The 57671-nt window shown below is 57.7% G+C and carries 47 protein-coding genes (1 of these 47 running past the window's edge); 19 read left to right on the forward strand and 28 right to left on the reverse strand.

Annotated features, from left to right (window positions below; genetic code table 11):
• Positions 1 to 209: 209 nt before the first annotated feature.
• Complete coding sequence (locus tag NW805_RS06320; RefSeq protein WP_414422001.1) at positions 210 to 908, forward strand: pirin family protein; 699 nt, start codon at positions 210 to 212, stop codon at positions 906 to 908.
• A gap of 200 nt (positions 909 to 1108) precedes the next feature.
• Here NW805_RS06320 and tsaE read toward each other — a convergent pair whose 3' ends face one another.
• Entirely contained in the window at positions 1109 to 1744 is a 636-nt protein-coding gene (tsaE, locus tag NW805_RS06325) for a tRNA (adenosine(37)-N6)-threonylcarbamoyltransferase complex ATPase subunit type 1 TsaE (protein WP_414422002.1), read from the reverse strand.
• A 3-nt stretch (positions 1745 to 1747) separates the two neighbouring features.
• On the reverse strand, positions 1748 to 2572 hold the full coding sequence (gene lgt, locus NW805_RS06330; protein WP_011433548.1) for a prolipoprotein diacylglyceryl transferase: 825 nt from the start codon (positions 2570 to 2572) through the stop codon (positions 1748 to 1750).
• A 235-nt stretch (positions 2573 to 2807) separates the two neighbouring features.
• Here lgt and recA point away from each other — a divergent pair, with 235 nt between their 5' ends.
• Positions 2808 to 3932, forward strand: a complete 1125-nt coding sequence (recA, locus tag NW805_RS06335) for a recombinase RecA (RefSeq protein ID WP_414422003.1) — start codon at positions 2808 to 2810, stop codon at positions 3930 to 3932.
• A 16-nt stretch (positions 3933 to 3948) separates the two neighbouring features.
• Here the strand turns inward: recA and NW805_RS06340 are convergent, their stop codons facing one another.
• On the reverse strand, positions 3949 to 4785 hold the full coding sequence (locus tag NW805_RS06340; RefSeq protein WP_414422004.1) for a TrmH family RNA methyltransferase: 837 nt from the start codon (positions 4783 to 4785) through the stop codon (positions 3949 to 3951).
• A gap of 105 nt (positions 4786 to 4890) precedes the next feature.
• Entirely contained in the window at positions 4891 to 6261 is a 1371-nt protein-coding gene (locus NW805_RS06345) for a 16S rRNA (cytosine(967)-C(5))-methyltransferase (protein ID WP_414422086.1), read from the reverse strand.
• Positions 6262 to 6409: 148 nt separating this feature from the next.
• Here NW805_RS06345 and hisA point away from each other — a divergent pair, with 148 nt between their 5' ends.
• Together hisA and NW805_RS06355 are read left to right on the forward strand one after the other, a co-directional pair.
• Positions 6410 to 7174: a 1-(5-phosphoribosyl)-5-[(5-phosphoribosylamino)methylideneamino]imidazole-4-carboxamide isomerase gene (gene hisA / locus NW805_RS06350; protein ID WP_414422087.1), complete on the forward strand. Its 765-nt coding sequence runs from the start codon at positions 6410 to 6412 to the stop codon at positions 7172 to 7174.
• Between the two features lie 143 nt (positions 7175 to 7317).
• A complete protein-coding gene (locus NW805_RS06355; protein ID WP_414351441.1) occupies positions 7318 to 8508 on the forward strand; it encodes a M20 metallopeptidase family protein in 1191 nt (396 codons plus the stop codon).
• A gap of 13 nt (positions 8509 to 8521) precedes the next feature.
• Here NW805_RS06355 and NW805_RS06360 read toward each other — a convergent pair whose 3' ends face one another.
• The 7 genes from NW805_RS06360 to NW805_RS06390 all read right to left on the reverse strand — a co-directional run bounded on the left by NW805_RS06360 (position 8522) and on the right by NW805_RS06390 (position 18626).
• Entirely contained in the window at positions 8522 to 9073 is a 552-nt protein-coding gene (locus NW805_RS06360; RefSeq protein ID WP_414383614.1) for a hypothetical protein, read from the reverse strand.
• Between the two features lie 142 nt (positions 9074 to 9215).
• The gene (locus NW805_RS06365; RefSeq protein ID WP_414422005.1) at positions 9216 to 10922 is read right to left on the reverse strand and encodes an ATP-binding protein; all 1707 of its coding nucleotides are present in this window, start codon (positions 10920 to 10922) and stop codon (positions 9216 to 9218) included.
• The gene (locus NW805_RS06370; protein ID WP_011433556.1) at positions 10922 to 11515 is read right to left on the reverse strand and encodes a hypothetical protein; all 594 of its coding nucleotides are present in this window, start codon (positions 11513 to 11515) and stop codon (positions 10922 to 10924) included. Before NW805_RS06370 ends, NW805_RS06365 begins: the two co-directional genes overlap by 1 nt.
• Complete coding sequence (locus NW805_RS06375) at positions 11512 to 12705, reverse strand: DNA double-strand break repair nuclease NurA (protein WP_414422006.1); 1194 nt, start codon at positions 12703 to 12705, stop codon at positions 11512 to 11514. The genes NW805_RS06370 and NW805_RS06375 overlap by 4 nt, the downstream gene beginning before the upstream one ends.
• Positions 12695 to 16285 (reverse strand): AAA family ATPase, encoded by a 3591-nt coding sequence (locus tag NW805_RS06380; RefSeq protein ID WP_414422007.1) that lies wholly within the window; start codon positions 16283 to 16285, stop codon positions 12695 to 12697. Before NW805_RS06380 ends, NW805_RS06375 begins: the two co-directional genes overlap by 11 nt.
• Before the next feature lie 2 nt (positions 16286 to 16287).
• Positions 16288 to 17556 (reverse strand): metallophosphoesterase family protein, encoded by a 1269-nt coding sequence (locus NW805_RS06385; protein WP_414422008.1) that lies wholly within the window; start codon positions 17554 to 17556, stop codon positions 16288 to 16290.
• Positions 17557 to 17732: 176 nt separating this feature from the next.
• Complete coding sequence (locus NW805_RS06390; protein WP_414422009.1) at positions 17733 to 18626, reverse strand: bestrophin family protein; 894 nt, start codon at positions 18624 to 18626, stop codon at positions 17733 to 17735.
• A 201-nt stretch (positions 18627 to 18827) separates the two neighbouring features.
• Here NW805_RS06390 and NW805_RS06395 point away from each other — a divergent pair, with 201 nt between their 5' ends.
• Complete coding sequence (locus tag NW805_RS06395; RefSeq protein ID WP_414422010.1) at positions 18828 to 19373, forward strand: helix-turn-helix domain-containing protein; 546 nt, start codon at positions 18828 to 18830, stop codon at positions 19371 to 19373.
• Here NW805_RS06395 and NW805_RS06400 read toward each other — a convergent pair whose 3' ends face one another.
• Positions 19374 to 20210 carry an anti-sigma factor domain-containing protein gene (locus tag NW805_RS06400; RefSeq protein WP_414422011.1) on the reverse strand — a complete coding sequence of 279 codons (837 nt, stop codon included), beginning with the start codon at positions 20208 to 20210 and terminating at the stop codon, positions 19374 to 19376.
• 218 nt (positions 20211 to 20428) lie between these two features.
• Positions 20429 to 20674 (reverse strand): twin-arginine translocase TatA/TatE family subunit, encoded by a 246-nt coding sequence (gene tatA / locus NW805_RS06405; RefSeq protein ID WP_011433563.1) that lies wholly within the window; start codon positions 20672 to 20674, stop codon positions 20429 to 20431.
• A 195-nt stretch (positions 20675 to 20869) separates the two neighbouring features.
• Between tatA and NW805_RS06410 the strand changes: the two genes are divergently transcribed.
• Entirely contained in the window at positions 20870 to 22345 is a 1476-nt protein-coding gene (locus tag NW805_RS06410; protein ID WP_414422012.1) for a dihydrolipoyl dehydrogenase family protein, read from the forward strand.
• A 60-nt stretch (positions 22346 to 22405) separates the two neighbouring features.
• Positions 22406 to 24697 carry a 1,4-alpha-glucan branching protein GlgB gene (glgB, locus tag NW805_RS06415; protein ID WP_414416581.1) on the forward strand — a complete coding sequence of 764 codons (2292 nt, stop codon included), beginning with the start codon at positions 22406 to 22408 and terminating at the stop codon, positions 24695 to 24697.
• Between the two features lie 305 nt (positions 24698 to 25002).
• Here the strand turns inward: glgB and NW805_RS06420 are convergent, their stop codons facing one another.
• Positions 25003 to 26160, reverse strand: coding sequence for a DegT/DnrJ/EryC1/StrS family aminotransferase (locus NW805_RS06420; RefSeq protein WP_414422088.1), 1158 nt, complete (start codon positions 26158 to 26160; stop codon positions 25003 to 25005).
• 194 nt (positions 26161 to 26354) lie between these two features.
• Here NW805_RS06420 and NW805_RS06425 point away from each other — a divergent pair, with 194 nt between their 5' ends.
• Positions 26355 to 27362, forward strand: coding sequence for a glycosyltransferase family 9 protein (locus NW805_RS06425; RefSeq protein WP_414422013.1), 1008 nt, complete (start codon positions 26355 to 26357; stop codon positions 27360 to 27362).
• Between the two features lie 148 nt (positions 27363 to 27510).
• Here NW805_RS06425 and NW805_RS06430 read toward each other — a convergent pair.
• Positions 27511 to 28253 (reverse strand): IS5-like element ISSoc13 family transposase gene (locus tag NW805_RS06430; protein WP_414421590.1). Its coding sequence is split into 2 segments (ribosomal slippage): positions 27511 to 27935 and positions 27935 to 28253, totalling 744 coding nucleotides; the frame shifts between segments, so codons are not numbered across the junction.
• A 301-nt stretch (positions 28254 to 28554) separates the two neighbouring features.
• Entirely contained in the window at positions 28555 to 29511 is a 957-nt protein-coding gene (cysK, locus tag NW805_RS06435; protein WP_011433569.1) for a cysteine synthase A, read from the reverse strand.
• Positions 29512 to 29754: 243 nt separating this feature from the next.
• On the opposite strand from cysK, the gene dxs reads away from it, so the two are divergent.
• Positions 29755 to 31701 carry a 1-deoxy-D-xylulose-5-phosphate synthase gene (dxs, locus tag NW805_RS06440; protein ID WP_414422014.1) on the forward strand — a complete coding sequence of 649 codons (1947 nt, stop codon included), beginning with the start codon at positions 29755 to 29757 and terminating at the stop codon, positions 31699 to 31701.
• A gap of 13 nt (positions 31702 to 31714) precedes the next feature.
• On the opposite strand, the gene NW805_RS06445 is transcribed toward dxs, so the two are convergent.
• The 3 genes from NW805_RS06445 to fbp all read right to left on the reverse strand — a co-directional run bounded on the left by NW805_RS06445 (position 31715) and on the right by fbp (position 35409).
• Entirely contained in the window at positions 31715 to 32626 is a 912-nt protein-coding gene (locus NW805_RS06445; RefSeq protein ID WP_414422015.1) for a tetratricopeptide repeat protein, read from the reverse strand.
• Between the two features lie 193 nt (positions 32627 to 32819).
• Positions 32820 to 34373: a glucose-6-phosphate dehydrogenase gene (gene zwf, locus NW805_RS06450; protein ID WP_414422016.1), complete on the reverse strand. Its 1554-nt coding sequence runs from the start codon at positions 34371 to 34373 to the stop codon at positions 32820 to 32822.
• Between the two features lie 37 nt (positions 34374 to 34410).
• The gene (gene fbp / locus NW805_RS06455) at positions 34411 to 35409 is read right to left on the reverse strand and encodes a class 1 fructose-bisphosphatase (protein ID WP_011433573.1); all 999 of its coding nucleotides are present in this window, start codon (positions 35407 to 35409) and stop codon (positions 34411 to 34413) included.
• A gap of 358 nt (positions 35410 to 35767) precedes the next feature.
• Here fbp and ilvD point away from each other — a divergent pair, with 358 nt between their 5' ends.
• Complete coding sequence (gene ilvD, locus NW805_RS06460; RefSeq protein WP_414422017.1) at positions 35768 to 37465, forward strand: dihydroxy-acid dehydratase; 1698 nt, start codon at positions 35768 to 35770, stop codon at positions 37463 to 37465.
• Between the two features lie 166 nt (positions 37466 to 37631).
• Here ilvD and NW805_RS06465 read toward each other — a convergent pair whose 3' ends face one another.
• The 3 genes from NW805_RS06465 to NW805_RS06475 all read right to left on the reverse strand — a co-directional run bounded on the left by NW805_RS06465 (position 37632) and on the right by NW805_RS06475 (position 42754).
• Positions 37632 to 39632, reverse strand: a complete 2001-nt coding sequence (locus NW805_RS06465; protein WP_414422018.1) for a PhoX family protein — start codon at positions 39630 to 39632, stop codon at positions 37632 to 37634.
• Positions 39633 to 39990: 358 nt separating this feature from the next.
• A complete protein-coding gene (locus NW805_RS06470; RefSeq protein ID WP_414422019.1) occupies positions 39991 to 41439 on the reverse strand; it encodes a DUF2079 domain-containing protein in 1449 nt (482 codons plus the stop codon).
• A 181-nt stretch (positions 41440 to 41620) separates the two neighbouring features.
• Positions 41621 to 42754, reverse strand: coding sequence for an anhydro-N-acetylmuramic acid kinase (locus NW805_RS06475; protein WP_414422020.1), 1134 nt, complete (start codon positions 42752 to 42754; stop codon positions 41621 to 41623).
• A gap of 109 nt (positions 42755 to 42863) precedes the next feature.
• Here NW805_RS06475 and NW805_RS06480 point away from each other — a divergent pair, with 109 nt between their 5' ends.
• The 3 genes from NW805_RS06480 (at position 42864) to fmt (ending at position 46446) form a co-directional block, all read left to right on the forward strand.
• Positions 42864 to 44588 (forward strand): electron transfer flavoprotein, encoded by a 1725-nt coding sequence (locus NW805_RS06480; RefSeq protein WP_414422021.1) that lies wholly within the window; start codon positions 42864 to 42866, stop codon positions 44586 to 44588.
• A gap of 160 nt (positions 44589 to 44748) precedes the next feature.
• Complete coding sequence (locus NW805_RS06485) at positions 44749 to 45453, forward strand: hypothetical protein (protein ID WP_414382717.1); 705 nt, start codon at positions 44749 to 44751, stop codon at positions 45451 to 45453.
• Between the two features lie 24 nt (positions 45454 to 45477).
• The gene (gene fmt / locus NW805_RS06490) at positions 45478 to 46446 is read left to right on the forward strand and encodes a methionyl-tRNA formyltransferase (protein ID WP_414422022.1); all 969 of its coding nucleotides are present in this window, start codon (positions 45478 to 45480) and stop codon (positions 46444 to 46446) included.
• A gap of 104 nt (positions 46447 to 46550) precedes the next feature.
• Here fmt and radC read toward each other — a convergent pair whose 3' ends face one another.
• From radC to NW805_RS06510, 4 genes are read right to left on the reverse strand one after another with little or no spacing between them, the layout of a single operon-like run.
• Positions 46551 to 47282, reverse strand: a complete 732-nt coding sequence (gene radC, locus NW805_RS06495; protein ID WP_414408993.1) for a RadC family protein — start codon at positions 47280 to 47282, stop codon at positions 46551 to 46553.
• Positions 47283 to 47289: 7 nt separating this feature from the next.
• Complete coding sequence (locus tag NW805_RS06500; protein ID WP_414422023.1) at positions 47290 to 49026, reverse strand: ArnT family glycosyltransferase; 1737 nt, start codon at positions 49024 to 49026, stop codon at positions 47290 to 47292.
• Entirely contained in the window at positions 49019 to 50080 is a 1062-nt protein-coding gene (locus NW805_RS06505) for a CIA30 family protein (protein ID WP_414422024.1), read from the reverse strand. Before NW805_RS06505 ends, NW805_RS06500 begins: the two co-directional genes overlap by 8 nt.
• A gap of 38 nt (positions 50081 to 50118) precedes the next feature.
• On the reverse strand, positions 50119 to 51396 hold the full coding sequence (locus NW805_RS06510) for a cysteine desulfurase (RefSeq protein ID WP_414331647.1): 1278 nt from the start codon (positions 51394 to 51396) through the stop codon (positions 50119 to 50121).
• A gap of 184 nt (positions 51397 to 51580) precedes the next feature.
• On the opposite strand from NW805_RS06510, the gene NW805_RS06515 reads away from it, so the two are divergent.
• Positions 51581 to 51799, forward strand: coding sequence for a hypothetical protein (locus NW805_RS06515; RefSeq protein WP_011433585.1), 219 nt, complete (start codon positions 51581 to 51583; stop codon positions 51797 to 51799).
• A 137-nt stretch (positions 51800 to 51936) separates the two neighbouring features.
• The gene (psb35, locus tag NW805_RS06520) at positions 51937 to 52245 is read left to right on the forward strand and encodes a photosystem II assembly protein Psb35 (RefSeq protein WP_414422025.1); all 309 of its coding nucleotides are present in this window, start codon (positions 51937 to 51939) and stop codon (positions 52243 to 52245) included.
• A gap of 148 nt (positions 52246 to 52393) precedes the next feature.
• On the opposite strand, the gene NW805_RS06525 is transcribed toward psb35, so the two are convergent.
• Positions 52394 to 53068, reverse strand: a complete 675-nt coding sequence (locus NW805_RS06525) for a response regulator transcription factor (protein ID WP_011433588.1) — start codon at positions 53066 to 53068, stop codon at positions 52394 to 52396.
• Between the two features lie 193 nt (positions 53069 to 53261).
• On the opposite strand from NW805_RS06525, the gene NW805_RS06530 reads away from it, so the two are divergent.
• Both NW805_RS06530 and NW805_RS06535 read left to right on the forward strand, forming a co-directional pair.
• On the forward strand, positions 53262 to 54008 hold the full coding sequence (locus NW805_RS06530; RefSeq protein WP_414422026.1) for a rhomboid family intramembrane serine protease: 747 nt from the start codon (positions 53262 to 53264) through the stop codon (positions 54006 to 54008).
• A 65-nt stretch (positions 54009 to 54073) separates the two neighbouring features.
• Positions 54074 to 54670, forward strand: a complete 597-nt coding sequence (locus NW805_RS06535; RefSeq protein WP_414422027.1) for a Uma2 family endonuclease — start codon at positions 54074 to 54076, stop codon at positions 54668 to 54670.
• Positions 54671 to 54721: 51 nt separating this feature from the next.
• On the opposite strand, the gene NW805_RS06540 is transcribed toward NW805_RS06535, so the two are convergent.
• Positions 54722 to 56326, reverse strand: a complete 1605-nt coding sequence (locus NW805_RS06540; RefSeq protein WP_414422028.1) for an NAD(P)H-quinone oxidoreductase subunit 4 — start codon at positions 56324 to 56326, stop codon at positions 54722 to 54724.
• A 235-nt stretch (positions 56327 to 56561) separates the two neighbouring features.
• On the opposite strand from NW805_RS06540, the gene NW805_RS06545 reads away from it, so the two are divergent.
• Positions 56562 to 57440: an isoaspartyl peptidase/L-asparaginase gene (locus NW805_RS06545; protein ID WP_414422029.1), complete on the forward strand. Its 879-nt coding sequence runs from the start codon at positions 56562 to 56564 to the stop codon at positions 57438 to 57440.
• A 127-nt stretch (positions 57441 to 57567) separates the two neighbouring features.
• A protein-coding gene (locus NW805_RS06550; protein WP_414331640.1) for an adenosine deaminase crosses the window boundary here: on the forward strand, positions 57568 to 57671 show its beginning. It continues 931 nt past the right edge of the window; 104 of the gene's 1035 nt are visible here — the first part of the coding sequence; the start codon lies at positions 57568 to 57570; its stop codon lies off the right edge, out of view.

The raw sequence follows: 57671 nt of genomic DNA on the forward strand, positions 1-57671 counted from the left end.
GCCGGGGCTGGGTGGCCTTGTGGCGCTTTACTACCCTATCCCCACCCCCACCACCCCGTCAAGATATCCAACCCAAAATTTTTGGCAAGTTTTTGGCGAGAATAGCAGGGAAAAGAAGAAATAAAACTGTTTGAATATTGACATTCTGACTGCAGAGTTAACAAGATGGTTGCGAGGGTCAGGTTTCGGAGAAACTGTGATAAACTGTGATGCTGACTTTGCGCAAGCGGGAAGAGAGGGGTCATGTCAAGCTCAGTTGGCTTGATACTTACCACTCATTTTCTTTTGGAGAGTACTACGACCCTCGCTACATGGGCTTCCGGGCTTTGCGGGTGATTAACGATGACCGAATCAGCCCGAGTGCTGGCTTTCCGACCCATGGGCACCGGGACATGGAGATCGTTACCTATGTTTTGGAAGGGATCCTTGAGCATAAAGACAGCTTGGGCACGGGATCTGTGATTCGTCCTGGTGAAATTCAACGGATGACGGCAGGCACAGGGATCCAGCACAGCGAGTACAATCACTCGGCGGATGAGGAGGTTCATCTGCTGCAAATTTGGATTTTGCCGGAGCAGGAAAACCTGGAGCCCAGCTATGAACAAAAAGCGACGGGTTTGACAGAGCATCCCAATGAGTTTTGTTTAGTTGCCTCTCGAGATGGGCGCCAGGGATCCGTGATTGTGCATCAGGATGTGAATCTCTACGCGGGGTTGATTGAGCTGGGACGCACCATTCACCGACACTTGGATGAGAAGCGCTACGGATGGCTGCAGGTGGCTCGCGGCAATGTGACCCTAAATGGCTTGTTTTTGCGAGAAGGAGATGGCGTGGCTATTGCTAGGGAAAGCGAGCTCAACCTTTTCAGTGAAGAAGGGGCTGAGGTGCTGCTGTTTGATTTGGCCTGAGGATGACTTTTGGCTGAATTCTGGCTGTTTGCCTTGAGCTTATAGTCGTTTTAGGCTGGGGTGAAGCGACTGAACTGCTGAGAAGAGCCTTCTGGCTCCGTACATTCAACGTTTTAGGCGCGGGTGCAGTGTCCTAGTTGGAATCGAAATGACCATAAGTTTTTTGGGATCTCAACTTTTTCTTCTGCTTTCAAGTACTTTCAGGAGGAGAAGTGGATCCCTTCTTCGAGGTTTTGCTGAGTGAATTGAGAAAGAACTTGCTGCCAAAGGTGGCCAGTCTGGGATCCCTTTCCCTTGACGTGTAGAAGGCGGGCTCCTTCCTGCTGGGGATGGGGCTGTAGGCGCAGCCAGAGGTAGGTCGCAGGCAGATGGCGGAGGTACTGGGGCCACTCAATAGCGGTGATCCCACCTTGGCTCCAAAGTTCTTCTAGCCCTAGGTCTTCTAGGAGTGTGGATTCTTTCCCACCGGCGCGAGCGGCAGAAGAGGTCTCTAGGCGGTAGAGATCGCAATGGAAAAGAGGGATCCGTCCGGTGTGGTATTCCTGCACCAGCACGAAGGTGGGGCTGTCGATGGGTTCAGGGATCCCCAAGCCCTGCCCTAGTCCCTGCACAAAGGTGGTTTTGCCGCTGCCCAGATTACCTGCGAGAAGAATGACCAAGCCGGAAGTGGAGCCGAGGCTGCGGCTGGGAGGGGGAGATTTTTGTTGACCTGAAGGGGCGAGGAAGCCAAGGGCGGCTTGAGCTACGAGGGCCCCTAGTGATTGGGTAGCAGCGGCGGATGGCAGCAGCAGAGGGGAGGCTTGCTGCCAGAGCTCTTCATTCTGTTCGCTGGCCATGGCTTACAACTCCTTTGGGGCGGGGATCCCAGGCGAGGAAGTTGCCTCGTTTGGGTGAACAGAAACGCGTTTGGGAGCTGTCAAGATTGCGGCCAGGCCTGCTCCAATGAGCAACAGGCTCACCCCCTGCGCCACCCGCAGGGATCCCAGCATGAGACTATCGGTGCGCAGGCCTTCGATCCAGAAGCGCCCCAGGCTGTACCCCACCAGGTAGAGGCCCAAGAGGGTGCCGGGGGGAAGCTGGCGCCGGTAGCTTAAAAAGAGCAGGAGCCCGAAGAGACCAAAGTTCCAGAGGGATTCGTACAAAAAAGTGGGATGGACGCGCGATCCATCAGGCAGCTGCAGTTGTACCCACAGAGGGCTATCCGGAGGCAACACCTTTCCGTAGGCTTCGTTGTTGAAGAAGTTGCCCCAACGTCCGATCCCCTGACCAAGGCTGAGGGAGGGAACAAGGCAATCGGCTAGCAACCAAAAACTCAGCCGGTGCCGCCGGGCGAACAGGTAAAGCGCCGCACTGCCGCCGATCAAGGCACCGTGAATGGCAATGCCCCCCTGCCAGAGGGCCAAGACCTGCCACCAAGGGCCATCTCGATAGCGTTCCCACTCAAAGGCCACATAGTACAGGCGAGCAAGGGGCAGGGATCCAACTACCAACCACACCAGCAGATCAGGCATGGAACTGGGGGGAAGGCCACGCCGAGCTGCCAGATGGCGAGCCAGGAGCAAGCCCAACACCATTGCCAGGCCGATCAATAAGCCATACCAGCGCAGGCTGAGCGGCCCCCAACTAAACACAACCGGGCCGGGGGATTGTAAGACCAAAGTCATGACCGTGGGGACATTCCTGAGCAGATCCCTTTAGCCCACTCTACCCGCTCTGCAAGGCTATGCAGAAGACCTGCCCTCACCCCCAGCCCCTCTCCCAGAGGGAGAGGGGAGTTAGGAACCGAGGCAAGGTACGAGCTGACTGCAGTTGGAGGGAGAGGGATCCGCTCAGAGCAAGGCGACAATGTTAGAATGCAGGCTCGATTTTCCACCACGACTCCTGGGGGGGATGCGGGTTATGGCCCGGAAAGCCGCTGCTGTGAACACTGCTGATGACTCGGACAAATTGAAGTCAGAAAAACGCAAAGCCCTGGAGCAGGTGTTAAGCCAGATCGAGCGGAATTTCGGCAAAGGGGCAATCATGCGCCTGGGAGATGCCACCCAGATGCGGGTGGAGACCATACCCAGTGGGGCCATCACCCTCGACTTGGCCTTGGGCGGAGGTTACCCAAAAGGGCGGATTATCGAAGTCTTTGGGCCGGAATCTTCTGGGAAAACTTCAATTGCCCTACATGCCATCGCCGAAGTGCAAAAACAAGGGGGAACGGCAGCTTTTGTGGATGCGGAACATGCGCTGGATCCCACTTACGCAGCAGCTTTGGGGGTTGATATTCAAAACCTGTTGATCTCCCAGCCGGACACGGGGGAGGCCGCCCTGGAGATTGTCGATCAGTTGGTGCGCTCGGCAGCTGTGGATATCGTGGTGGTGGACTCGGTAGCAGCGTTGGTGCCCCGGGCTGAGATCGAAGGGGATATGGGAGATGCCCATGTGGGATTGCAGGCGCGCCTGATGAGCCAAGCGCTGCGCAAGATTGCCGGAAATGTCAGCAAAACCGGATCCATCGTTCTTTTCTTAAACCAATTGCGCTCCAAAATTGGCGGCATAGGCTATGGCCCCCAGGAGACCACCACCGGCGGCAATGCCCTTAAGTTTTATGCGTCGGTGCGGCTAGATATTCGCCGCGTTCAAACCCTGAAAAAAGGTGCGGAAGAATACGGGATCCGAGCGCGGGTCAAGGTGGTGAAAAACAAAGTTGCCCCCCCTTTCCGGCGGGCAGAGTTTGACATCATCTTTGGCCAGGGCATCTCCAACATCGGCTGCATTATCGATCTGGCCGAGGAGATGGGCATTCTCAAGCGCCGCGGCTCTTGGTACAGCTACAAGGAGGAAAATGTTGCCCAAGGGCGGGACAATTTGGTCGTTTACTTGAAAGAAAATCCCGAGATCTTGGCGGAAGTGGAAGGGGCTGTGCGGGAGAAACTTTCTGCGGGGGTGACGGTTTCCGCCAGCCGGCCGGCAGCGATGGAGGAGGGAGAGCAGGAAGAGAATGAGGATGCGGTCTTTGTAGAGGAAGAGTTCTGAGGGAGCAGCTAGCTGTTCAGGGAGCGCTTCCTGAGCGAGATCGCCGCTGGCGCAGGGCCTCGTAGAGCAACAACCCCCCCGTCATAGCGACGTTCAGAGATTCGACACCCTCGGCCATCGGGATCCGCACCTGGGCATCGGCCTGTTGGATAGTCGCTTCCCTCAGGCCAGCCCCTTCGTTGCCCAGGAGAAAAAGGGTAGGGCGGGTGAGATCTTGATCCCAGTAGCAGTTTGCTGTGGGGGAGAGGGTAGCAGCCAAGACTTGGATCCCGTGGCAACGGCAGCTCTGGATCCAGGCGGCTAGGTCGGGCACGACTTGGGGCGGACGGCGAAACCAGTGGCCGGCTGAGGCCCGCAAGACTTTGGGGTTTTCGGGATCGACGCTGTCTGCGCTTAGCCAAAGGCCGTCGGCTCCTGCGGCGGCCACGACTCGGATTAGGGATCCCAAATTGCCTGGATCTTGCAGCGTTTCCACCACAAGGCCCAAACGTAACTTGGACAGGGGGGGAGAGGAAATCTGCCAACTGACGGCCACGGCCACAGCTCCTTCGGGAGACTCGGTGGTACAGAGCGCTGCCATGACTTCTAAGCTGACGGCCTGCCGCCGTAGACTCTTGGGCAGATTGGCCAGCAATTGTGGGTAACGCTCAGCCCACTCAAGCGTGTAGCAGAGAGCCTGCAGGGGCCAGCCAACTCGCAGGGCTTCTTCGATGAGGTGGGATCCCTCCACCAAAAAGGCGCCCTGTTCCCGCCGGCCTTTGCTGCGGTGCAACTGCCGCAACTTGCGGATCCAGGGGTTTTTCGGACTGGTCAGCAGTAAGGACTCCGTCCCGCTAACGCGATCAGAAACCATGGGGCAACAGTCAGTCTCTTGCTTGGAGATAATCCTTTTCTCCCTCAGGAAAGCTGAGGGTTGATGGCTCGGAGCACCTGGGAAGCACCACGATGGAAGGTTTATTTAACCGTATCGACGCAGCCGCTGGATAAAAAATCCATCCCGATCCTGTCGGTGGGGCCAAATGAGCAGGGGATCCCCTTCTGCAGCCCAATGAGGATGGCTGTCGAGAAAGGCTTGCATGATCTCCTCGTTTTCGGCAGGATGCAGCGTACAGGTGGCGTACACCAACACTCCGCCCGGCTTCAGCCAACGGGCTGCCACTTGCAGGAGCTGGGCTTGCAGGTGGGCCAACTCTGGGATCCGCTCTGGGGTTTGTCGCCAGCGGGCATCGGCATGGCGGTGCAGGGTTCCCAAGCCGGAGCATGGGGCATCCAGCAAAACCCGGTCGGCGCTGTGCCAGGGGGGCAAGGGGGCAGGGGGTAAGGACTCCGTCCCGCTGACGCGATCGGCAGCAGCGCTCAGGGATAACAGGTCGATGGCCAGGGAACGAATCGAGGTCAAGCCCAAGCGATGGGCATTTTCCTCTAGGCGCCGCAGACGGTGGGGGTGGCGATCCAAAGCCCAGATTTCCCCCCGATCCTGCATGTGTTGGGCTATTTGGGTGGTCTTGCCGCCCGGAGCAGCGCAGCAGTCGATCACCCGCTCTCCCGGCTGGGGATCCAGCCAATGCACCACCTGCTGGGCACTGGCATCCTGAACGCTCCACCACCCTTGGGCAAAGCCGGGTAGGGCCGTGATGTCGCCAGCATGATCCTGAAGTCGCAAGGCACCCGGCACCTCGGAGATGGGGAGGGCAGGGATCCCGGCTTCTGCCAGGGCTTGGATGACCCTGTCTACCTCTGCCCGCAGCGGGTTAACCCGCAGATCTAGGTGGGGCGGTCGGTTGAACCAGGCGCACAACTGCTCGGCTTCTGCTGGCCCCAGCTGCTCCCACCACAGACGCACCAGCCAGTCGGGAAAGCTGTGCCGGATCCCCAAAGCCTGAATTGGGTCGGCTGGCAGAGTGTCCTCGAGGGGCTTGAGGGGATCCTTCTCTGGCTGATCCAACACTTGCCGCTGGTAGGCGCGCAAAATGCCGTTCACTACCCCTGTCAGGGATCCTAGCCCCATCTGGCGGGCCAATTCCACGCTGGTATGGATGGCAGCACTGGCCGGGATCTGATCCAAAAAAGCCAGTTGGTAGAGGCCGAGATGCAAAATCAGTCGCAAATCGGGGGGCTGCTTGTGGGCAGGACGCTGGGCAAAGCAATCGATCAAGGCATCGAGGGTGCGGCGACGGCGGGTAACGCCGTACACCAGCTCGCTGACCAGATGCCGGTCGGCAGGGATCAGGCTGCTGTTGGCCAACAAATGCCCCAGAACCAGGTCGGCATAGGCGTTTTGGCGCTCGATTTTCTGCAGAGCCAACAGAGCCAGTTGGCGCGCGTTCATAGTCATCTCAGGATGTTCTCCCATCGCGTCAGCGGTGTGGAGCACTTTAGGGTCTAGAGATCCAGATCTCCGCTGGAGCAAGGCCGCTCCCAGGCGATACTGGAAAAGCCCCTCAAGGGATCCCATCATGCCTTACTCAACTGCTTTTCTGGAGGTGATCCCCGCCATCGACCTTTTGCAGGGCCGCGCCGTGCGCCTTTACCAGGGGGATTACGCCCAGGCAGAACAGGTAGCCGACGACCCGATCCAACAGGCCGAAGCTTGGGCGGCACAGGGTGCCCCTCGCCTGCATGTGGTGGATTTGGACGGGGCCAAAAGCGGGGATCCAGTCAACCTGCCCATCATTGAGCGCATTGTCCGCAGCCTGGCCATCCCGGTGCAGGTGGGGGGTGGGATCCGATCCCTGGAACGGGCGCGGCAGTTGCTGGAGCTGGGGGTGGATCGGGTGATCGTTGGCACCCTGGCCGTGGAGGATCCTGACACCCTGGAGGCGATGACCCAAGCCTTGCCCGGTCGGGTTTGGGTGGGGATCGACGCTCGGCAAGGGCAGGTGGCCACCCGCGGCTGGCTGAGCACCACTCCCCTGCAGGCCACCGAATTGGTGCAACGGGTGGGGGAACAGGGCGTCGCCGGCATCATCTACACCGACATTGGCCGGGATGGCACCCTGGCCGGCCCCAATTTAGAACAGCTGCGCCAGATCCTAGCCGTCTCTCAAGTGCCTGTAATTGCTTCGGGAGGGATCGGCTCGCTGACCAATTTGCTGGCTTTGTTGAGCTTGCCCGGTTTGACGGGGGCCATTTTGGGTAAAGCCCTCTACTCAGGGGCGATCTCCTTGCAAGAGGCTTTGCGAGCTGTGGGGCCGGGCCGTTGGCAGGATCTGCCGCCGGAAACCGGATCCCAGTGGGCCTAGATGTCCATGTCCACCTCGACGCCGAGCGGAAAGCAGCCTCAGCAATGCCATACTGGGCAAAATCGACAGGCAACTGCATGCAACCAACACTGGCCATCGGTGAAGGTTTTCCAAGACATTTTTGTTTTTTTGTTTTTCAGGTCATGTCCTTTCCCGCACTTCGCCCTGCTGTTCGAGCTTTACAACCCGAGTTGGTGACCTGGCGCCGCCACATCCACAAGTATCCTGAGCTGGGCTTCCAGGAGAAGCAAACCGCCGCCTACATCAGCCAGCGCCTGAAAAGCTGGGGGATCCCTCACCAGACCGGCATTGCCCACACCGGCATCGTGGCCACCATTGAGGGAGAGCAGCCGGGGCCGGTTTTGGCGCTGCGGGCCGATATGGATGCCCTGCCCATTCATGAGGCCAATGAAGTCGAGTACCGCTCCGCCATCCCCAACGTCATGCACGCCTGTGGCCACGACGGCCATACGGCCATTGCTATGGGCACCGCCAAGCTGCTGCAACAGCACCGTCAACACCTCAAGGGCACGGTCAAGGTCATTTTTCAACCTGCCGAAGAAGGCCCCGGCGGAGCCAAGCCCATGCTGGAGGCGGGGGTTCTGAAAAACCCGGATGTGGAAGCCATCCTCGGCCTACACCTGTGGAATAATCGCCCTCTGGGCACTATTGGCGTGAAAAGTGGCCCCTCGATGGCCTTTGCCGACCGCTTTCAGATTCAGGTGATCGGGCGAGGCGGACATGCTGCCCTTCCCCAACAAACAGTGGATGCCATTGTGGTGGGATCCCACATTGTCAATGCTTTGCAGACCATCGTCTCCCGCAGTGTGGATCCGCTGCAGCCGGCGGTGGTGACGGTGGGCCGCTTCCGGGCTGGCGATACCTTTAACGTCATTGCCCCTAGAGCTGAGATTTGGGGCACCGTGCGCAGCTTTCAGCCGGAAGTGCGGGATTTGATCTCAAAACGTATGGAAGAAATCGTTGCCGGCATTTGCCAAGCCTACGGGGCCACCTACGAGTTTCAGTACGAACGGGGCTACCCAGCGGTTTGCAACGATCCTGCTATGGTAGCGCTGGTGGAACAAGCTGCCCGCCAGGTGTTTGGCTCAGAGGCGAGGATCATCCCAGAAATGACCATGGGCGGCGAGGACGTCTCCTTTTTTCTCAACGAGGTGCCCGGCTGCTACTTTTTTTTGGGATCCGCCAACCCCGCCAAGGGACTGGACTATCCCCATCACCATCCCCGCTTTGATTTTGATGAAGCTGCCCTTGGCCTTGGCGTGGAGCTCTTCCTGCGCTGCATTGAGAACTACACCGGGCAAGCCTTGAGTTAGCGGGAAACCTCGGCTAGGGCCTGAGCAAGTCAGCGGATCCGCTGCCGGGAAGCAGCAAGGGCTTCATAGGTTCTGGGGTGGGACGGGTAGGGGCAGGATCCCCGTCGGTGGGAATGTAGAGGGGCGTTGGGTTGGGATCCCCACCGAAGGCCAGCACAAGGGCTTCCAGCAGGGCCTGTCGCTGTTGCCGGTTCAGGGATTGTACAACGGCTTTGTCTTGGGCGTAGGGGTTGACCGTGAGGCGGTCGGCACCGGGATACCGTTGGGCGACCATTGGCTCGTTGGCATCGAAATAGTCCGCCAGCGTCAGTTGCCAGTCAAAGCGGTCGGTCGGGGAGCGACCAGCCACCTGCAGGTGATAGATCATCATTCGCCGCACCAAAGTATCCTCTTCGGGTGCGGGGCCGCCATCGTTGGGGTTAATAGGGGTGTAGGTGTTTTCCAGCGGCAGATCCGGCAATGCCTCGTACACCCGCCGCGCCGCTTCGGGGATCAGCCGCAACTGGGCATAGGCAGGCCCGGATCCCAGTAGAACTGCAACGGCAATGCCCAGGAAGCTTGGCAAAAGGGCTTGTTTCCTCATCCTGCTCGCCCCAAAACTTGTTTCTGTGAAATGAATTGTATTGCAATCAAGCAGTGGTTTCGGATTGTAGATTTGGCAGATTCAGCGATTGAGATCAGGCCACAGTTGGAGTTTTGGGCCATTGCTAATCAATGCTGAGTCCATCCACCACCTGAGGTTGAGGACGCGGTTTGAGAGGGGCCGACTGGGCCAAGCGATCCCGTTGGTGGTGCTCTTGGGAATGCCTTTGCCAGAGGCCAAGAATATCCAACGTTTCGCCGCCATGCTGCGTGTAGCGCTGCCGCACTTTGCACAGTACAGGGGTATTGACGCACACCCCGGAGATGATCACCTGACCTTTGCTCAAGGCGGGCAATTCCTGTAACAGATCCCGTCCGGCAGCCTCGACACTGTGGCGCAAATTTTCCTGATCGGCAGGGTTGACAATTCGCATCAAAAATTGGCTCATGCATTGAGACAGAATATCCGAGTCCAACTTGCCAGGGCGTTGCGTGATCAGCCCTACTCCCAGTCCAAACTTGCGTCCTTCGCTGAGGATGGTGCGCAGCACCTGTTTGCAACGGGAAGGCTCGTGGGCAGGGGCAAACCGATGGGCCTCTTCCAGCAAAATAAAGACGGGATAAGGCAAGTAATTTTCGTCCCCCGGCTGGATCTTGCCTTTGTGGGTATTGATCCGAGCATAGTTGGCCTGGCGCAAGATGGCAGCAGCGATCACCTGCTGTTCTTCTTGGCTGATCTCATGCATTTGCAGGATGGTTACCTGCCCCGGCTCAAACAAGTCTTTGGGAGCTAGGTGTTGCAAATTGTCGAAATAGGGAGAACGGTCGATCTGTTCTAATTTCCACTCCAAAGCGGCGGCTGAGGATCCTTGGGATCCATCCTCTGCGGAATCAGCCTCGTTTACGGCATCGATTAAGTCCTGAATCGTCCAGCGGATCGGGTTAAATTGAGTTGTTTTGCGAAAGGCTTTCTCCAGAAAAGATTTCTGTCGGTCAGTGGTCTCTGGCAGCAGGGTCAGAATATCAAAGAAGTTAAGAGAAGATACACGAATCTTAATTTCCTGTGGTGAAAGAACCTTGACTTTGGGTCGGTAGCCATCTTCCCCAAAAAACTTGGGGTGGGACTGCATTTCTGCCAGCGTGTGGTATTCCCCGTGGGGATCGAAAATGAGGACGGCAGCTCGGTTTTTGGGCAAAAGCAGCTCTTCAATCAAAACCCCTGCTGTATAAGATTTGCCGGATCCTGTCCCCGCCAAAATGGCCAGATGGGTGCTGACCATTTCCTTGACGTCCAGTACTACGGGCACTGCTCCCTCATCGCGCAACAACAGGCTGCCCAAGTGAGCACCCCCAATGGCTGTTTCATCTCGTTTGTTCAAAATTGATTTCAGCAGACGATTGGAGGCCAGAAAAACCTTGGCACCGGGATCCGGAGCGCGGCGGGGGTTAATAAAGCCCATCTTCTGATTGAAATAGCCGATGACCTCGACGGTAACCGCATAGATTTCCGGATTGGGATGGGTGAAGCCCACCAGAGCCACAATGGTGCTGGGATCGATTTCGGTATCGGCAAAGATGCGATCGGGGATGTGATCCAGGAGCTGAACTTGGCTAATTTTACCCAAGATTTGCAGCGTTTGCGATTGGGGATCCTGGACTTCGTAGTAGACGAAATCGCCCACCTTTACCGCTTGGGTATTGGAAGTGATGAAAACATATTGGTTAGAGGTTTCTCCAGGCCCTTTGACGGTGCCAATTACCTCTGGAGAGTCCTCAGTTGGAGAGAGGTTGGCTTCTGGGTAGTGGCCATTGACGGTGATTTTTTGGGGCATCAGCGCATCGCTCCTACAGTCATTTTCCAGGCCAATTCTTTGCTTAAGATTTGCAGAGCTCGCCGTTGAGCTGGATCGGCAAACATCGGCGTAATGTCGTTCAAGACTTGGTAGATCAAATGATTGGCAAAGTTGCCGCCGCTACTCAGCAGCAAACCATAGTAGGAAAATTGGGTTTGACCTTGAGGATCCTGGTGAAAGCGCAGGATCTCTTCCCGGCTCATGCGAAAAACCGGCGTGTTTACAGGCACCACCACGCGTGGGATCCCTTGCCGGCCACAGCGGCGCTCTTCATCCAAGGCCCCGATTAAGACCACCGAGAGTAGCGTGCGCACCTCATTCTGCAGATCGGGGGAAAAATAGGGATCCGGCTGGCTGGAAAGGCGCGGCCCAGAATTGAGGAACATCGGATTCAGGAGTTGGGTATTGTAAACCAGACCTACAGCCCAGTGTCGCCGGTCGCTTTCTAGCTTGACAAAGCTGCCGAAGCCATAGTCATCAGGAGCCGGCGGATTTTTGACTTCTAAAGCATCGTCCACCTGCACCACATAATCACAGTGATTGTTGGAGCGAACTACCTTTCCCAATCTCATCGAACTCGTCTCCGCTGTAATTTACTTACTGTTTTCCGGGATAGCCTTAGGTTCAGCTTTTCGCGAGCGGCCCAATCTTGCATGAGACGCAAGAAAAGGTTGCGATCCTCATTGCGGATAACGGCTATCTGATCGGCTGTCTCCAGCACATAAGGATAACCTCGCCCAATCACCACCTCACAGCGAACCAGATCCACCAACCAGTCCAACAGTCCTGCCTCATAAACCCAAACGGGTATTTCCAAGCGGGCCGGAAAGTTGTCATTGGTGCGCAGGTAAACAAACCCCACTCGATCCCGCATTTCTTGGTAGGAGTTGAGGATCCCATCTTGGGGGTTGAGGCTGCCGCCGCGGGCACAGATGAAAAAAGGTGTGCGATCCCCCCACTCCAACCAGGGACTAAGCAGTTGCGCATCGTGAAGCTGTGGAGCTTCGGGTAGGTCAAAACAATGCTTCAGCAACGCCACCAAATCGGAAGTGTAGGTGGTGTCTATGTAGGCCACGATGGGGATCCGGCTTTGCTCGCTGGCCCGCAGAAGCTGGAGCAAACACTGCACATAAAAGTCTTGGCTTTCTGGCTCAAAGACTTCGGCAAAAGTAGCCACCAGCGCCCCGTCCAAAAAGGCCAATTTTCGGGATCCCGGTTGAGATTTTTGAATGTATTCTACAAGTCTCTCGATTTCCATTTGAAAGCGGCGCATGTTAACCATTCGCTCTTTCGGTTCGCCGCTGCTGTCGGATCCCAGGTCCCTTGGAGTCAATACATCCACTTGAATGTCTTTTTCGTACAAGCCTGTTGCACAATGATGGTTTTCATACCAGCCAATTTGCACCAGCGCCACCGGTATTGACAGATCTTTGCTGGGATAAATCTGGGATCCATCTACGGCAAAGGTGGGAATATTTTCAATGACCGACTTCGCCCAATCGCGGCTTTCTTCGTAATTGGCCCATTCCTGCTCAAAAGGGATCCTCCAATTGGAGTAGCGATCCCACTCTGCAGTAGGTAAAGCGCCTGGGAAAGGGAATGGAGCTATTTTTTCGGCAATCTCTAGGCTTGACCACTGGCACAAGCTTTCCATGGCCTGCTTATAGTATTCTCTGCGCTCCGACAGCCTTTGATCAAAAGTGGCAAAGGCCTCCCGCTTCTGCTGCAGCACCGCCAGGATCCGGTCGGCTCTAAACACCATAGGCGGGATCCCTCCTCACCCAACTGGAGCGCCTTTCTACCCGAATAACATTTTCCGTCATTTGCTCAAAGGTATCGTCGTGGCTGATAACAAATAGCTGCTCAAAAGATCGCAGGTTGGTGATGGCCTCTGCCAGCCGCTGTCGCCGTTGGGTATCCATATTGGTGGTGGGCTCATCGAAAAAGGCAATATTTAGTTGTCCCAACACCTTGAGTAAAGCCAAGCGCACTGCCAAGGCCGCCGACATTTGCTCTCCCCCGGAAAGGCTGGCAAACCGTCGTTTGGGGCTGCCGGCTTCTTGAACGCGGATCTCATAATCGGCTTCCCAGGTCAGGGTGACGTTGGGACGGTTGAGAATTTCTCGGAAGAGGTGATCGGCAGTATGGTTGATCTGCTGCAGGTAGTATTGGGTAATTTGAGGGCCGGCTTTTCTATAGGTATCTCGGCTAAACTTGATAAAGCGGTGCAGGCGTTCTCTCTCAGTTTTTTCGGCCTCGACTTGCTTTAAGCTGGCCTTGGTCTGTTCCAATTGCCGCAACTTTTCCTCAATTTTGCTCAGTTGAGGAGCTAAGCTCTCCAGGCGGGCTTGGGCTTCGGCTTTTTGAATTTCAGTGGCCTGCAAAAGGGATCGAAGGCGCTCATGCTCCTGAGGTTGATACAGAGCAGCTAAGGGATCCCGTGCTGCGCGAAGTTGGGAAAGCTGAGTTTGCAGTTGCTGCCGCTGGGCGTTTAGCTCGGCCAGTTCCTGTTCCCGTTGGGGAAGCAATTGGGCAATGGGTTCTGCCTGCAGATAGCGCTCGTGATCTAAACGGTATCGTTCGCGTTCTTCCTGCAGGGATCCCAGCTCTCGATCCAGATGCTCCGTTTGGCATAGGGCCTCCTCGATAGGGTTGAGTGCGGCCTGTAAATCCTGAAGCTGCTGCAGGCAGTCGGCCTGCATTTGTAAATACTGCTTTTCCTGTTTTAGCTCTGCTTTGAGCCGTTCGGCTTGGCTTCTGGGATCCCCCAGAGCCTTCAACGTTTCGGCGGCTTTTTCAATTTGGGCCTGCAGATGATCTCTTGAGCCTTGAGCCTTTTCCCATTCGCCAATTTGGGCCTGTTTCTCTTGCCCAGCTTTTTGGAGTTGCTCCAGCGTCGATTGGGCAGTTTTGAGTTCATCTTTTCGTTGTGGCAAGCTTTGGGCAAGAGCCTGCAGGCGGATAACCGTTTCATAGCTGCTGCGATGGCTTCTTTGCTCTTCCCGCAAATTGGCAATTCTGTCCTCCAGATCCCGCAAGGGCTCAAGCTGTCGTTCTAGATTTTGGATCTGGTGTTGGAGTTGGCGAATCTGTTCTGTGAGCTGTTGATATTCTTGCTCCACTCTGGGCTTGCCATTCAGCTCTTTTTGCAGGCGTTGGATCTGTCCCCTGGGATCCCCCAGTTCTTGCAGCGCCTGGCCAATTTCCTGTTGTTGCCGAAGGAAGGTGGGCTCAGCCTCAAGATCCCAGTGAAGGTCATCAATTCTGCTTTGTCGTTCGGCTTGCAACTGCAGCAGTTGCTGAATTTGGGCTTGTAAATCGGGTATTTGTGCGGTTAGGCCGAGCAAGGGTTGCAAAGTCCTGAGTTGTTTTTGGATGTTGGACAACTGCTGACGAAGTTGGGGCTCGGAAGTTTGGGGAGCCAGATCCTGCAAAATCTGATGGATGGACTGGAGCAACTGTTGGCTGAGTGCTGAAGATCGAGTGAGTACCTCTGGGATCCGCTGCCACAGAGATTGAAGTTGGGGATAGTTGTGTCGCTGCGCTTCCAATTCGTCCAGAAGTTGCCGGATGCTGTGATGGTGTTGAGCCAATTGATCCGAGCCCTGCTCAAAAAGGGCTTGTAGCTCCTGTTGAAATTGACGAGCTGCGGCAATGCGGCTGAGCTGAGTTTGCAATCGCTCCTGTTGAGTTTCGAGCGCAGGAATGGCGGCTACCCGCTCCAAATCCGCCTGCCGTTGTCTCAGTTGGAGCTGCAGTTGTTGCAATTGGACTTGGCCTTGTTCCTGCTCCGTTTCCCGTTGTTTGAGTTCAAGGCGCAGAGCCTGAAAGGAAGCCAACTTCTCGCCAAGTTGGGAGTGGCGCTGCTCCAGGGAGGCCTGCCGTTCACACAGGGGTTGCAGCTCAAGTTTTTCCGCCTCCATTTTTTGGAAGATCTGGAGTTGTTGCTGATATTCGGATCCCTGCAGCTCCAATCGATGCAGTTGATGTTGCAAAGTTTCCCGTTGAGCCAGTAAAGTTTGTCGGGTTCGCCGCAGCGCTTCCTGCTCTGCAATGAGGGTTTCCAACTGCAAATAACGGTTGTAGGTCAATTGATGCTGCCGACATATGGCCTGGGCCTGTTCAGCTTCTTGCACTCGGCTTTGTAGCAGTTGACAGCGCTCGGCGTGGGCTGTCCATTCTGCCTGGATCTGTTCCCATTCGCGGTGCAGGTGTAGCAACGTGTTGAGCTGTTGAGTCCAATAGGTCTGCTGACGCTCTAGCTCCTCTTGGGCCTGAATTTGCGGGGTTAGCTCCTCTAGCTCCTGCTTCCAGCGCTGCTGTTGGCTTAACTTTTCTTGAAGTCTTGCCAATTGGTTTTCGATATGCTGCTTTTGCGAGAGCAAAGCATCCCGCTGTTTCAGCCACTCCAAGCGTTGCTGTTGCTGTTTTTCCAGCTCCCGCAAGCGAGCTTCTGTGGCCAAAAAATGCTGAGATCCCTCCCAGTATTGCTGTTGCTGCGCTTGAGCTTGCCTGGCCTCTACCCATAACTTTTCTGCCTGCTCAAGAGATACCTGAAGCAGGGATCCCTTTTGCTCCAGTTGGGCGATCTGGTGATCTAAAGTTTGGATTTGCTCAAGCCATTTCTCCAGTCGCTCGATCTCAAGCTTAACCTGATCCAGAGTGTGGATCGATTGACTCAAGCGCTCTTGCCAATAACTCAGTTCTTGTTGGATTTTCTGCCGCTCCGCTTGCAGCGGATCCCATTCCTGTAGCTGTTGATGGAGCAATTCAATTTGATGATGAATGGCCTGAACTTGCGCCTCGCTGTATTTTTCGACCGCCAACAGGTCTTTGGCTACCTGCTGGTACTCTTCCACCTTTAAGATGCGATCGAAAACTTCTTTGCGATCTCGACCGGTTTTGAGAAAGTCTGCCGTGAAAGTCCCTTGGGGCACCCCAATCGTTGTGGCAAAGAGCCGCGCCAGGTCGGTACCGGCAGGTACGCCCAAATGTTGCCTCAGCCACGGCAGCACATCGGACTTGCGCTCATACTCTAGGCGCTGCTTCAGCTGGGGATCAAAGAGACGATATCCCTGCGTTACGCTGCGGCGGACATCGTAGGTGCGCTGATCCCATTGGGAGATAAATTGCACAGTCACCACTGCGTCGTTGGCACCGGAGCGGATGATTTCTTCTTGGCTGTAGGGGCAGTAGTCGAACAAAACCCAGGCAATGGCCTCTAAAATGCTGGTCTTGCCCGCTCCGTTTTCTCCGCAAATGGCGTTAATACCTGGCTCAAACGTGAAGACGGCATCCTCATGAGATTTGAAGTTTTGTAAAGCGAGAGAGAGGATCCGCATAATCAGTCTTCTGCTCCCCAAAAAGCTCCCCTTAGGTGAGCATACACTTCAGATTCTCCTTGCCCATCCAAAACCTTTTCTTTAAGATCCAGAAGCAGCCGCGCTAGCTCTTCACTGCGTTTGCGGTAGTGGGCATGGCTGCTCAGCAGATCCCTGTAGATTTTCTCTTCGATTTGTAGCCTCTGCCCCTCTTCTTCCAAGGAAAGGGCAGCCGACCCGAGCTCTAAAGTATTGGCCTCAAAACGAAACAGAACCAGCAAGGCGCCGGTAAGCTGCTGAATTTGACACTGTAGGGCGCGGCTATCCAGCTCATGCTTGGCGAACCCCACCTGTCCCACCAGCCGCAACTCCACCATTGGCTCCATCTCACTTTCCTGAAAACGGGATCCCTTAGCCAAGGCAATGGCTGCTGCGGCAATCTGTTCGGGGGTTTCTCTGCCCTTGGCCTCCAGATAGAGCCGGCGGCGGGGCCGCTGATGGTAATCCTGCACCAACTCCGCTTGGGGTGGGCCATCTCCCCAGCGGACGCGATAGGCCCCCCGTTGGAAGTCCCATTCGGCAGTGCTGTTGGCCTCCAGGGATCCCGGGTTGAAGATCCACCCCCCCTCGGAATAGCTTTTGTGAATGTGTCCCAAGGCCAGGTAGCCCACTCCCGCCTCCCGCAAGGGCAACAGATCCCGGTAGCGCAAAGCGCCTTGGTAACGGGCAATTTGGCCTTCTAGACCGTGGTGGAACATCAACACCACCCGTTCTGGGCCGGGGGGCAACCGTCGAATGGCCGCCGCCAACTGCTCAATCGACCTGGGAGCTGCCGATCCGTACCACTGGGATCCGATCACCCGCACCCCACAGGGCAAATCCAGATACCCTCCCCGCCGGCCCGACCAGGGACGCAGCTCCAGTCCTTCTTCCCCTTCCTCAGGCTCCAGCAATATCAGCTCCCCGTGATCGGCTAAGTACCTTAGCCAACTGGTTTTCACGCCATAGGGGCGATTGTCGTGGTTGCCCTCGATGGCCAACACCGGAATCCCGGCCTGCTGCAGCTCCCGCAAGACGATCTGGGCTTGGTTGAGAACGCCGGGCTGAATCTGCCGATGCTCGAACAGATCTCCGGCGATGAGCACAAAGTCCACCGGATCCTGAATGGCATAGCGCCGGACAACATCCCGAAAAGCCAAAAAGAAGTCCTTGCTCCGCTCCGGGCTGTCGTAGCGGTCATAGCCCAGATGCACATCGGCCAGGTGTAAAAATGTGCAGATTGAGCAGGCCATCCCCAGAGCACCTCGGCAAATTGTCCACAGTTTAGCAAACCCATCTTGTTCCCTACCCAAGATATAGGGATCCCTTCCTCTCGATTATCGGGTTCGTCCCGGCTATCTCCACTAGGGGTAGGTGCCGACTGAGGATCTGAGGAAACCCTGGAATGGACGGCTGCCCAAGAGTTCTCTCAGGTGGAATCGATTAAATCCAGGATATTGTGCTTTATCTTGTTGCAAATGTTATCGAGGGGCAGATCATTGGGATCCCGGCCAAAGGGATTTTCAATTTCGATGCCGATCTCTTCAACGCCAAACAACATAAAGCTCAGCCATCCCACAATGGGGCCGGTCATCCAACCCAAGCCCTCCACCATTTGAAACGGTAAAGACAAACAGTAAAGCAACAGCAACTGCTTCAAGTGCAGGGCATAAGCCATCGGCATTGGGGTCATGAGAATGCGCTCACAGGCCCCCAGCGCATCCACCATGCTGTTGAGCCGCTCCACCATGATCGTGAGCTGGTAGACCTCAACGCGGCCCTTTTGGTATTGGCGCTGCAGATAATCTCCAATCCAAAAGGCAATCTGCAAAGGGGGATGGTTGAGGCTTTGGAGACGTTGCAACTGCTCCGGGCTGAGCAGGGGCTGAATCTCATCCAGCAAAGGTTCCTGGCGCAAGTGCTGTTTCATGGCCATGGCAAAGGCGGGCAACAGATATAGAGTTTGGATCTTCTCTTCCCGGTCGCCGGGCTGCTTTTCTTCAATGGCTACCCAAATCAAGCGGGCCAAGTTGCGCACGTCATTCACCACGGCTCCCCAAGCTTTCCGCCCCTCCCAAAACCGTTCGTAGGCGGTGTTTGTCCGAAACACCAGCATCAAACCCAAAACGATGTTGGGCACAAACGCCACCAAGGACGACAGCGCCAGGGGCAGCCCCAGCTTATACAGAACCGAAACCAGCACCCCGGCCAAGCCGCAGATAAAGGCGCGGGGAAGCACTGCCGGTACAACCGATCCTTGCAACTGCAGGGCCAGGCGAAACCAACGCAGCCCCTCTCCTGCAAGATACTTGCGAAGAACCATAGTGCAGCGTCGGCAAGCTTGCCCTCTGATCCTACAGCCACTCCTACAGCCACGGCCTGCCGCCCTAGAGGGGATCCCTTGCCCGACCATCCTGAAAAGCGACGAGGGTAGCCTGTTAGAGATTTTTCAGTTCGAGATTCTGTAAACGTCAAGAGATGCCCAGGCAAACTTCACGAACAACTTCCAAAACCCCAAGTTACTGTGGTAGACTCTCCGCCAGGCAACGAATTCAACGCTGTTCTGCGACGCCCCAACATGGCTGGAGTCCTCAAGCTCGACATTCGGGAATCGGCTGAAGAGCTCAAATCTCTACTTGGCAAGCAGTCCACACCGACCGGCAAGGAGCGGGTTCAAGCTCTTTACCTGCTCAAGATTGGGAAAGTCAAGACGATGACAGGCTTGGCTGAAATTCTGGGGCGGGACATCTCAACGATTTTTCGATGGTTTCAACGCTACAAGGCCAGGGGGCTAGAGGGCATGTTGACGGTGCCCCGCAACCAAGGGCGCAAACCCCTCATCCCCAAGCCGGTTTTGGAAATCCTCAAGCAGGAGCTGCATCAGCCTGGCCGATTCCGTACCTACAGCGACATTCGCGAATGGCTGCGGGAAACCCACGGTGTGGATGCTTCCTACAAAGTTGTGCATGAAACTGTTCGCTACCGTCTCAAGGTGCGCTTGCGGGGATCCCATGCTAAGCGGCGCAAAAGCGGGAGACAAGCCCCCCAGTTATCCCCCAATCTCTCCTGATCATGGCTGGGCGGCAGGGATCCAAAAACTGCTCTGCAGCAGAGGCGGGCCTGTGGGGGATTCGCTTCCTCCTGCCGGTTCAAGGGTGACGAGAAGGCGGGTCGGCTGCTCAGAATGGATGGGTTGACTGAGCCACTGCAGGGATCCTTCCCCGTTGACGGCAAAAGTGCCGGCGTTTTCCAGCAGTCGTCCCCCTCCCTGGATCTCCGACTCCAGCCACAGTTGATAGGTGCTCCCTGGGGGGGCAGGGGCCATCTCCGAGGCCAATAGCAGCACCTGCTTGGCATGGGGTGACCAGAGGGCTTGCACCAACAGGGGAGTGCTGAAGCTGGGATCCCGCAGCAGGGTTCGCTGCACCTGCGGTTGTCGTTGCCACTCTTGGTAGAGCCGTTGAACTGCCACCGACTCTCCCTCGATGGGGGATCCCCACTGCCAGCGCAGCCGCCAGTAGGCCGCTGTTATGGCTACCGCGTAGATCCCCAGCACTGCCAGGCTGCCCCAAAGGAGACGTCGCGGCCACAGGGGAGCCGAAGTTTGAATGGAGAGGGGGGCAGGTAGCCAAGCCCAACGCCGCAGCCGTTCCCTAGCCTGAAAGGCTGTCAACTCGTAGAGCCACAGGGCCACCGAGCGATCCCGCTGCAGGTCAAAGGCATCGGCGTGTTTCCAGCAAAACTCAAACACCTGCCGCACCACCTCTTCTGCCTGGTGAGGTTGCTTGAGAATGGCCAAGGCAATATCCAGCAGGCGCTTCCGATAGCGATCCTTGAGCAAGAAGTGGCTGCGGCGATCCCGCAGTTGGATCTGGCGCATCAACTCGAAATCGGTCAGCTCAGCCATACCACCTCTGGGGCATCCGATGGGCCCATCCAGGCTGATCCTGGCTCAGCCGGTAGCGCCGGGCCGGGAAACTTTCCAGAACTATACACTAGCCCTGGAGCCAGCTCCCTTGCGAGCTGACTTCACCTCTCATCCAAAGCTGGCTTGGATCCCCCCTCTCAACAGTTCCGGCAGCAGGCCCCTTGCAGGAGTTGGGATCCCACCCCTCTCCGCGACCCTCAGGCGGCATCCTTCTCCACCACCTTCTCCACCTTTTCCGTGCCGGCAGGCTCGTCATCGCTGCTGGGGTTGTTCATCTCTTGTTTGAAACTCCGCAACGCTTTGCCAAAGGCACTGCCCAACTCGGGTAGCTTCTTGGGGCCAAACACGACCACCGCGATCACCCCAATCACGGCCAGCTCTGGCAGGCCCATGCCGAAGATGCTCACGGCCAAGATAGGTTCGCTCGGCAGCAGGATAGTCATAAGTCCCCAAAACCTGAAAAGTAGAACAGACGGATCAACCCAGCTTACAAGGGATCCATCCGTCCCACTCTAACAAGTTCTTCTCCCATGCAGAAAGGGTGTGGAAAGGGATCCCCTTCTCCCATCCTGCCCCCGGCCCACTCAAGACATAGGATGGTGCTATCCCTTGCCCGATGTTTTTGTTCAGAACAAGCCATGCCTGTCTCCTACGATATTGTGGTCATTGGCGCTGGTGCGGCGGGTCTGGTGGTGGCCAGCGCTGCGGCCCAACTGAAGGCCAAGGTGCTGCTGGTGGAAGGCAGCGACCGCTTGGGCGGCGATTGCCTCTGGTATGGCTGTGTGCCCAGCAAAGCCCTTCTTCACGTGGCCCATACCGTCCATCGGATTCGCCAGGCCATGGCTGCCGGTTGGGTAACTCTCCCTGGCCCAGCAGGGATCTCGGTGGATTACCTCAAGGTGTACGAACACATTCGCTCTGCCCAGAGCTACATCGCCAACCACGCCGATTCGCCAGATCGCTTCCGCCAACTGGGGGTGGAGATGGTGTTTGCCAAGGGCCGCTTTGTGGATGGGCGCACCTTTGAGGTGGCAGGACGGCAGGTACAGGCGCGGGCTTTTGTCATCGCCACCGGATCCCGTCCTTGGGTTCCCCCCTTGCCAGGCTTGGCCGAGGCGGGCTATCTGACCAACGAATCGATCTTTGACTTGACCCGCTTGCCCAAATCGGTGGCGGTGATAGGGGCGGGGCCGGTAGGCTGCGAGTTGAGCCAAGCTCTGGCCCGTCTGGGATCCGAGGTGACCCTCATTGCCAGCCGCGAGCGCATCTTGCCCAAGGAGGATCCCGAAGCCGCCCAGGTGGTGCAGCAACAGTTGACCCAAGATGGGATCCGCATCCTCACCCGGGTACGCGCCACAGCAGTTGGCCAAGAGCAAGGGGCAAAGCTGCTTTCCCTAAAGGCCAATTCCGGGGCAGGCACCGCCGCTGCAGGTGATCAAGTGATCCGTGCAGAAGAGATTTTGGTGGCCGCCGGTCGGATCCCGAACGTGGAAGGGCTGGGTCTAGAAGCCGCCGGCGTGCAGTACACCCCCCAAGGGATCCAGGTGAATGCCAAGCTGCAAACCCGCAATCCCCGCATCTACGCCTGTGGGGATGTCATCGGCGGGCCGCAATTTACCCATGTGGCGGCCTACGAAGGGGCAGTGGCCTTGGTCAATGCCCTGTTTTTCCCCCTCAGCCAAGCGCGTTATCGCGTCATTCCTTGGGCCATCTTCACCGAGCCGGAGCTGGCCCGTGTGGGCCTCACCGAAAGCGAAGCCCGGCAGCAATACGGCAAGGATGTGGTGGTGCTCAAACAGGAGTTTGCCGATGTGGATCGGGCCCAGGCAGAAGCCGCCCCCCTGGGCTTTGCCAAATTGATCTGTCGACGCAACGGCCAGATTTTGGGGGCGCACCTGGTGGGATCCCAGGCGGGAGAGCTGATTCATGAAGTGGTTTTGGCCATGAGCCGGCGGCTGCCCGTCTCTGCCCTGACCGGGATCCACATCTACCCCACCCGCTCGGAGGTGAACGCCAAGGCGGCCCTGCAGCACCGCAAGCAACAATTGGCCGCCAACCCCCGCCTGCAGAACTTCTTGCAGGGATTCTTTGCCTGGAGGCGGGCCTGGAGCTGACAGCGCAAACTGGGGGTCAGCCACCGCTAGACTAGAATGGTCATTTACTGAGGGTTCCCGATGGGCTTTCTCCTGTCTGCCGAACAAGTGGGTCAGTTTGTTTCCAACCAATGGCAGGATCCCTATGCCGTTTTGGGCCCCCAGCAGATAGAAGAGGCCGGGAAATCCTTTGGGTTGGTGCGCGCCCTTGTGCCCAATGCTCGGCAGGTTTGGCTGGTGGAACGCGCCACTGGACAGGCTTACCCGATGCAGCCGCTGCACCCGGAAACGCTATTCGAGCTGCGCTTTGAGCCGGGAACCCCTCTGCCGGACTATTTTTTGCGGGCCCAACGGGTCTGGGATCCCCAAGGGGAACACTTGGAAGAATGGGAGGATCCCTACCGCTTTCCCTTGGAGAAGGTCAACCACATTGGCGAGCTGGATCGCTACTTGTTCAACGAGGGGAATCACCACCGCATTTACGACAAGCTGGGCGCTCATCCCATCACGGTGGATGGGGTGAAGGGGGTGCATTTCGCCGTCTGGGCTCCCAACGCCCGCAACGTCAGCGTTATCGGCGATTTTAACCACTGGGACGGGCGTCAACACCAGATGAAGCGGCTGGGCGAAAGCGGCATCTGGGCGGTGTTCATCCCCGGCATAGGGCCAGGCGCCATCTACAAGTACGAGGTGAAAACTTCCTGGGGGGATATCTACGAAAAATCGGATCCCTATGGCTTTCAACAGGAGGTGCGCCCCAAAACCGGCTCCATCGTAGCCGACCTCAACACCTACACCTGGCACGACCAAGCCTGGCTGGAAAAACGCGCCGCCACCGATCCCCTGCGCTCGCCGATTTCGGTTTATGAGGTGCATCTGGGATCCTGGATGCACGCCTCGGCTGAAGATCCACCTGCCGAAGGGCAAAGTGTGCTGGTGGACCAAAAGCCCAATACTCGCTTCCTCACCTACCGCGAGCTGGCGGACAAATTGATCCCCTATGTGAAGGAGCTGGGCTTTACCCACATCGAGCTGTTGCCGGTGGCAGAACACCCCTTCGATGGCTCTTGGGGCTATCAGGTGATTGGCTACTATGCCGTAACATCCCGCTATGGATCCCCGCAAGACTTTATGTATTTTGTCGATCGGGCTCACCAAGCCGGGATCGGCGTGATTGTCGATTGGGTGCCTGGGCATTTCCCCAAAGATGGGCATGGGCTGGCTTTTTTCGACGGTACTCACCTGTACGAGTACGCCGACCCTCGCAAAGGCGAGCACAAAGGTTGGGGCACTTTGGTCTTTAATTATGGCCGCAACGAGGTGCGCAATTATCTGGTGGCCAATGCCCTTTTTTGGTTCGAGAAATACCACATCGATGGGATCCGGGTGGACGCGGTGGCCTCGATGCTTTATCTGGATTATGACCGCAAAGACTGGATCCCCAACCCCTACGGCGGGCGGGAACACCTCGAAGCCATCGACTTTTTCCGGCAGCTCAATACCCTCATTTTCAAATACAACCCCGGTGCGCTTTCCATTGCCGAAGAATCTACTGCTTGGCCGATGGTAACTTGGCCAACTCATGTGGGTGGGCTGGGCTTCAACTTGAAGTGGAACATGGGTTGGATGCACGACATGTTGGATTATTTCCACATGGATCCCTGGTTCCGCCAGTTCCATCCCCATTTGGTCACCTTCAGCCTCATGTATGCCTTCAGCGAAAATTACATGCTGGCCTTTTCTCATGATGAGGTGGTGCATGGCAAGAGCCACATGTTGGGCAAAATGCCGGGGGATCATTGGCATAAGTTCGCCAGTCTGCGGGCTTTGTATGGCTACATGTTCACCCACCCTGGCAAGAAAACCTTGTTCATGAGCATGGAGTTTGGCCAGTGGAATGAGTGGAACGTTTGGGCAGATCTGGACTGGGAGCTGCTGCAGTATGAACCCCACGCCAAGTTGCGCCACTATGTGGCCAGCCTGAATCACCTGTTGCGCTCTGAGCCTGCCCTGTACACCCAAGACACCAAACCGGAGGGGTTCCGCTGGATCGACTGCAGCGACCATCGCGGCATCGTTTCCTTCATCCGCTATGGGGAGGATCCCAGTGAGTGGGTGGTGGTGGTTTGTAACTTCACGCCGGTGGTCTGGCCCAATTACCGCATTGGGGTACCGGAACGAGGTTTTTATCGAGAGCTGCTCAACAGCGATGCTGTGGAGTTTTGGGGCAGCGGGGTAGGCAATTTGGGGGGCAAGTGGACAGACGACTGGGCCTACCACAACTTGCCCTACTCCCTCGAGCTCTGCCTGCCGCAACTTTCTACCTTGGTGCTGAAATGGCAGCCGCCGCAGCCGGTCGAGTCCCAGAATTGACACCCTGCTGGCTTCCTTCCGCCGCACTGGGAGGACGGGTCTGGAGACTTCGTTTTTTGGCCATTTGTAGTCCTTTCAAGCTGGATTGAGACAATCCCCAAGCGCTCCATACCGCTTCCGAGATCACCCCCAGTCCTCTTCCCAGAGGGAGAGGGGAGTTGGGAAGCAATGGGATGGAAATGTTTCATTTCGTTTCATTCTTATTTAAATTCTTATTTAAAATGACTGTGGGCGTGGGTGCAGTGTTCTAGTTTGAATCGAAATGACCATAAGGCAGACATAACTAAGGCAGACATAACTGAGTGCTACGGGCAGGTTTTTTCTGAGAGGATTTCAGCAATGGCCGCAGCCACCCGCTCTTGTTGACAGGTGGTCAACTCAGGAAAACACGGCAAAGACAACACCTGAGCCGCACATAGCTCGGCATTGGGCAGATCCCCCCGCCTGTAGCCCAGCCCTCGGTACACCGGCTGCAGCGGCAACGGCAGAGGATAGTAAACCCGACTGCCAATGCCCCGCTCCTTCAGACCCTGCTGCAAATCGTCCCGCCGCCGCGAATCCAACGGCTCAGAACCCACCACCCGCACCGTGTACTGGTGCCACACCGAGTTCCCCCCCACCCCCACCTGGGGCAACATCAAGCCCGGGATCCCTTGCAGCAAGCGGTGGTAACACTCCGCAATCCCCTGCCGCCGCCAGTTCCACTCCCGCAGATAAGGCAACTTCACCGAGAGAATCACCGCCTGCAGCGCATCCAAACGACTGTTGAGACCCAGATACTCGTGGTGGTACGGACGGGTCTGCCCATGCTCCCTGAGAGCCCGCACCCGCTTGGCCAGTTGCCCATCCCGCGTCACCACCGCCCCCCCATCCCCAGCCGCACCCAGATTCTTGGTGGGAAAAAAACTGAAGCAGCCCACCTCCCCCCAAGTGCCCACCGGCCTGCCCCCCCAGCAGGCCCCCACCGCCTGGGCACAATCTTCCACCACCGCCAAGCCGTGCCGCCGGGCAATAGCCAGAATCTGGGTCATGTTGGCCGCCTGCCCAAACAAATGCACCACCACCACCGCCTTGGTGCGGGGGGAGATGCTCCTTTCCAGCAGCTGCGGATCCAGGTTAAAGGTGCACGGATCCACATCCACAAACACCGGACGCGCCCCCACCCGGCTGATGGCGGCAGCCGAGGCAAAAAAACTAAAGGCACTGGTGAGCACCTCATCCCCCGCCTGGATGCCCAAAGCCTGCAAAGCCAACACCAAGGCATCGGTGCCGGAATTGCAGCCGACGGCCTCCAAAGAGCCACCCCCCAAAAACTGGGCAAACTGCTCCTCAAAGCGCTGCACCGCCGCCCCGCCGATGTACTGGCCAGAGGCCAGCAGAGCCTCCACCTGCGGCTGCAACAGCCCGGCCAAAGCGCGGTACTGCCCCGTCAAATCCAGCAGCGGAATCGGCTCCTCCGTCATGGTGCTGCCTTTGGAGAAGGTGGCGGCCACAGCCCATCATCGCGGATGAGAGCCTGTGTACACAACGCTCTGGCCCAGAAGGGTTCTGGGGTTTGTCTTCCGCGGGTCGAGCTGGCCCTGAATCTATCCACCCAATCTGAGATAGAGTAAGCGGGGATCCCCTAGGCTGGATACAGCTTTCTACAGGATGCTTTATGCAGGCGGTTTCTCCAGCAGCTAAAGCCCCTTTGGCACCTCGGATTCTGGCTTTGGTGCCGGGCGGGATTGGTGACCAGATTTTGTTTTTCCCCGCCCTGGCCAGTTTGCGGCAGCGCTTTCCTGAGGCGGAGCTGGAGGTGGTTGTGGAGCCGCGGGCGGCGGCTGCCTACGAGGTTTGTCCTTCGGTGAGTCGGGTGCTGACTTTTCCGTTCAAAGAACAGCTGTCGTTGGGGGATCTCAGCGACCTGCTGGGGCGCATTCGGGAGCGGCAGTACGACGCAGTGCTGAGTCTGGGCCGAAGCTTGGGGGTCAAGCTGTTGTTGTGGCTGACCGGCATTCCCAAGCGGGTGGGCTATGCGCCGCCGGGGCCGGGGCGACCTTGGCTGACCGACCCGGTGCCCTGGAAGGGGGCCCAGTATGCGGCCCAGATGTACCACGACCTGGTGCAGGGGTTTGGCATTGCTGCGCCGGCGGGGTTGCCCCAGATTCGTCTGAAAAAAGCAGACCTGGAGTGGGCAGAGCAGGAACGCAAGCGCCTTTTGGGGGATGCCGCTCAAGATTATGTGCTGTTGCATCCGGGGGCCAGCCAGCTGTCGCAGGAGAAGGGAATTCAGAAGATCTATCCCTCTGCCAACTGGGTCAAGGTCATCAAGGGTTTTCGGGAGAAGCGACCGGAGCTGCCGTTGGTGCTGGTGGTGGGGCCAGAGGATGAGCAGCTGGCGGAGGGCTTTCTGGCGCAACTGCCGGAGCTGCCGGTGAGCCGTCCTGTCCGGCTGGGGCAGCTGGCGGCCTTGATTGGTGGGGCAACGCTGCTGTTGTGCGCCGATAGCGCTCCCATGCATTTGGCGGTGGCGGTGCAGACGCCGCTGGTGGCGTTGTTTGGGCCCACCGACCCGCTGCGGTTGCTGCCTTCAGAGGGGCCGTTTCGGGCGGTCAAGGGGGCCGATGGGAAGGTGGAGTCGATTGCCCCCGAGCAAATTCTGCAGGTGATCTTTCCGGCCTAGAGCCAAGGTTTTCGTGGCAGCAACCCAGTCCAGTTTCTCTGCAGGCGGACCGAGAAGCCTTCTAGCCTGGGAGATGTGTCCCTGTCTGCTTTTAGCCGGCGGGAGAGCTTGCTTTGTCACCTTGGCTCTCCTAGGTTGTGTTGATCTTTCATTTGAGCCAAAAGAGAGCACTGACGAGATAGAGAAAACTCAAGAAGTTCCTGGCCAATTTGTCAAAACGAGAAAATAGATGCCGGTACTGCTTTAACTTATGAAAAAAGCATTCGATTAAATGCCTCTCTTGGTACAGATGCTTGTCATAATGCCGCTGCGTCTTTCTATTCCTTTTAGGTGGAATAACCGCTTGAGCTTCCCCTATCTTCTTAATCAACTTATCCGCATCATATCCTTTATCCCCAATTACTTTGGTATCCTTTCTCTGCCAGCCCTCTATCAATTCTTCCCCTTGAGTAATATCGCTCTTTTCTCCGCCAGTTATTCTCAATTCCAGCGGATTTCCCAACCCATCTACACTCACATGAATCTTGGTGCTGTATCCGCCTCGGCTTCTCCCCAAAGCTTGCTCCCCTTTTTTCCGGCAGCACAGGAGTGCGCTCGAACCGTGGTTGAATCAATAATGAGATGCTCTAAATCAGGGTCGTCAATAAAATACTTGAACATCCGTTCCCACACTCCAACACGACTCCACCGGTGAAATCTTTGATAGATGGTGTACCATTTGCCATATCCTTCTGGGAGGTAGCGCCAAGGAGCACCGGAACGGGCTATCCAAAGAACTGCTTCAATAAACTGTTTGCAGTTTGCTTCTTTCCCAATGTTAACTCTCTCTTCTGTCTGTAAAAAAGCTAATATCTTCTGCCATTTGTTTTCATCTAAAAAAACCAACTTCATCCTCTTTCCTCTATAAATTACTCTCTCTATCCTAACATAAGATCAACACGACCTAGGCTTGCTGGCGAGCGACCGTAAGGCAGTCAGCATTGCTGTTGACCGGGGGAACTTCTGCCCTCTTGGGGGAAAGGGGCTGGGGAAGTAGGGGATTCTCATGCGGACGAAGGGACTTGAACCCTTACGCCTTGCGGCACTAGATCCTAAGTCTAGCGCGTCTGCCGTTCCGCCACGTCACTCTCACCCATGCTAGCTCGCCCTCTGGGCCAGGGCGACCTGTAGGGCAGCAGTCTCAGCATCATCGTCATCTCGAATCGGAATCCCGCTCCAAGTCGCGAAAAAGAGGTGTGCTCAGGTAGCGTTCCCCAAAACTAGGCTGGATCATTACAATCCGCTTGCCAGCGTTTTCCGGTCGCCGCCCCACCTGGATGGCTCCCGCCAAGGCAGCCCCAGTGGAAATGCCGGAGAGGATCCCTTCTTCTTTGGCCAGGCGCCGGCTGTAGACCATGCTCTCTTCATCTTCCACTGGGATCACCTCATCCAGCAGGTCGCGCCGCAGCACATCAGGCACGAATCCCGCTCCGATCCCTTCAATGCGATGAAAGCCGGGCCGGCCACCACTCAAGACAGCACTGGCCTTGGGTTCAACGGCCACCAGTCGAATGGCCGGGTTTTTCCCCTTCAAAAACTCGCCCGCCCCCGTGATGGTGCCGCCGGTGCCTACCCCTGCCACCAGGATGTCCACCTGACCATCGGTATCTTCCCAAATTTCCGGGCCGGTGGTTCTGGCATGGATCCGGGGGTTGGCGGGATTGGTGAACTGGCCCAACATGTAAGCGTTGGGAGTGCGGCGGACGATCTCTTCAGCCTTCCAGATGGCTTCCCCCATGCCGCCGGCGCTACTGGCCAGGTGCACCTCTGCTCCGTAGGCTTTCAACAGCAGTCGCCGCTCCAGGCTCATGCTCTCAGGCATGACGATGATGAGCCGGTAACCCTTGGCAGCAGCGGCCATGGCCAGGCCAATGCCGGTATTGCCAGAGGTGGGCTCCACCAAGATGGTCTTGCCGGGGGTGATCAAACCGGCCTGTTCGGCAGCCTCGATCATGCTGACGGCAATGCGGTCTTTCACCGAAGCGGCAGGGTTAAAGCTCTCCAATTTCACCACGATCTCGGCCAGGCACCCCTCCGATTGCGGGATCCGATTCAACCGCACCAGCGGGGTGCGACCGATGAGCTGGGTGATGTTGGCGGCGATTTTCATGGCTAACAAAAAGGAAGAAACCATCGCGGCAGTGGGCCCTAGCCCTTAACTCCGGAGCAACCGAGGGCCTTACGCGAGGCTAACCCTTGAATAAGCTCCTTGGCATGCCCCTTTCAAGATCTCACTGCCCTTGGCCCAGCATTGAGGGGATCCCTGCATTCCTTGAAGTTTTGAGAGGGAGGGCTACAAAACCCCTCCTGAAAATGAATTAGAGTGAGATCACACCGGAAGGACGAGTCCATTATGCACCTGAGTGACATCACTCATCCCAACCAGCTCCGAAACCTGAACCTGAGCCAGTTGCGCAGCCTAGCCCGCCAGATTCGCGACAAACATCTGCAGACGGCTGCCAATTCCCCGGTCGGCTGTCATCTGGGGCCAGGGCTGGGGGTGGTGGAGCTGACCTTGGCCCTCTACAAGACCCTCGATCTGGATCGAGACAAGGTGATCTGGGATGTGGGGCACCAGGCTTATGCCCACAAAATGCTCACCGGCAGGTACCACAATTTCCACACATTGCGCCAGAAGGGGGGGATTTCCGGCTACCTGAAGCGCAGCGAGAGCCGCTTCGATCACTTTGGGGCGGGGCACGCTTCCACCAGCATCTCGGCAGCTTTGGGCATGGCCATCGCCCGGGATCGGCGGGGAGACAACTTCAAGGTGGTGGCCATCATTGGGGATGGTGCCCTGACCGGAGGCATGGCCTATGAAGCCATCAACCACGCCGGGCACCTGCCCAAGACCAACCTAATGGTGGTGCTCAACGACAACGGCATGTCTATTTCCCCCAATGTGGGGGCGATCCCTCGCTATTTAAACCGCCTGCGCCTCAGCCCGCCGGTGCAGTTTTTGGCCGACAGCCTAGAAGAGCAACTGAAGAACCTGCCCCTACTGGGATCCAGCCTCAGCCCAGAAATTGACCGCCTCAAGGAAACGGTGAAGCTGGTTACCGCTGTGCAAAACAACAAAGCCGGCATTATCTTTGAGGAGCTGGGCTTTACCTACGTGGGGCCGGTGGACGGGCACAACCTGGCGGAGTTGTTGGATGCCTTTGAGTTGGCCCACGGCATCTCCGGCCCGGTACTGGTGCATGTAGCTACCGTCAAAGGCAAGGGCTACCCGCCTGCCGAAGCGGAACAGGTGGGGTATCATGCCCAATCCCGCTTCGACCTGGCCACCGGCAAGCCCTACCCGCCCACCAAGCCCAAGCCCCCCAGCTACAGCAAGGTCTTTGGCCATGCCCTCTGCAAGCTGGCCGAGCGGGATCCCCGCATCATCGGCATCACCGCCGCTATGGATACGGGCACTGGCCTGGACAAACTGAAGGAAAAGCTGCCAGATCAGTTTGTGGATGTGGGGATCGCCGAGCAGCACGCTGTAACGTTGGCGGCTGGCATGGCCTGTGAGGGAATGCGGCCAGTGGTGGCCATTTATTCCACCTTCTTGCAGCGGGCCTACGACCAGATCATCCACGATGTCTGTATCCAAAAGTTGCCGGTCTTCTTTTGCTTGGATCGGGCGGGAGTTGTAGGAGCCGATGGCCCCACCCACCAAGGCATGTACGACATCGCCTATCTGCGCTGCATTCCGGAAATGGTGCTAATGGCTCCCAAAGATGAAGCGGAGCTACAGCGCATGGTGGTGACCGGGATCCAGTACACCCAGGGCCCCATCGCCATGCGTTACCCGCGCGGATCTGGCGTGGGGGTGCCTCTGGCAGAAGAGGGATGGGAACCCCTGCCCATCGGCAAAGCCGAGGTGTTGCGCAGCGGCGGCGAGGTGTTGATCCTGGCCTATGGGTCGATGGTGCATCCCAGCCTGCAGGCGGCGGAGATCTTGAAAGAACACGGCATCTCAGCCACGGTGGTCAATGCCCGCTTCGCCAAGCCTCTGGATACTGAGCTGATCCTGCCTTTGGCCGAACAGAGCCGCTTGGTGGTGACGGTGGAAGAAGGTTGCCTCATGGGTGGGTTTGGCTCGGCAGTGGCCGAAGCCCTGCTCGACGCCGACCTGGCAGTGCCCTTGTTGCGCTTGGGGGTGCCGGATGTGTGGGTGGAGCACGCCACCCCCGAGGAATCCTTGGCAGAACTGGGCTTGAACAGTGCCGGGATTGCCGAGCGGATTCGGGCCAAGTTTCAGGCACGAGTTCTCAAGGGATCCCCTGCGGAAGTTCCCACTGTCAATTCCTAAATCTATCCTGAATCTATTCTGAGAGGCCCATCCGCCGGTTGAACTGCTCGATGGCGGCTTGCTGCAGAGCTTCTGCAACAGGGCGGGTGCGCAGGAGGATCTGCACATCTCGCAGCAGGTTTTCTCGCCACAGGTTCTCCCGCAACACCTGCAGGCGGGCGTAGTTGGGATCCAAGCGCATGGCCTTTGCCCCCAGTTCCTCAGCTCGTTCGGTTTCTCCCCGAATGTAGAGGGCAGTCGCCAGGGCCAAATAGGGCTCTGCCACAGAGTCGTTCATCTCTATCGTGCGTTCCCAGCGATCGATGGCGGCGTCGAGATCCCCCTGCTCATAGTCCACCAAGCCGATGTTGTTCATGGCCGGCCAATAGGCGGGATCCAACTGCAAGGTCTTCTCATATTCCTGCCGGGCCGCATCCCACCGATCCAGCATGAGGTAGGCATTGCCCAGTTGGAAGCGAGCGTTGGGGTTATCCGGTTGCAGGGCCACAGCTCGTTCCAGGGTTTCAGCAGCGGCAAAGTAGCTGCCCTGCCGCAAATAAGCCGATCCCAGCGAGTAGAGAACAGCCCCATCTTGAGGAGACAGGGCGCGGGCCTTCTGCAACGAGGCAATCGCCTGCTCCAAGTCCCCCAGTTCTAGGTGGACGTTGCCCAAAACATAGAGCAGCTCTGAGGAGTTGGGCACCATGGCCACGGCCAGTTGCAGGCGGCGCAGCGCTTCTTCCGTTTGACCAAACTGGGCCAGCCGCAGCGAGTCGGTGGCCAGTTGTAGCGCTTGGGCCTGCATCAAGCCCCCATTGGGCAGAGGGACGTGCAGCAACACCTGGGCCTGGGCAGAGCTCCACCCTCCCATCCCCAACACAACTGCCAGGCCCACCGACAAGGCTCGCCAGGGCCGGACGGATAACCGGAACAACAGTGGCGGCATGATACCCACGCAATAAACAGGCCATGCCCATGTTAGCTGCAACAGCCGGGGATCCCTACGTCTTGGTGTTCTCTTCTGCAGCGGCTATTTGAAAGGGCTCTTGAGCTGCTCATGCTCTTCTGCCTGTTGCTGAGGGTGCCCCGGCTTACACAGAGGTGGATAGGCCATGGTTTACCAGCCGAGAGCAGCCAAATCAGAGGCGCCGCCACCGCCGCCCCGATTGGGTGAGCAGATCTTCGGCAGCCTTTGGCCCCCAAGTGCCGGCCTCATAGGTGAACAGAGGCGGTGCAGCACCGCCGCCATTGCCGCTGCCGGGCTCAGACTCCCAGGCCGATAACACCGGCGTCACCACCCGCCAGGCCGCTTCAACCTCATCGGCACGGGTAAACAGCGTTGGATCTCCCAACAGACAATCCAGGAGCAGGCGATCATAAGCATCCGGTGTACTCGCTCCAAAGGCAGTCCCATAGCGGAAATCCATATCCACCGAGCGGGTGCGGATCTCTGGCCCCGGCATCTTGGCCTCAAAGCGCAACGAGATACCCTCATTGGGTTGGATACGCAGCACCAGGATATTGGGGCTCACCTCCCGAGCTGCCGATTGGAACAGGGAAAGGGGCACCTGCTTAAAGTGAATGGCCACCTCCGAAACCTTCTTGGGCAGGCGTTTCCCAGTGCGCAAGTAGAAGGGCACCCCCTTCCACCGCCAAGTATCACACTCCAGTTTCAGAGCGACGTAGGTGGGGGTTTTGGACTGGGGATTGACATTGGGCTCCTGCCGATAGCCCAGCACCGGCTTGCCGGCAATCCAGCCAGGGCCGTACTGCGCCCGCACCGCTGCGGCTGCCACATTGCGGGGATCCGCTAGGCGGGTGGCCTGCAGCACCTTGGTCTTTTCGTTGCGCACCCCATCGCTGCGCAGTGAGACAGGTGGCTCCATGGCCGTCAGGCAATAGATCTGCATTAGGTGGTTTTGCACCATGTCTCGCAGGGCGCCGGCAGTGTCGTAGTAGCCGGCCCGATCCTCCACCCCCACCGTCTCCGCCACGGTGATCTGCACATGGTCGATGTAGTTGCGGTTCCAGAGAGGCTCGAAAATGGCGTTGGCAAAGCGGAAGACCAGCAGGTTTTGCACCGTCTCTTTGCCCAAGTAGTGATCAATGCGGTAGATCTGCTCTTCCTGGCAAATTCGCTGCACAAGGCGGTTGAGTTCCTGGGCCGAGGTGAGGTCGTGGCCAAAGGGCTTTTCGATCACCACCCGCGTTTTGGTCGGATCGGCCACCATACCGGCTGCCCCCAACTGTTGGATGGCCTGAGCATAAAAGTCCGGCGCCACCGCCAGATAGAACACCCGGTGGCCACGGGTGCCCCGCTCCTCATCCAACTGGCTGAGCAGTTGCTTCAGGCGAAGATAGCCTTCTGGATCCCCGATATCCAGGCGGCAATAGAACAGGCGGCTGGCGAAGTCCTGCCATAGGGCCTCCGGCCCCAAGTCCTGGGGGGCAAACTCCTGCACGGCAGCCCGCATTTTTTCCCGATAAACCTCGTGAGTCCAATCGCGGCGGGCCACCCCCACCAAGGTAAACTCCGGCGGCAGCCGTCGCTGCACAAACAGCCGGTAGTAGGCCGGGATCAGCTTGCGGGCCGCCAGATCCCCAGAAGCGCCAAACTGCACCACAATGCAGGGATCCGGGGTGCGTTCTTGGTTGAGACCAACGCGAAGGGGGTTTTCTGCCAGGGTTACCATAGGCCAGCTTGGCTCAAAGAGAAGGATTGGGAAGAACCTAGGGCACCAGAGAACCCTCTAGGCAGCGCAGCACTTCTTCCACGTTCTCGCGGCTGCCGATGATAAGGGGCACCCGTTGGTGGAGAGATTGGGGGACGATGTCTAGGATGGCCTCGGTGCCAGTGGTGGCCGCCCCGCCCGCCTGCTCGGCCAGAAAAGCCAGGGGGTTGGCCTCGTACATCAGGCGCAGCTTGCCCTCCGGTTTTTTCTGGGTGCCGGGATAGAGGTAAACTCCGCCCTGCAGGAGAATGCGGTGAAAATCCGCCACCAGAGCGCCGCTGTAACGGGAGATGTAGCCATCGCGGCGGTGAACATACCGGACATAGTTCTGGATCCCTTCGCTCCACTGGCAAAAATAGCCCTCGTTGAGGCTGTAGACGGAGCCGCGTTCAGGAATGCGGATGTCGCTGCGGGAGAGGATAAATTCCCCCAAACTGGGATCCAACGTAAAACCGTGTACCCCCTTGCCGACGGAATAGACCAATTGGGTGCTGGGGCCGTAGAGAATATATCCCGCAGCCAGTTGGCGACGGCCCGGTTGCAGCAGGTCTTGGTTGTCCGCTTCCGGGCGATCCTCAAGAGGGTGAAGGACGGAGAAGATGGAGCCGACGCTGAGGTTGGCGTCAATGTTGGAGGATCCATCCAGGGGATCGATCATCAGGGCCAGGCGGCTGAGGGAGCAGTTTTCCGGCAGGCGAGCCGGGGTTTTCATCTCTTCCGAGACCAGCCGACACACCAGGCCCGTTTGCTCCAAAGCGCGAATGAAGGCCCGGTTGGCATAGTCATCCATCTGTTGCTGTTCTTCCCCTTGGACATTGAGGCTGCCGGTAACCCCCAGCGCCCCTTCGATCAGTCCTGCCTGACTCAGCCGCCGGGCGATCATCTTGCCGGCCAGGGCAATGCGGTTCATCAGGGCGCTGAAGTCTTGGGCCTCTGCCGTAAAACTGCCAAACTGCTGTAAAACATGACGGGAGAGGGTGAGCACATCCCGCAACATCTCCCGTGAGGACTCCGTCCCGCTAACGCGGTCGGCACTGCTGGGCACTGCAGGCGAGGGGAGAGGAGAGCTGAGAACCATACGAGGCTTCGCCAACACGAAGGGGAAACACCAACACCCAGGATCCCTGGCCCCCATGTTTTGACTCGGTCTCGCTAACGCGATTGGAACCTGGGATCCCTTCTATTAGGTAGGCTGGCCGATTCCTGGCGCAGGTGCAGACAACTTACAGAGTTGCTTCAGATTTGGTTTGGATCCCTCTTGCCGACAGAGCTAGTGTTCCCCCGAAGAGAGGCGGTAGGATGAGTTCTAGCCGTTTTCTTCCTTGCCCACTTCCTCTCGATTCCCTCTGGCAATGATGGCCAATTCCCCTTTCCCGCTGCGCAGCCAAGTGGTTACCCAAGGGGTACAGCGCTCCCCCAACCGCGCCATGCTCAGGGCCGTAGGCTTTCGCGACGAAGACTTCGGCAAGCCCATTGTCGGCATTGCCAACGCCCACAGCACCCTCACCCCCTGCAACATCGGGATCCAAACTCTGGCGGAGCGGGCGGAGGCGGCTTTGAGAACGGCGGGCTGTATGCCCCAGGTGTTCGGCACCATCACCATTAGCGACGGCATCTCGATGGGCACGGAGGGGATGAAATACTCCCTGGTGTCGCGGGAAGTGATTGCCGATTCCATCGAGACGGTGGTCAACGGCCAGAGCATGGATGGCCTCTTGGCCATCGGCGGCTGCGACAAGAATATGCCGGGGGCGATGATTGCCATAGCCCGCCTCAATGTGCCCTCCATCTTCGTCTACGGCGGCACCATCAAGCCGGGTCACTACAATGGCCGCGACCTCACCATCGTCAGCGCCTTTGAAGCGGTGGGGGAGTTCAGTGCCGGGCGCATCTCCGAGGAAGAGCTGCTGGCGGTGGAGCGCCACGCCTGTCCCGGTGCGGGATCCTGCGGCGGCATGTACACGGCCAACACCATGTCCAGCGCGTTTGAGGCTATGGGGATGAGTCTGCCCTACTCCTCCACCATGGCTGCAGAAGACGAAGAGAAAGCCGAAAGTGCCGCCCAATCGGCCAAGATCTTGGCAGAGGCCATCAAAGCCAACCTCCGCCCCCGCGACATCATCACCCGTAAAAGCATTGAAAATGCCATCTCGGTGATCATGGCCGTAGGGGGATCCACCAACGCCGTGCTCCACTTTCTGGCCATTGCCCATGCGGCAGAAGTGCCCCTGACGCTAGATGATTTCGAGACCATTCGTGCTCGCGTGCCTGTCCTCTGCGATCTCAAGCCTTCAGGGCGGTTTGTGGCCACCGACCTGCACCGGGCCGGCGGGATCCCCCAGGTGATGAAAATGCTGCTCAACCACGGCCTGCTGCACGGGGACTGCCTCACCATCTCCGGCCAGACCATCGTCGAAGTCCTGCGGGATGTGCCGGACGAGCCTAGCCCGGATCAGGAGGTGATCCGCCCTTGGCACAGCCCCCTGTATCCCCAAGGGCATCTGGCCATCCTCAAGGGGAATCTGGCTCCCGAAGGAGCAGTAGCCAAGATTACCGGCGTCAAGAACCCGAAAATTACCGGGCCGGCGCGGGTCTTCGATTCAGAGGAGTCCTGCCTGCAGGCCATCCTCTCCGGCCAGATCCGAGCAGGGGATGTGGTGGTGATCCGCTACGAAGGCCCCAAAGGTGGCCCCGGCATGCGGGAGATGCTCTCGCCCACCTCGGCGATTATCGGCGCTGGCTTGGGAGATAGCGTTGGCCTGATCACCGATGGCCGCTTCTCCGGCGGCACCTACGGCATGGTAGTGGGCCATGTGGCTCCCGAAGCCTATGTGGGGGGCACGATTGCCCTGGTGGAGGAAGGGGATCTCATCACCATTGATGCCCCGGCTCGCCAGTTGCACTTGCATGTGAGCGAAGAAGAGCTGGCCCGCCGCCGCGCCCGCTGGTCTCCTCCTGAGCCTCGCTACAAACGGGGCACCCTAGCCAAGTACGCCAAGCTGGTCTCCAGCAGCAGCTTGGGAGCAGTGACGGATTTGAACCTGTGGGATTAATTTCCCTCACCCCCGGCTCGTCTCCCAGAGGGAGAATTGGTACTTGAGAGATAGCTCCAGATTCCTGACCCTGCAGGGATCAGCCTTGCTGGGTTAAGTGCAAGAAAGCGGCAGAGATGAAGGATCCCTGCCGCTGGGTTTTATGGGCTGACGGCCTCAGAGACAACTAGGTACCGATGATCCCGCCGTCATTTTTGGTGATCACCACCACCGCCGAGCGGGGGTAGAGATTGGGGTCGTAGTCTGGCCAGCGGGAATCGACCTTGCCGGCAGCAAAGTCGTCCTCGCTGGTGCTGGCGCCTGGGTGCTGCACGTTGATGAACATGGTGCGCTGATCGGGAGTGGTGACCACACCGGTGATCTCCTGCCCAATCGGCCCGGTTAAAAAGCGGCGAATTTCCCCTGTATCCGGATCGGCAGCCAACATTTGGTTGTTGCCAAAAGGCGCAAACTCCTCTTTGTTGAGATTGCTTTCGCTGGTGTCGGTCTGGATCCAGAGGCGACGGCTGGCATCGAACCACAGACCATCGGGAGAGTTGAAGATGTTGTCTTCATTGAGGGGCTGGCCCGATAGCTTGCGGCTATCTTCCGGCGGCCCGGCCAAGACAAAGAGATCCCACTCAAAGCGGGTGGCTTGAGGCCGGTCGTTGGCTTCCTTCCAGCGGATGATGTGGCCCCACTTGTTTTTGGGACGGGGGTTGGCAGCGTTCACCTGGTCTTGTTCCCGACGGCTGTTGTTGGTCAGGGTAAAGTAGACCATGCGGGTTTGCGGATCCACCGCTCCCCACTCAGGCCGGTCCATTTTAGTAGCACCGACAAAATCCGCCGCCGTGCGGGTATTCACCAACACATCTGCTTGGCTGGTGAAGCCGTTTTCCGGGGTTAGACCGTTTTTCCCAAACACCAGCGGCAGCCACTCCCCTGTGCCATCTTCGTTGAACTTGGCCACATACAAGGTGCCATTGTCCAACAGATGTCCGCCCGCCGTTTCCTTGCGGTAGGGCTCGGCAGAGACGTACTTGTAGATGTACTCAAAGCGGGCATCGTCCCCCATATAGGCCACAATCGGCTGGCCTTCCACCGGCGGCTGAAACACCACGCCTTCGTGGGCGAAGCGGCCCAGAGCGGTGCGCTTCTTGGGAGTGCTGCTGGGATCAAAGGGATCGATCTCCACCACCCAGCCAAAAGTGTTGGGCTCATTGCGGTAGTCTTGAGTGGCATCCGCAGCGGTGGGGGTGGCATTGAAGCGGATGAACTCGTCTGCCTTGTTGCTGGCCAGCTCCCAGCCGTAGCGAGAAGTCTCGGTGCTCACGCCGTAGCGCTTGTGCTCCCGGGGCAGGTTGGGCTTTTGGTCGGGGCCTTTGCTGGTGTTGCTAAAGTAGCCCGCCCAGTTCTCCTCACAGGTGAGGTAGGTATTCCAGGGAGTGACGCCGTGGGCGCAGTTGTTCAAAGTACCCCGGGTCATTGTGCCTTCAGGGCTGAACTTGGTTTTCACGAAGTCGGATCCCCGCACCGGGCCGTGGATCTCCATGAGGGTAAGACCGGTGATGCGGCGGTTGAGGCGATCCCGCACCACTTCCCAACTGCCATCTCCCTGCTGCTTGATGTGGACAATGCTCACCCCGTGAGCATTCAGCTCTTTCAGCACCTGGTCGGGATCGCGGCTGCCGTCAGGATTGGTGGGATACAGGTCGGCATCCAGCTTCTGGCCCACAGCCGCAGCATGCATAAACCGAGGCTCAACGTACTCGTGGTTAAACACCAGCAAACCCTCGGTGGAGCTGCCCTGCCAGGGATCCTTCCCTTCGATGGGGAAGAAGTGCATGCCATCGTGGTGGCTGCCCACCTGCATTCCCTGCTCGGCACCAGTGTTTTCCAGCTTGAACTGTGGATAGGTGCCGGTGATGGGAGTACCCCAAGCCAGCAGCGGACGGGCAGTGTAGCCTTCGGGCACCACCAGTTTGTCTTCCGCGCTCACAGGAATTGCCTTGAAGCCCAGCAAAGCACTGCCACTGGCGGCTTTTGCCGATTTGGAAGCACCGTTCAGCGCAGGCAAGCCAAAAAAGGTGGCCACCGCCGCAGCAATTCCCCCCTGCAACACTTGACGCCGCTGCAAACGGCTCTCCAGGATGCTGCTGAAAGTGGGGTTGGGAGAGTGGTTACACATAGGCTCGTCTCCAGGACGAAGCTTAGGGCCATGCGAATGGATACTCACGTTGACTTCTCCTCTTGTCTTGACAAGTTTTGTTTAGAAACTTGGCGAGTCTTAATAAAACAGCACCCACTCCCTGCGCTAGTCTATCTGCGCATCAGAATTAGGCACTACATACAAAGTTAGTGACCCAACGTTAAGAGGAGACCAAGGCTAGGTTAAGCCTTGCAGGTCTAAACAGTTTCTTTAGATTGAGGCGGCAGTTTCTTAACCATTTGTTACGATGGGAAGAGGACTTGCCTGATGTCAAGTGAATCAATTGCTGAATCAACTGCAAATGAAGAAGTGGCCTGCAGTCCTTGAATAGCGATTCTTAGGATTCTTTTCGTAACCTAGAGAACAAATACACCCCATCTTGGTGGTACAGAAGCTGGAATTGAGTTTCCTTCTGTAAAGCTTCAATCAGGACACGGGAAAACTCTGGACTGCTGCGCCACCCCGGATGACGGGTGTTGAGCAACACATAATCAAAGGGATCCCATTGAGAAGGCGGGGATCCATTGAAGCGGCCCTCGTCTGTAAAGTAGATTACAGGTCGCTGGGTGAGGTGAGGGCTGATCTCGTGGGTGGTGAGGACGCCCCCTTGGGTGGTGATCTGGGCAAGAGCCTGTCGGGTTGCCTGCCAAGTGTCCAGGGAGCTGAGATAAATCGAGCCGAAAAAGGTGTATTTCCCCAAGGCCAAAAAGGCCAGCGAAGACCAGATCAGGGGCAGTTTTCCATCTTTTATAAGATGGCTCTGGAAGAGGTGATTTTTCACATTCTCGATGACAGCTAAGAACAAGAAAGGAACGATAGGCAAAGCGTACTGATGCACCAGATCTCGATAGGCGGGGTTGCTGGAGAGTATATTCAAACCCAGGGTAGGCAGGGCAGGGATCCAGGGATCCCAGTGTCGCCAAGAGAGGCCCCAAGCCAAAGGCGCAACCAATAAAAATCCATAAAACAGGGTGTCCAGAGAGAAGACTTTGCTCAAAACCAGCATCGGTCTCAAGATTAAACCTTGAACAATTTCCGCAACAGAATTCCCTAGATAGTCGTAATGAGAAACGGCTGCCGGCTCGCTGCCGCTGAAGTAAGGGATGATCCCAAAAGTGGCTATCCCAAACCAAGCCGATCCTGCCGCAATTGCCGTCCAGCCGCCCACTTGGCAGCGCCATTGCCAGCGTTCTTGAATTCGTCCTCTTTCCCAAAGCAACAGCCAGGCTCCCAGGGCGACAACATTGAGAGACAACACTGCTTTACAGCCGAGGATGCCGCTCAAACAGAGAAGGAACCCCCACAATTTTCCAGAGCGAATGCAGAGCACAGCCGCCAAGAAAAGGGGAACGGCCAAAACCTCTGGATGAAAATCAAAAAGGTTGACGTTAAAAATGGCCGGGTAGAGAAGATAGGCCCCGGCAATCACCATTGCTTGGCCGGGATTGATCTTGGCCTGAAGTGCAAGGTGATAAATAGCCAATGCTCCCAAGGTTAACGCCAGGGATTGGAGCCCAAACAGCCAATAGACCGAGGGGACAATGCGGTACAAAAAGCTGATGGGATAGAGAATAAAGGCTGCGTGGTCTCCCAAGATGTGGATCCCTCGAATGGTCGAAAACGGAACCTCTCCCCGACTGATTAGATAGATGGATTGGTCGAAGATGCCAAGATCGTATCCTCCAGACTGAAACAGGTGATGCCGGACAACACTACAGCCAAAGAGAATGAAGAAATTAAAAATCATGATTGCCAGCAGAAGTGGAGGCAGAGGACGATCCTTCATAAGAACTAGGGCTTTTGATTTATAGATCTTGGCAAGGTAACTTTATCGCTTTTCTCAGCCTTGCGTGACATCCTAGCGAGATCTGGATTCGGTAGAGGCTCCGCCGCAATTCCGGACATTTCTCTTTCCTCGGGAGTATGAGGAATGGCTCAAGCTTGTTGGAGATAACGATACAGATGAGTTAGGACTGGTTACGACAAGAGGGTGTGATTTGGCCCAAGATGGCAGCATGTCTTGCCCCAGTTGCTTCCGGTAAATTGTTGGTCTTACCTTGCCAGGTTTTATAGGCCAATACTGCGAAGGCAAGAGCCTCTTTGGCCTCAGAAGGGATCCCCACTTGGTCGGAAGTCAACAGGGTTGTGGTCGGCAGTTGCTCCTGCAGCAGTTGTATGAGAACAGGGTTTTGGGTGCCGCCACCGCTGAGAATAACTTGATCTGGGGTCGCGGGCAAAAAGTCCCTATAGGCTTGGGCAATGGAGCAGGCTGTGAACCCCGTGAGGGTGGCAATACAGTCGTGGGCGGATATAAATTGGGGCCAAATTCGCTCTAAATAAAGGGATCCAAAATACTCTCGGCCAGTGGTTTTGGGCGGTGCCTTTTGAAAATAGGGATCCCGCATCCATTCTGTAATTTTTTCCCAGTGGATCTGGCCTTGGGCAGCCCATTTTCCGTCGCGATCAAAGGCTTGTTGTCCTTGGCTGGCCCGCATCACCGCCAGATCGATCAAAATGTTGCCGGGGCCAGTGTCGAAAGCCAAGGGGGATCCCCCACTGCAGAGGCTGGGGAGATAGGTAAGGTTGGCAATGCCGCCGATGTTTTGGGCCACACGATGAAGGTGGGGATGCCTCAACAGAAGCCAGTCCACAAAAGCTACCAAAGGTGCGCCTTGGCCTCCTGCTGCCATGTCCCGCACCCGAAAATTGCTCACCACCGGGATCCCGGTCAGCTCGGCAATAACTGCAGCTTCACCGATTTGCAAAGTCGAAGCTTCTGGCCCACCGGGGTTATGCCAAAGGGTTTGACCATGGCTGCCGATGAGATCGATCTGTTGGGGGGTGAGATGGGCCGCTTGGATCCCTTGCAAGGCCGCTGCCGCAAAAGCTCGACCCAAGCGAAAGTTCAAGGTGCAGATGTGATCTACCGTGCCGGTTTTGGGATTCGCAGCCCGCAAAATCTCTGCCCGCAGCGTCGGGGAATAGGGGATTGTTTGGAAATGTATCAACTCCCACTGTAGGGAATCGTCGCCCTCGATGCGGACGATGGCTACATCGATCCCGTCTACAGAGGTGCCCGACATTAAGCCAATGACAATCATTTTGCTGGCGGCTCAACCAGAGGCTTGAGAAGGTCTAAAGTTTTGCCCCCTTTCCCCTTCCCCTTTTTAGGATACAGGCAGGGTATCCAGAGCTACCGTGTGGGGGACTATGAGTGAAGCCATCCGCTACGACCTTCTTTTGGTGGGGGGAAGCTCCTCCAACTTGATCTTGGCCCACCGCCTTTTGGATCTGGCCAAGCTCTCTGGGCTGAAAATCTCTATTGCCATTTTGGAAAAAGCCCGCCAATTCGGCGGTCACATCGTCAGTGGCGCCATCTGCAACCTCCAAGTGATCGCCAAGCTCTTCCCCGATTTTGAAAGCCAAGGATTTCCCCACGAAGGCCGGGTGGAAGCCAATCACTTGAGCGTGCTGGGATCCCAACAGCGCTGGGATCTGCCGGAAGCGGTGATCCCGCCGGGATTTCGCAAGCAGGGGCAGTTCATTCTCACCCTCAGCCACGTCATCCGTTGGCTGGCCGAAACCCTGCAGGAAAAAGCCAAAGGGATCCCAAATGTTACCCTCGATGTGTTCCCCGGCTTTGCCGCCCATGAAATCCTCTACGAGGGGGAGCGGGTGATTGGGGTGCGGGCGAGCGATTCTGGCCAAGTTTACGAAGATTGCATCTTTGCCGAACTCACCTGTTTCGGCGACAAAGGCTTCATTTCCAAAGATCTCATCGAGAAGTTTCAACTGCGCCCCAACCCGCAATTGTGGTCGGTGGGGGTCAAAGAGGTGTGGCAGATCCCCCAGTCCCTGCAGGGGCAGGTGTGGCATACCTTGGGCTACCCGGTTTTGGATGGCAGCTTCAGCGGGGGCTTTGTCTATGGCCTCAAAGACAATCGCCTGGCCTTAGGTCTGATCATCGGCCTCGACAGCAAGAACCCCAACCTTAACCCCCAGCAGCGTCTGCAGGAGTTCAAAGCTCACCCCTGGATCCAGTCCCTGATTGCCGGCGGCAAGTTGCTCAAGTACGGGGCTGCCGTGATTCCCGAAGGGGGCTACCACAGCCTGCCCACCCGGTTTGGCGTTGAGGGAGCCCTGCTGTTGGGGGATGCGCTGGGGGTGTTGGATGTGGGCAGCTTGGCCGGGGTGGATAACGCGATGGAAACCGGCTATCTGGCGGCGGGCCTCATTCACGATGGCTTCTTGAAAGGGGATCTGCGCATCCAGGCCGACTACCAAAGGGCGGTGATGGAAAGTGCGGTGGGGCAAAACCTCTACCGCAGCCGCTATTTCCGCGAGGCTTTTCTGGAGAACTCCCGCTTGCTGGAAGAATACTTGCCTCAGGTGTGCCGCAGCGTCGATGCCGGCCATCCCTGGCTGGGATCCCTGCGCTGGGGTTTACAGGATCCCGTTCGCCGCGGACGAGAAACTCTGCGCGCCTACACCCTGCTCACCGGGCGGGTCAGCCCCAGCGAGCCACCCCCGCGAGGCTATGTGGCCCCCCACGCTGCCATTCAAGCGGATTTTGTGGCCCCCACAACCTTGGCTCCCCAGGAATTGGCCTCTCGACCGGGCTATTTCTCGCGGCCCGATGCGGTTTTTTTCGCGGATCCCCGCTACCCCGAAGGCAACCGTCATATCTTGGAGTTCGACGCCGAAACCTGCCGCCGGTGCATCGCCACCTACGACAAGCTGAATCGCCCCACCCCCTGCGTGGCCGACTGCACAGCCGAGGTACACCACATCCGCGACCAAAATGGCATCCGCTCCCATGCCATGTCTTTGGAAAACTGCATCCAGTGCCGCACCTGCGAGATCATCTGTCCCCACTTAAACTTGCGGGTCAACCCCAGCTACGAGGGATCCGGGCCGGATTTCTATGGGCTGTAGCCGTTGCTGAGGTTAACTCAGTTCGCTGCAGCTCGCCTGATCCTGGGGGTCTAGCAACTGAGGTGAATGGATCTGGCCATCTTGGCCGGCGATCCCAGGGATCCAAGCAACCTTGGAAATTGGCTAGGTTGGGTTAGGGCTTGTTGGAGATCTTTTGTCGGTGAGCGATTCTTTGGATGTCCAGGCTCCTCTGCCCGCCATTTTGGCCGATCTGCAAGAAGCTCTGGAATCCCTGGGGTTGGGCCATCTTCAGGTACAAGCGCGGCTTTCCGGCCACCGCCTGTTGCTGCGTCTAGAAGGGGATCCCCTGCCTGAGCCGGATGCTTTGCTGGGGAGCCTCTCGCCGGCATTGGAGCACATGGCGCTGACCCACAGGCAACGTCAGGTGGAGCTTTTTGGCTTTTTGGCCAACGAAGGGATCCCGGAATGGCACCGCGAGTGGCGCTATCAGCCCCAGCCCAACCCCAACAGCCCTCTGTATCGCGCTCAGCGGGGGGATGAGGTGGCCATCCAGCAGGTGTTCAATTACCTGTTGCGTCCGGAAGGGATCCAAGCACGGGTTCATTTCCATCCCAAACTGGGCCTCCTGCAGGTGAACTTGCAGGCGGCAGAAGCTCCGGATCCGGCTTGGGCTAAGGATTTTCTGCGGCGAGCCTTGACCCGTCTGGAATGGACTTTCTTGCAAAGGCTGCGGCTTTCTGGGCAGAAACTGGGCTCTTTTTTCCCGGCCTGGAGCCAAGAGTTCGATCTCAAACAGCCTGCCTTTTGGCAGTCCCCGCAGGTGCCCTTGACCGGGCGATCCCCCATCGCCGAGAAGGAAAGGGTTGCCGAGCCGCCACCCCCTTCCCCTGCCGTCCTAGACTGAAGAACAGTGCTCGTCGGGGTTGGCATGCGGGTTGTTTTTTTCGGCACGCCAGAGTTTGCTCTGCCTTCGCTGCGGATCCTGTTGCAGCCGCAGTCTCCCTTTGAAGTGGTGGGATTGGTCTGTCAGCCGGATCGGCCCCAGGGGCGAGGGCAAAAGGTGCTCCCGCCCGCTACCAAAGTGTTGGCTCAAGCCCACGGGATCCCTGTGTGGCAGCCTGTCCGCTTGCGGCGGGATCCCCAAGTGCTGGCGGCTCTGGAGGCGCTGGCTGCCGATGTGTTTGTGGTGGTGGCCTACGGCCAGATCTTGCCCCTGACGGTGTTGCAGATGCCCAAGCTGGGCTGTGTGAATGTGCATGGATCCCTCCTGCCCGCCTATCGTGGCGCTGCCCCCATCCAGTGGGCTATTGCCAACGGCGAAACCGAGACCGGCGTAACCACGATGCTCATGGATGAGGGAATGGATACAGGAGCCATCTTGCTCCAGGCCAAGCTACCCATTGGGCCAGAGCAAACCAGCCTAGAATTGGCACCCCAACTGGCTCAACTGGGGGCAGAACTCTTGGTGGAAACACTCCTGAAATTGGAGAAAGGCGAACTCACCCCTATTCCTCAGGACGGATCCCAGGCTACTTATGCTCCTCTGTTGAAGAAGCCAGATTTTCATCTGGATTGGCAGCGCTCGGCTCAAGCTTTGCACAATCAAATTCGCGCCTTTTCCCCCAACTGTTTCACCGGTATAGAGGGACAGCGGATAAAGATTGTCCGCTCCGCCTCTCCCCAACTGCACTCGCCACCCCCTGAAATCCCCCAGGGCAGTCCCGGAGAAGTGGTGGGGTTGGCCAGAGGAGAAGGGATCTACGTAGCCACAGGAGAGGGATCCCTGTTGATTCGACGGGCGCAACTGCCCGGCAGAAAAGAACAATCGGCTTGGGACTTGGTCAATGGCGGCCAGCTCAAGGTGGGAATGCGCTTTGAGCCGCTCCCCGATTCTTGAGAGCCGTACAGGGATCCCTTGGGCGCGGCCAACCCAAAGACGGCGAACCTGTCCGTTGCCTTGATTCTACTCTCTCTCTCTGGGAGAAAGGCTGGGGGTGAAGACTACTCCGGCTGGGGAAACTCCTGCCAAAGGTTGGTGCGCTGGCGCAAGCTGAGGAACTGTCCGCCGCCCAAGATGAGGTGGTCCAAAACCGGGATCTGCAGCAGCTGCCCCGCCTGCAAGAGTTGCCGGGTAAGGGCAAGATCTTCTGGGCTGGGATCCAAGCTGCCGGAAGGGTGGTTGTGGGCCACCAGGATGCGGCTGGCTCCTTGCTTGATGGCGCTGCGGAAGGTTTCCCGCGGATGGGTGAGGGTTTCGGTGGCTGTCCCCCGGGTTACGATCTGCTGGCCAATGAGGCGGTGCTTGATATCTAGGTGCAAAACGGCAAAATGCTCCTGGGTCTCCCACATCAGGTCGCCGCTCAGGGCCATGGCTGCCTGTTCCGGCGACTCGATCACCGTGCGTTCTGGCGGGCGACCCAAAAACACCCGTCGCCCCAGCTCGATGGCAGCCAACACCGTTGCTGCCTTGGCCGGGCCAATGCCTTCAATTTGCAGCAGCTCCCCTGCCTCCACCTGGCGCAGTTGGGCCAAGGGATCCCCTTGGGCTTCTAACTTTTTCAGGAGCAACTGGGCGAGGCCGACTGCCGAGAGCTTGCCTGGCCCCTGGCCAGTGTTGAGCAAGATGGCCAGCAGCTCGGCGTGGGAGAGGTGCCTTGCCCCTTGGCTGAGCAGCCGCTCGCGGGGACGATCTTGGGCGGGAATATCGCTGATGCGCAGCACGTACTGGCTCATGTCGCGGCTATGGCGGAGAAGAGAAGTGGGGAGAAGCTTTCAGCAGCCAAAACGGGCTTCGGCGCTCAAGGGCCTGCCAGGATCCCAGTGTGGCATCTGACCCGTTATCGGGAACTGCCAACTCCGCCACAAAGGGATCCCAAGTCACCAAGTAATCGGGCATTTGCCTTCTGGCCTGCCAGTCAGCCAGCCCGGCTCGGCTGGCCGCGTAGGGCACCTGTAGCGGGCCATAAAAATAGGGTACAAAAGAGCGAAAGCCGTACAGGCCCACCGTTCCAGAGAGAGCCGGCTGGGCGTTGTTTTCGGAAGTGGCAAACTGCCGGAAAAAGTGGACGGCTCCTCCCTGGGTGTGTTGCAGCAGGCGGGGGAAGACCCAGCACCAGGCCAGTTGAGCGCTCAGTCCCGTGGCCAAGAGCAAAACTGTCCAGCCCCAAGCCCGCCGCCGTCCTCGACTCCAAAGGAGAATTCCCAGCAGCAGGATCGCGGCGGGGACGTAGGTCAACACCGGCCACTCCACCTCAGCCTGCAGGTATCCCAGCACCAAGCTGCTGGAAAAGTCGTCAGGGATGCCGGCAAAGACCCATGCTTGGACTAGCCCAGCGGGGTCCTGGGATCCCAGCCAAGGCAGCAATAGCCACAGGGCCAGCCAAAACAAGCCACTGAGCAGGATCCAGGCACTTTCCCAAAAACTGGGCCCTCTTTTCTCAGCAACCAGGCGCTGCAAGCGCAGGGCAGCAAAGTAGGCCCCAATGGGGTACAGCAGCGAGGTGTAGTGTACCAGCTTGGTTTGCACCAGCAGCGAAAACAGGGCCAGCACCACCCCAAAAGCCACCAACAGCAGAGATTCTGCCCGCCGAGTCAAATCCACCGAGCCCACGCTCCTGGGGATGGGCTGCAGGATCTCGGCCAAAGCCAAAGAACCCCAGGGAAAGCACCCTAGGGCAAAGGCCAACAGATGAAAATAAACCGGGCCGGGATGCCCATCTGAGCTGGTGAGGATGCGCCATTGGTAGCGCCCAAACTCTTCCACCCATTCTGGCCCCCGTTGCACCCCCTCCAACGCCAGCCAAGTGAGGGGAACAGCCACAGCTAGGCTGAGGAAAACCAGGCTCTCCCCCCATCGAAGGGGAGGATCCCGTTGCCAGAGCTTGTAGAGGATCCAGATAGCCAGGGGCAACACCAGCCCCACCGGCCCTTTGGCCAACACTGCCAAGCCCAGGGCCAGCGCCCCCACCGCTCTCCACCTGCGTCCAGAGTACCCGGCCCGCCAGGCCTCCTCGGCGGCCCAAAGGGATCCCAGCCCCACACCCATGCCCAGGTTGAGTAGCGGGTCGATGAGACCAGTTTTGTAAAAAAACAAGGGCAGGTAGCCCGTCAGCAGCAAGATCCCCCATAGGCAGCCGAACCCCATCCCGCCCAGACAGGATCCCCACCCCACCAATAGCGCCACTGTGATCCCGCCAGCAAAAGCATTGGGCAAGCGCACTGCCCCTTCGTTCATCCCTAAAACAGCCATGGACAGGGCCTGCAGCCAAAAAAAGAGAGGGGGCTTCTCGAAAAAAGGCTCCCCGTTGATGGCCAACGAGAAAGGATCCCCGCTGGCCAGCATCTGCCGCGCCAAGCTGGCGTAGATCAGCTCATCCCAGTCGAACAGGTAGGGGATCCCCTGACCTACCCACAGCCACAGGCCGGCCAAAAGCCCCATCCCCAGGGATCCCTTGAGGCGGCCCAGAAAGCTAGGCATGGAAAGCTTCTGAAGACACCACCCGGCCCACATTTTGAGGCGACCGCATCAGCCGCAGCAACTGGGCTGCCAGAGCGGATCCCTCTGTCTCTACCGGAATCTCCACCCCACACCAACGGCTGGAGCTACCCTGCAGGGCAGCTATCCACTCCGGGGCAAGGGATCCCCGCGCCACCCCGATCAATTGCGGCAGCCCCTCCCGGCGATACAGCCCGATCCAGCGCACGGCCAGCTGAAAGGGCCCAGGCCGGAAGCGGGGGTTTGGGCTGCCATCGGCCTCGAACTTGCTTAGCATCAGTTGCAGCGAGTAGATCTGGCGACTATTGAGAGGGGGAGCAGAAACCCGGCGGGCGCGGAACGTGGCAACCATCTCCGCAAAAGGGATCTGAACGGTCTGCTCCTCTCCCGGCCTGGTGTCGAAGGCATAGCCGTGGGCGGGGCTGTCCCAGCCGCTTTGATCCCGCAGCAGGACCTTATACCGCTGACCATCCCCTCGCAGGCGCAGCTCCAGACCGGCAAACTCCGATAAGTCCAGCGGCGGCTGACAATTGCGGGTGCGCGTGGAAACAAACCCCCCAAAGTTGGCCGTGGAAACCTGGCCTGCGAACAGCAGCTCCTCCTTTCCCCAGAGCAGTTGGCTTTGGCTCGCCCCGCCCATCACCACATCGTCCAAAATGCCCCAAAACCGATGCAAATCCGGGTTGGGCCGGCGAAAGTCGAACAGCATCCGCTCCGTTTGCCCACTGCTGCGCAATTGCTCCAGATAAGCCTTGGCCGTTGGTGGATCCCCCAAACCTAGGATCACGGTTGCTGTCGCCCAATCTGGCGTATGGCTCACCTCCACGCCCTGCTGCCGCAGGGCCTCCGCCAACCCGTCAGGCAAACCTTCCCCCACCACCCCTATCTGGATAGCGACCGGCTCGGAAAGAGAAGGTGGCACACAATCATCCTCCACGGCCTGGAACCCATTTTGAACCCGACGCCACACCTCAGCCCAAGGCAGGGCCTCATAGTAGGTGAGCGTGTTCCAGAACCGCCCCAGATCCCAAGGCATGAGTCTACCTCATCTCTTCAGAGGTCTATCCCGGATCCCTAGCTTAGGGCAGCGCCGAAGAACTCCACCGCTTCTGCCAACACGTCTAAAAAGCGATCCACCTCCGCCAACGTGTTGTACAGGTAAACACTGGCTCGGGCAGTGGATTGTACTCCCAAATAGCGATGGAGGGGTTGAGTGCAGTGGTGCCCCGCTCGAACGGCAATGCCTTGCTCATCCAGCAAAGTAGACAGGTCATGGGGATGGACAGCCTCCACCGAAAAGCTAACCAGCCCTGCCCGTCGCGCCGGATCCTTGGGGCCATAAACCGTAATACCCGCTATGTGCTGGATCCCGTCCAACAGGTGGGTAATCAACCTTTGTTCATGGGCATGAACCCGCTCCAGACCGATCTGGCTCAAGTAATCTACGGCTGCCCCCAGCCCCACCGCCTGGGCAATCGCCGGCGTACCAGCCTCAAATTTGTGGGGGATATCCGCATAGGTGGCGTGATCCCAGTACACATCGGCGATCATCTCTCCCCCACCCAAAAAAGGGGGCATCGCTCGCAGCAGCTCCCGCCTGCCGTAGAGGACGCCAATCCCCGTTGGGCCACACATCTTGTGCCCCGAAAAGGCCAACCAATCGCAATCCAGCGCCTGGACATCCACAGGCATGTGGGGCACGCTCTGGCAGGCATCCAGCAAAACCTTGGCTCCGTAACGATGGGCCAGTTCAGTAATCTCCTGAACGGGGTTGATGGATCCCAGCATGTTGGAGACCTGGGTTACCGCCACCAAGCGGGTGCGGTCGCTGAGCAAAGATTGGTAGTGCTCCAGATCCAACTCTCCCTCTGGCGTGATCTGGATGAACTTGAGGTGGGCTCCCGTCTTCTGGGCCACCCATTGCCACGGGATTAGGTTGCTGTGGTGCTCCATCACCGAGAGGACGATCTCATCCCCCCGCTCCAGATGGCTCAAGCCCCAACTGTAGGCCACCAGATTGATGGCTTCGCTGGCATTGCGGGTGTAGATGATCTCCTGAGGAGAAGGCGCGTTCACAAACCGAGCGATCTTTTCCCGCGCCCCCTCATAGGCATCTGTGGCTTCGTTGCTCAGCGTATGCACCCCACGATGCACGTTGGCGTTGCAGTGTCGATAGTAATGATCCATCGCCTGCATAACCGCCAGTGGCTTTTGAGAAGTGGCGGCATTGTCAAAGTAGATTAGCGGGTGGCCGTTGACCTGGCGCTGCAAAATCGGAAAATCTGACCGCACCTGGGCAGCCAGATCGAAAGAATGGTCAAGCTTGAGAGAAGAAAGGGGGGATACCGCCATGGTCTGCGCAAAAAGCCTGCTTCCCTCAGTATGACATCGCTTCCGGCCAGCCTTCGGCAAACCCATCCGCCCAATCCCTTCCAGCATCCAGGGATCCCTTCCTCCCTGACCTGAAAGCGAAGCTTGTCACAAAATGTAACTTTGTGTTAAGTTTGGTTACAGCAACCAATACGAGGTATTAGCAATGCAATCGTCTCCCAGGATCCCTTCTCGTCTGGACTCCGCTTCTGTTGCCCAGTACTACGACACCACCAACGACTGGATCCCAGGCTGGACAGAGCAAGCGGAGCGTTGGAATGGACGCTTGGCCATGTTGGGCTTGGTGATCAGCATTGCTACAGAAGCGGTGCTGGGCCACAGTGTTTTTGCCAGCACTCTCGCCCAGTGGCTAGGTCTGCAATAACCTGCAATAATTTGTCGAAGAACTTTTCGGTAGAGCCACATTGGACATCTCACAGACTTTCTCTTCGGCTTTGAGATGTTACAGCTCTACCCTTTTTGGGAGCTTTTTCACCCTTCAATCCCTATCTCGACAGTCCGATGATGCTTGACAATCCCTTCCTCCCCTACATTGCCGTCATGGTGGCCGGGCTGGTGGCCGCTGTTGTGATTGGCTCGATGGCTTTCTTCAACTCCAAGCGCCCTGCTGGCTGGGAAGGCGCCGGTCGCCCGCGGTACGTGCCGCAGTACGGTCAAGACGGCGATACCCCGCCGGAGTGGGAGATTGGCTGGACGGAGAAGGCCGAGCGATGGAACGGACGGCTGGCCATGCTGGGGTTTGCCATCAGTGTTGTGGTAGAGGCCATAGTGGGCCACAGCGTGTTTGCCTCTGCACTGGGGATCCGCTGATCCCAGTTGAAAGCTGTCTGATGGCTGGAAGAATTGGAAAATGGCAGCCGGAGAGCTCCGCCTCTCTTCTTCTGGCTTTGACTCAGCCTTTGCCAGTACCCCAAGCTGGAGCTGGCCGCAGATGCAAGTCACTGCTGGCCTTCAGCCTTTACCACTGGATAATCTTTTTCTGAACAGCTGTCATGCACATGGCAACGCGGGCGTTGATCTCATCCTCAGAGCCGAAAATATCTAGCTTTTCTTTGAGCCTTTGGATACAGTTTTGTACGGTCTTCTTGCTGGTGTGAATGCGATCGGCAATGGCTTGGTCGGTGAGGGCTTCTTTGCAGAGCAAATTCAAGACCTCAATTTCTCGTTCCGTCAGCTTCGTAAGACCGCGCAACTCCCGCGGCATGCGCAATTCTCCATTCAGGGCGCTTTTGGCCCCCTCCAGAAACACGGTGCGCCGTTCCATTTTGTTGACCGCGGCAAACCCACCCTGGTGTTTGCTGATCAGGCCCACCAATGGAGTGAGCAGCAGCGGCTCGCTGGAATAGGCCATCACATTTAGGGTGGGGTAGTTCTCAAAGATATGACGCAGGAACTCTAGGCCAGGCTCGGCAGACTGCTCTCCGCTGGTTTGGCCATAGAGCAGATCGGCTACAACCAAGTCTGGTTGTTCCCGCTGCAGGCGCAGGATGGCGTCCATGGGATTGGTGACCGTAATACATTGAGCATCTGCTGCAATGCGTTGCAGCCACTCACAGTTGTTCTGGGCCACCTCTGGATGATCTTCGACGATCAAAAACTTGAGCGGGGCAGTGGGGCTTTCAACCTCGGACATCAATCCACTCCTCTAGTCCAGCCTTGCAGTTTATCCTCTGCCGGGCGGGCTTGACTGAAAACTGAAATAGGTTCACCAGCAAAGCTCCCAGCAGGTTACCCTAGTGTAGCCTCAGGTAGGGGTTTAGAGGTGAACCTGGGGGGGCAGAAAAGAACAGGCTAGGCTAGAGGGTGACGTCGACTGGATCTTAACTGTGGTACCCCTGCAAGATCGCAACCCAACCACCCGCACAGCCTATGTCACTTATGCCCTGGTGATCGTTAACATCTTAATTTTTCTGTACCAGCTAACCCTGTCGCCACAAGAGCTGGCAGCTTTTTTCCGGGAGTGGGCAGTGGTACCGATAGAGTTGACGGCCAGTTTTCGAGGGGAGATCACCTCTTCGTCGCGTCCGGAATGGATAACCCTATTCACCTCACAATTTCTGCATGGGGGCTTTCTCCACATTGGCGGGAACATGCTTTTTTTGTGGGTTTTCGGCAACAACGTTGAGGATCGCTTGGGCCATGTGCGTTACCTCATCTTTTACCTGGCTTGCGGAGCTTTGGCTGCATTAACGCAGTGGTTTTTCGATATGGGATCCCCCATTCCTTCACTGGGGGCAAGTGGTGCCATTGCCGGCGTATTGGGAGCGTATATTTTGCGCTTTCCACGGGCCGAGATTCTGACCCTGGTGCCCTTGGGTATTTTTACCACAACCCTCTACGTTCCGGCTTGGGTGTTCCTGGGCTTTTGGTTCATCCAGCAAGCCTTCTACGGCATTGCCAGCCTACAGACGCCTACCAACATCGGTATGCAGGGTGGGGGGATTGCCTATTGGGCCCATGCGGGCGGTTTTGTGTTTGGGGCCATTTTGGGGCCGCTGATGGGGTTGTTTTCCGGCAAAAGCCCTTATGACCGCCAAATGACTTGGCAACAACGTGACAGGGATCTGTTTTGATTTGATCAGCTTTGATACTTTCTCAGTCTATTGTTAATCGGATAGCAGCGTGATGGGAGAAAGCCATGGTCAGTCTATCTGCCAAGCCTCTAACTCTGGAAGACTTTCTACAACAGCCGGAAACTCAGCCCGCCAGCGAGTTCATCAAAGGAGAAATTATCCAGAAGCCCATGCCACAGGGAAAACATAGCCGTCTCCAACTAAAACTGGGTAGCTTCATTAACGAGATGTTGGAGCCTTCTCAACTGGGAATGGCATTTCCAGAGCTGCGCTGCACCTTCGCCGGATACGCGATTGTGCCCGATATTTCTGTGATCCCCTGGGATCGGATCCCTGTGGATGAAGATGGCACCATTCAAAATCTCATCCCCTTTTGCCCTGATTGGATGATCGAGATTTTCTCTCCCGATCAAAATCCAATGAAGCTGGTCAAAAAAATCTTGATCGGCCTGGATCACGGCTGCCAAATGGGGTGGATCGTGGCTCCCGAAGAAAGGGTTGTTTTCGCCTACCCTGCCGGGCAGCAGCCGACGGTGCATGAGGATCCCCAAGAGGTGATCCCCACTCCTGCGTTTGCCCAAGGGATCCAACTGACAATTGCAACTTTGTTTGGCTGGATGCAAGTTCAAGCTGGCGAGAGCCACAAGTCCAAGGCGGGATAGAAAAAGAGTGGATCTCCTTCCATCCCTCAATTCTCAATTCAAATTCAACATTCAGTTGTTGTAGAGGGCAGGAGCTTGGGCAACCGTCTCACCAGTTTGAGGCAGCTCCTGCCGCAGCAGCGCCACCAAAGCGTTAGTGGATTGGTCGTAGAGGCTGGTCACCAGCTTGGGGTAGAGCCCAATGCCGATGATGGGGATCAACAGGCAGGCGATGATGAACACCTCGCGTGGCTCAGCATCTACCAATTCTTCGTGTTCGGTGAGCTCTTTGTTCTCTGGGCCAAAGAAAATCTGCCGCAACATCGACAGCAGGTAGATGGGGGTCAGGATCACCCCAACTGCTGCCAGGAAAACCACCACCAACCGGAAGGGGAGAGAGTAGGCATCGGTGGTGGCCATGCCGATAAACACCATGATCTCGGCCACAAAGCCGCTCATGCCGGGTAGGGCTAGCGAAGCCAGGGAGCAGGCGGTGAACATGGAGAAGATCTTGGGCATCTTCAGGCCAACGCCGCCCATTTCCTCCAGCTCCAGCGTATGGGTGCGGTCGTAGGTGGCCCCCACCAAAAAGAACAGGCTGGCCCCGATCAGCCCGTGGGAGATCATCTGCAGCATGGCGCCGCTCATGCCGATCTCCGTCAGGGATCCGATACCGATGAGCACGAAGCCCATGTGGCTGATGGAAGAGTAGGCGATCTTCCGTTTCAGGTTGCGCTGGGCAAAAGAGGTGAGGGCGGCAAAGATGATGTTCACCACCCCCAACACGATCAGCACTGGCGCAAAGTAAAGATGAGCATCCGGCAGCATGCCCGCATTCATGCGCATCAGGGCATAGCCCCCCATCTTGAGCAGGATCCCGGCCAGCAACATGTGCACCGGCGCAGTGGCCTCGCCGTGGGCATCGGGCAGCCAAGTGTGCAAGGGGAAAATGGGCAGCTTCACCCCATAGGCAATGAGGAAGGCCCCATACATCAGCAGTTGGAAGGTGAGTGGATAGGTCTTGTGGGCCAGATCCGTCATGTCAAAGCTGATGGGATCCCCGTAGAAGGCCATGGCCAGACCTGCCACCAGGATAAACAGGGAGCTGAGGGCCGTGTAGAGGATGAACTTGGTGGCCGCATAGAGGCGGTTTGCCCCACCCCAAATGGAGAGGAGCAAGTACACCGGGATCAGCTCCAATTCCCACATCAGGAAAAACAGCAACATGTCCTGCACGGCAAACACCCCGATCTGCCCGCCATACATGGCCAGCATCAAAAAGTAGAAGAGGCGAGGTTTGAGGGTGACCGGCCAAGCGGCCAAGATGGCTAGGGTAGTGATAAACGCCGTGAGCAGGATCAGGGGCATGGAGAGGCCATCGGCCCCCACCGACCAGCTCAAGCCCACCTGGGGTACCCAGGTGTAGCGCTCCAGCAGTTGCAAGCCCGTCTGGCCGGGATCGTAGCCGACATAGAAGCCGGCCAGCAGAATCAGCAGATCCGTGACCGCAATGAACAAAGCAAACCAGCGGATCCGCTCGGCCAACTTTTGTGCGTAGGCGCGGGTACTGGGATCCCCAGCCGGTGCTGGGATCCAGGGAATGAATAGGGCGGCCAACACAGGGTAAGCGATGACCGTGGTCAGCCAAGGAAACTCGTGCAAGCTGGGCAGCGCCATGGATGTAACCTCGCTTGTGCCATACCATCAGGGGGATCCCTGCCGGCTGCAATCCGACAGCCCTTTACCAGAATCGCCCTTGAGTATCTATGCTTAGCAAATCTACAGGATTATCTTAAGGCTCCCTCTCCCTTTGCGTTGGGATCCCTGGGATGGAGCAGATGCATGGGTGGATGTTGTACCCGAAAATCAAAATATAGTCTTCCACTGTTCTCACAAGGTAACCGATCTCATCATGCCTCAGCCCAAACTGATCATCCACGGCGGAGCCGGCAGCGCCCTGGAAGGGGAAAGCAGCCTGGAAAAAGTGAGGGGATCCCTGCGGCAGGTGGTGGAGAGCACCTACGAGCTGCTATTGGCCGGGCAGAGTGCCGAGGCAGCAGTGTTGCATGCCTGCCAGTTGCTGGAAGACGATCCGCTCTACAACGCCGGGACAGGGTCGGTCTTGCAGTCGGATGGGCAAATCCGCATGAGCGCCGCTCTCATGAACGGGGCCACCCAGTCCTTTAGCGGGGTGATCAACGTCAGCCGGGTTCAGCATCCCATCCTCATGGCCCAGGCTCTGCAATCAAGCCCGGATCGCGTGGTGGCCGAACAAGGGGCAGCGGAGCTGGCGCGGGAACTGAAGTTGCCGGTCTATGATCCGGCCACTCTCAAGCGGGTTCAAGAGTGGGTGCAGTTGCGTCAAACCCATCCCCCGACCAGGGTTCTCACCGCTCTGGCCATGGGCACGGTGGGGGCGGTGGCCCTGGATCAACAGGGGCAAATCTGTGCCGGCACCTCCACCGGCGGGCGGGGGTTTGAACGGGTGGGGCGAGTAAGCGATTCGGCCACTCCAGCGGGAACCTATGCCAGTGCGGCGGCGGGGGTCAGTTGTACTGGTGTCGGGGAAGATATTTTGGATGAGAGCTTGGCGGCGCGGATTGTGATTCGAGTGGAAGATGGCCTCAGCCTGAAGGCTGCCATGGCCAAGTCTTTTCAAGAGGCCCGCCAACGTCGCCGCTCCTTTGGGGCCATTGCTCTATCGCGCTCGGGCGAGATTGCTTGGGATACCACCACCGACCTACTGCTGGCCGCCTATCACGATGGGCAGGGGATCGGCTTGACGATCTAGGCTGCCAACCGGGCTTGCGGGATTAGACCTGGACAAGCCTGAGGCGGTTGGATAAGAGTAGGATAAGAGTAGAAATAGTACTTAAACAAACCAAGTCTGCCCCCTGGCGGGCCACTGTAGAGCGTTTATGGCACTTCACGCGGAGTTGCACCGTCATTTGGGCGGGTCGGTTGTCCCCCGAATTCTGTGGCGCTATTTTCACCGCCAGGGATCCCCTTTGGCAGAGCGCTT

It is taken from the genome of Synechococcus sp. W60.1 (assembly GCF_047461575.1).
In the GTDB taxonomy this organism is placed as follows: domain Bacteria; phylum Cyanobacteriota; class Cyanobacteriia; order Thermostichales; family Thermostichaceae; genus Thermostichus.

Coding starts and splice junctions, on each gene's coding strand:
- NW805_RS06500 (WP_414422023.1), bottom strand. CDS start 49,026: ATGCCTAGCTTTCTGGGCCGCCTCAAGGGATCCCTGGGGATGGGGCTT.
- recA (WP_414422003.1), top strand. CDS start 2,808: ATGGCCCGGAAAGCCGCTGCTGTGAACACTGCTGATGACTCGGACAAA.
- NW805_RS06410 (WP_414422012.1), top strand. CDS start 20,870: ATGCCTGTCTCCTACGATATTGTGGTCATTGGCGCTGGTGCGGCGGGT.
- NW805_RS06340 (WP_414422004.1), bottom strand. CDS start 4,785: ATGGTTTCTGATCGCGTTAGCGGGACGGAGTCCTTACTGCTGACCAGT.
- NW805_RS06320 (WP_414422001.1), top strand. CDS start 210: ATGCTGACTTTGCGCAAGCGGGAAGAGAGGGGTCATGTCAAGCTCAGT.
- NW805_RS06480 (WP_414422021.1), top strand. CDS start 42,864: ATGAGTGAAGCCATCCGCTACGACCTTCTTTTGGTGGGGGGAAGCTCC.
- NW805_RS06470 (WP_414422019.1), bottom strand. CDS start 41,439: ATGAAGGATCGTCCTCTGCCTCCACTTCTGCTGGCAATCATGATTTTT.
- lgt (WP_011433548.1), bottom strand. CDS start 2,572: ATGACTTTGGTCTTACAATCCCCCGGCCCGGTTGTGTTTAGTTGGGGG.
- cysK (WP_011433569.1), bottom strand. CDS start 29,511: ATGAAAATCGCCGCCAACATCACCCAGCTCATCGGTCGCACCCCGCTG.
- NW805_RS06445 (WP_414422015.1), bottom strand. CDS start 32,626: ATGCCGCCACTGTTGTTCCGGTTATCCGTCCGGCCCTGGCGAGCCTTG.
- NW805_RS06535 (WP_414422027.1), top strand. CDS start 54,074: ATGGTCAGTCTATCTGCCAAGCCTCTAACTCTGGAAGACTTTCTACAA.
- NW805_RS06425 (WP_414422013.1), top strand. CDS start 26,355: ATGCAGGCGGTTTCTCCAGCAGCTAAAGCCCCTTTGGCACCTCGGATT.
- NW805_RS06515 (WP_011433585.1), top strand. CDS start 51,581: ATGCAATCGTCTCCCAGGATCCCTTCTCGTCTGGACTCCGCTTCTGTT.
- glgB (WP_414416581.1), top strand. CDS start 22,406: ATGGGCTTTCTCCTGTCTGCCGAACAAGTGGGTCAGTTTGTTTCCAAC.
- NW805_RS06420 (WP_414422088.1), bottom strand. CDS start 26,160: ATGACGGAGGAGCCGATTCCGCTGCTGGATTTGACGGGGCAGTACCGC.
- ilvD (WP_414422017.1), top strand. CDS start 35,768: ATGGCCAATTCCCCTTTCCCGCTGCGCAGCCAAGTGGTTACCCAAGGG.
- NW805_RS06370 (WP_011433556.1), bottom strand. CDS start 11,515: ATGAGATTGGGAAAGGTAGTTCGCTCCAACAATCACTGTGATTATGTG.
- NW805_RS06380 (WP_414422007.1), bottom strand. CDS start 16,285: ATGCGGATCCTCTCTCTCGCTTTACAAAACTTCAAATCTCATGAGGAT.
- radC (WP_414408993.1), bottom strand. CDS start 47,282: ATGAGCCAGTACGTGCTGCGCATCAGCGATATTCCCGCCCAAGATCGT.
- fbp (WP_011433573.1), bottom strand. CDS start 35,409: ATGTTGCGGGATGTGCTCACCCTCTCCCGTCATGTTTTACAGCAGTTT.
- NW805_RS06355 (WP_414351441.1), top strand. CDS start 7,318: ATGTCCTTTCCCGCACTTCGCCCTGCTGTTCGAGCTTTACAACCCGAG.
- tatA (WP_011433563.1), bottom strand. CDS start 20,674: ATGACTATCCTGCTGCCGAGCGAACCTATCTTGGCCGTGAGCATCTTC.
- psb35 (WP_414422025.1), top strand. CDS start 51,937: ATGATGCTTGACAATCCCTTCCTCCCCTACATTGCCGTCATGGTGGCC.
- zwf (WP_414422016.1), bottom strand. CDS start 34,373: ATGGTAACCCTGGCAGAAAACCCCCTTCGCGTTGGTCTCAACCAAGAA.
- NW805_RS06475 (WP_414422020.1), bottom strand. CDS start 42,754: ATGATTGTCATTGGCTTAATGTCGGGCACCTCTGTAGACGGGATCGAT.
- NW805_RS06510 (WP_414331647.1), bottom strand. CDS start 51,396: ATGGCGGTATCCCCCCTTTCTTCTCTCAAGCTTGACCATTCTTTCGAT.
- NW805_RS06525 (WP_011433588.1), bottom strand. CDS start 53,068: ATGTCCGAGGTTGAAAGCCCCACTGCCCCGCTCAAGTTTTTGATCGTC.
- fmt (WP_414422022.1), top strand. CDS start 45,478: ATGCGGGTTGTTTTTTTCGGCACGCCAGAGTTTGCTCTGCCTTCGCTG.
- NW805_RS06345 (WP_414422086.1), bottom strand. CDS start 6,261: ATGAACGCGCGCCAACTGGCTCTGTTGGCTCTGCAGAAAATCGAGCGC.
- NW805_RS06390 (WP_414422009.1), bottom strand. CDS start 18,626: ATGGTTCTTCGCAAGTATCTTGCAGGAGAGGGGCTGCGTTGGTTTCGC.
- NW805_RS06465 (WP_414422018.1), bottom strand. CDS start 39,632: ATGTGTAACCACTCTCCCAACCCCACTTTCAGCAGCATCCTGGAGAGC.
- NW805_RS06545 (WP_414422029.1), top strand. CDS start 56,562: ATGCCTCAGCCCAAACTGATCATCCACGGCGGAGCCGGCAGCGCCCTG.
- NW805_RS06365 (WP_414422005.1), bottom strand. CDS start 10,922: ATGCCCCAAAAAATCACCGTCAATGGCCACTACCCAGAAGCCAACCTC.
- dxs (WP_414422014.1), top strand. CDS start 29,755: ATGCACCTGAGTGACATCACTCATCCCAACCAGCTCCGAAACCTGAAC.
- NW805_RS06385 (WP_414422008.1), bottom strand. CDS start 17,556: ATGGCCTGCTCAATCTGCACATTTTTACACCTGGCCGATGTGCATCTG.
- NW805_RS06505 (WP_414422024.1), bottom strand. CDS start 50,080: ATGCCTTGGGATCTGGGGCGGTTCTGGAACACGCTCACCTACTATGAG.
- NW805_RS06540 (WP_414422028.1), bottom strand. CDS start 56,326: ATGGCGCTGCCCAGCTTGCACGAGTTTCCTTGGCTGACCACGGTCATC.
- NW805_RS06400 (WP_414422011.1), bottom strand. CDS start 20,210: ATGGCTGAGCTGACCGATTTCGAGTTGATGCGCCAGATCCAACTGCGG.
- NW805_RS06375 (WP_414422006.1), bottom strand. CDS start 12,705: ATGGTGTTTAGAGCCGACCGGATCCTGGCGGTGCTGCAGCAGAAGCGG.
- tsaE (WP_414422002.1), bottom strand. CDS start 1,744: ATGGCCAGCGAACAGAATGAAGAGCTCTGGCAGCAAGCCTCCCCTCTG.